Consider the following 54,568-nt stretch of genomic DNA (forward strand, 5'->3'; position numbering starts at 1 on the left):
TCGGTGAGCAGGGCCAGCAGCTCCGGCTCGTCGTTCAGCACCCGGCGCGACAACAGCCGTCTGCCCTCGGCGTCCAGCACCACGCAGTGGTGGTGGGTCTTGCCGATGTCCGTGCCCGCCCAGATCCGGGTCACCTGTTCCTCCGGTCGTTCAATGCGCACTGTTCGTCCGGACGACCTCGCCGGCGTGGTCCTACTCAGCGATGCACCCGCGAGGGGCTCGCAGCTCCTAATCAGCGGCCGAGTCGTCGTGAGACGCCGGGCGGCCAGGTGATGGGAACCATCGAGGGCAACCGACTGAAAGCCATACCCGGCGTCTCTGGGCCTCAGGACCATACGACTGGCCCGTCCAACCCATCAACAACGTAGGACCGACTGAGCGCCGAGGGGTTCAGCCCCGGACGGTCGCGCCGTGGGCCCCGTACGAGGCGGCGGACTCGATGAAACGCCTCTCCTGCATGGCCGACGGCCTGCGGACCATCAGGACGGCGAGGACCGCCGCCACCACCCCGGCCAGGTCGGAGGCGATCAGCCAGACCACGGCGTCCTGGTAGTCGTCCACGTACTCCGCCGAGCCGGCGAACCGGGAGCCGAGCCGGCCGGTCAGGTTGGACAGCAGGAAGGCGGCCCACCAGAGGTTGAGCAGCGGCTGCGGGTGCGGCAGCCGCACGCCGTTCTCGTCCGCCCGGGCGCTGGCCCTCCAGGTGTCGACCGCGATCTGCCGGGGAACCAGAGGAGGACCACGGGGGTGAACCGGCTGCCGATCGCCCAGCCGCGCCGGAACCAGCGGCATCGAACGGTTTTCCGCGCCGGGCGCAGGCTGCGCGCCGGGCGGGGGAGCGGCCTAACCTGGAAGGGCGCGTTCGGTGCGTCGCCCGCGAACGGAAGCGGTGGCCATGACGGTGATCTCGGCAGCTCTCTTCGGTACCGACTGGTGGCAGCCGCAGCTGCCCGGCGGTGCCGAGCTGCTGCGCGAGTGCGCCGCCCGCGGCTGGACGGTGGTGCTCACCGGGCCCGGGCCCGCCGGGGCGCCGGCGCTGAGCGTGGCCGATCCCGGGGGAGATCCGGTGCGGGCCGCGCTGGAGCTGGTGGACGGCAGGCCGGGGCACGCCGTGGCCGTCACCGGGAGCGTGCGCGAGGTACGGGCGGCGCGGCGGGCCGGGGTGCCGTGCGTCGCCCTGGCGGCCGGCGGGGACACCGGCCCGGAGCTGCGGGCGGCGGGTGCGGCCGAGGTCCACCGCGACGCCGCCGCACTGCTGAGCGTCCTGGACGACAGCCTGCTCGCCCGCCCCCGGGCCTTCGGGCCCGTCGGCGCCGCGTCGGGCGGCACCGGGAGCGGTTAGCGCCTGCCCGCCCCGGGCAACCGCCCGGGTGCGAGCACGGCACGTCACCGGAAGTGTCGGAGGTGACCGAGATGGACGGACCCGCGTTGAGCGGACGGGAGCGGCGGCTCCTTGAGGAGATCGAGTCCGATCTGCGCCAGGACACACGGCTCGACCGGAAACTGAGCACGATGGGCGCCGTGCCGCCCGGCCGGGTCCGGCGCGTGGTCCGCGCCGTCGGGCGCCGGCTCTCGGCGGGGGTGGTACTGACGGCCCTGGTGACGACGGCGATCTGCCTCGGCGTGGGCGTACGGACCCCGGCCGTCTCCGTCCTGGTCGCGCTGGGCGTGGTGTGGGCGGCCACGCTGGCGGCCGCGGTCGCCACCTCCGAGCTGCTGCGCCGCCGCGGTGCGGCCCGTAAGGGTCACCCCGAAGCCGCGGACCCGGTGGAGCCCCGGGATCGGGACCGCCGGGACCGCCGGGAGCGCCGCGAGCGGCGGCCCTGGGACCGACCGGAGGCATGAGGCGATGACCACCGACCTGTGGGAGCACCGACCGGGCTCCCATCCCGCTGCCGACGTCACCCTGGCCGGGTACGAGGTGCACGCCACCGACGGCCCGGTCGGCCGGGTCGTGCAGGACGCCGGGGACCACCTGCTGGTCGACGCCCAGCCGTGGGTGCCGGGCGCCCGGGTGCTCGTCCCGGTGGGGCTGGTCGCCCGGCTCGACCACCTGGACCGCGCCGTCCACCTCGACTGCCCGCGCGCCCGGCTCAGCTCCGCCCCGCCCGCGGCCGTCGACCTGACCGCCCCGCACCCGGGCTGAGCGGCCCGCGCCATGGGCTGGCCGTCCACCACGCTCATCGGCCGGACGGTCGCCTTCCTGGTCGCGCCGTACGGGGCCGAGCAGGTCGAACTGACCGACCCCTGGCAGGCGGTCGCGGAGTCCGGTGGCACCCCGCGGCTGCTGTCCACCGCCGAGGGCCGGGTCCGGGCCGTCCGGCACCACGCCGCGGCCGACACCTTCGCGGTGGACGCCCTGGTCGCCGACGCCGACCCGGCCGACTACGACGGGCTGGTCCTCCCCGGCGGCGTCGCCAACCCCGACCGGCTGCGCGTGGACCGCCCGGCGGTCGCCTTCGTGCACGCCTGCTGCGCGGTGGGCCGCCCGGTCGCGGCGATCTGCCACGCGGCCTGGACCCTGATCGACGCCGACGCCGTCCGCGGGCGCACCCTCACCTCCTGGCCGAGCCTGCGCACGGACCTGGTCAACGCCGGGGCCCACTGGGTGGACGAGCCGGTGCACGTCTGCCATGAGGGCCCGGGCCCGCTCGTCACCAGCCGTGAGCCGGCCGACCTGCCGCTGTTCGACGACTCCTTCGTGACGGAGTTCGCCCACGCGGCGGCGCGGCGGCGATGACCGACGGGGAAGGATCGCGACCTCGGCCTCAGCGCGCGGCCAGGCGGACGCCGATCGTGGCGGCGCCGTAGGGTTCGGGGGCCACGGGCAGGTGAAGTCCCGGTCCGTGAGGTCCGCCGGTTCGGTGCCCGGCCGGGCCGTCGACGCCGGGGGTGCGTGTTCCGGGGGGCGTTCGCCCGACGGTGCCGCGCCGATGTCGTCATCGGTGCCCGGCCGGGCTGCCGATTCCGGGACTCGGGGGTCCGATGGGTGCGCGCCGGAGGCCGTTCGCGCGCCGCTGCCGGACGGGCGCCCCGCGCTGACCACCTCCACGACGTCCCCGGCCCGCCCGCCGGCGGGCTCCGGGCGGTGGCCGGCCTGCCGGGCACCCGGCGGGCGGCCGCAGAGGTCGCCCGGCGCGTCCCCCGGCGAGACAGGTCACCGGTGGCCCCCGTTCGCACGGCCCCTTCGGGGCAGGCCGACCGGGAGCCTCCCGGCCGTGCCCACCTCAGTCGCCCCGGAGGCGCACGAAGGTGGCGGTGGGAGGCCGGCCGGTGAGGGTGAGTTCGGCGCGCAGCGGGGCGGTCAGCGGGTGGATCGGGCCGTGGTCGGGGTCGGTGGTGGGCGGGCCGAGCAGCGGGCGGGCGACCTCGGCGACCTCGCGGGACTGGACCGGGGTGAGCCGCGGGGTGGTCAGGAACACCCGGCCGTCGTCGAGCCGGAGGATCAGCGCGTGCGGGTGGGCGGCCGGGCCGGTGACGGCGCGGACGGTCGCGTCGAGGGTGTCGCTGCGGCGGTACTTGACCCAGATCCTCCCCGCACCGCGCGGCCGGTAGGGGGAGGCGGCGGCCTTGCAGACCAGGCCCTCCACCCCGGTGCCGGCGAGCCGTTCCATCCACTCCAGCGCCTCCGTCCGGTCCGTGGTGGCCATGACCGGCTGGATCGGCGGGGGGACGTCCGCGAGGGCGGCGAGCAGCAGCCGGCGCCGGTCGGTGAGCGGCAGCCGCCGGACGTCGCGGCCGGGCAGGGCCAGCAGGTCGAAGGCGATCAGCCCGAGTGCCACCTCCGGGGCGGCAGCGCGGGCCTGGCGGGTGTGCAGCAGTTCGCCGAAGGCGAACCGGCCGTCCCGCCAGGCGACCAGCTCGGCGTCCAGCACCAGCCCCTCGGGCAGCCGGGCGACGGCGGCGGCGATCGGCGGGAACTCGGGCGCCAGGTCGCGGCCGCTGCGGGACTGGAGGTACGCGGGCTGGGCGCCGCGGGCGAAGGCGACGCAGCGGAAGCCGTCCAGCTTCAGCTCGTACTGCACGCCCCCGCCGCCCAGGCCGTCGGCGGGCGGGACGGCGCTGACGGCGGCCGGGCGGATGACCTCGACGGGCGGCCGGAGGACCTGGCGGGGCTGCTGCCCCGACCGTTCCGGCGGGGCCGTCCGTCTCGGTCGGGTCGGCGTCGCCGGCGTGCCGGGCAGTGGCCGGGCCTGCTCCGGGTCCAGCAGCGGGGCGAGCAGGTCGCCGTGGGCGGCCAGCCGGTCGGGAACCTCGGCGAGCGTGAACACCAGGTCCTCCTCGGCGCCGGCCCGCTCCAGTTCCGTCCAGGCCAGCGGGGTGGAGACGGTCGGCAGCGGACGGGCCCGCAGGGTGTACGGCGCGGCGGTGGTCTTCTTGGCGTTGTTCTGCGACCAGTCGACGAACACCCGGCCCCGGCGCCGGGCCTTGGCCATGGTGTGCACCACGAGGTCGGGGTGTTCGGACTCCAGGGCGGCGGCCAGCTCCTTCGCGTACCCGGAGACGCGGGCGCTGGGCGTGGGCTCGATCGGGACGAGCAGGTGCAGGCCCTTGGAGCCGGAGGTCTTCGACCAGGCCGCCAGGCCGTCCGCCGCGAGGCGCTCGCGCAGCAGCAGCGCGACCGTGCGGCAGGTGAGCACGTCCGCGCCCTCGCCGGGGTCGAGGTCCAGCACCAGCCGGTCGGCGAGGGCGGGTTCGGCGGCGTGCCACTGCGGGACGTGCAGTTCCAGACAACCCAGGTTGGCGACCGCCAGCAGCGCCGCGCCGTCCTCCAGCACCACCTGGCGCAGGTCACCGGTGCTGCTCGGCACGTCGACCGTGCGCACCCAGTCCGGGGTGCCGGGCGGCGGGTTCTTGGCCACGAACACCTCCGCCTCCACGCCGTCGGGGCAGCGCAGGAAGGAGACCGGGCGGTCGCGCAGGTGGGGGAGCAGGGCGGTGTGCACGGCGGCGTAGTAGCGCAGCACCTCGCCCTTGGGGGTGCCGGTGCGCGGGTAGTACACCTTGTCGAGGTGGGAGAGGGCGAGGGTGCGCCCGTCCACCGTCATCTGCGGCACGGTCCGCCTCCGAAGCCTCCGGTGGGTGGCCCCCGCAGGCCAGTGTGCCCCGCTTCGGCCACGGCCGCGCCCGGCCCGGGGTGCGGGGCGGCCGGGCGCGGTCGCGGGCGGGGGCCGGCTTGCTTATGGTGAGGGCGCGGTCGCACCCCTTCCGCCCCGGTGGCGGGAGCCGGGAGCGCCGCCGGGGGGCCGCGGGGGGACAGTAGAACGCGGGGGGCAGCAGGGGGGAACCACCGACGAAGGAGTTCCCGTGACCACCGCCCGAGACATCATGCACACCGGCGCCCAGTGCATCGGCGCCCACCAGACGCTGTCCGAGGCCGCGCGGATGATGCGCGACCTGCACGTCGGTTCGCTGCCGATCTGCGGCGACGACCAGAAGCTCAAGGGCATCATCACCGACCGCGACATCGTGCTGCGATGTATCGCGGAGGGCAAGGACCCGGAGAGGATGACGGCCATGGAGCTGTCCGGCCACCTGCACTGCGTACGGGCCGAGGACAGCATGGAGACGGTGCTGGACAAGATGGAGCGGCACCAGATCCGGCGCATCCCGGTGATCGACGGGGACCGCCTGGTCGGCATGATCAGCGAGGCCGACCTGGCGACGGGCCACCGTCAGGGCCACCGGCTGACCGACGAGCAGATCATGAAGTTCATGGACAGCGTCTACATGAAGCAGTGACCGGCTGACCGGTCTCCCGTGCCCCGTCCCCGCCGCGAGCGTGCCGGACGGGGCACAGGTGTCCGCGGCCGGCGTCGGCCGGGTCCGTCCCAGGGCGTGGAACTCCCTTTCCCACAGGGCGGGACGGGGGCACAATCGCGCCCATGGGAAAGCAGTACGAAGTCATCGACGGCCGACTGCGCGAGTTCATCGAGCGCCAGCCGGTCTACTTCGTGGCCACCGCCCCGCTGGCCGCCGACGGGCACGTCAACCTCTCGCCCAAGGGACGCTCGGGGACCCTCGCGGTGATCGACGAACTCACCCTCGCCTACCTGGACTTCGGCGGCTCGCAGGCCGAGACCGTCGCCCATCTGCGGGAGAACGGCCGGATCACCCTGATGTGGTGCGCCTTCGAGGGCCCGCCGACCGTGGTGCGGGTGCACGGGCGCGGCGAGCCGGTCTTCCGCGACGACCCGCGGTTCGCGCAGTTGCTCGGCCGCTTCGACCCGGGCGCCGACGGCTCCGGCCTGCGGGCGATCGTGCTGGTCAGGGCCGACCGGGTCAGCGACTCCTGCGGCTACGCGGTGCCGTTCATGGACTACCGCGCCGACCGCGACCTCCACGCCCGGTACTTCGACCGGCAGGACGAGGAGGAGTTCGGCGCCTACTGCGAGCGCAAGCCGCTGGTCGCCACCAGCATCGACGGCCTGCCGGCCGTGCCGCTGCCGCTGCCGCCCCGGCCGTCCTGACCGCTCCTCCCGGAACGCGGCGAGGCCGCCGCACCCCACCGGGGGTGCGGCGGCCTCGTGGCGCGCGGCCTTACTTGCTCAGACCGGCCTTGACGGAGCAGACCGGCCAGGCGCCGGGGCCCTGGGCGGCGAGGACCTTCTCGCCGATGGCGATCTGCTGGTCCTTGGTGGCCTGGTGGGCCTGCGGGGCGTAGGCGGTGCCACCGAAGGCGGCCCAGGTGCTGGAGGTGAACTGCAGGCCGCCGTAGAAGCCGTTGCCGGAGTTCACGGCCCAGTTGCCGGTCGCCTCGCAGGCGGCGACCTTGTCCCAGACCGAAGCCGGCGCGGCGGACGCGCTGGTGGCCGTGACGAGGCCGGCCACCGGGAGGGCGGTGAGCGCCCCGGCCATCAGAGCCATCCGGACGCGGTTGCGGCGCTTCGGGGTGGCAGTGGTGGTGGCAGCGGCAGTCTCGTTACGGAAGGTCATGGAGTTCCTTTCGGAGGGGTTTGCGAGCGCGCGGAACCAGGCCCTCGGAAGGCCTTCGGTTTCGGGGACACGTCGCTCGCGTGGTCCGGCACCGTCGCGCTCGGGGGCTGGTGGCCCGGCCGTAGCGGTCGCTCGGTGCAACGGGTTCGAAGTTACGGGTGCGGTTGTGGCGGTTTCAAGGATTCGAAGGTTTAGCCACGTCAGAGGGCCGTTACCGGCGGTAAAAATCAAGGAAATGGGAGGATTTCGCCCGATTTAGACCTATTTCCAAGATCAAAACGGCCCCGGAAGTGGCCCGCGCCACTCCGGACCCGCCCCGGAACCGCTGTGAGGCCGCCCACACGGTCGACAGCGCGTGACGGCCCCTCGGCCGCCGGTGCCGAATCCGCCGCCCCCGACGCCCGCCGGGGTGGCCCCCACCACAGCGCTCACCCGGAGCGCCCGGTGCCCTCACTCCCGGTGGCGGGGCATAACCTCAGGCCCATGAGCAACGAGAGCGATGCAGCGGACACGGCGGGCCGGGGAGAGGCCGACGCCGGTGCGGGCGGGGCGGCCGCGGCGGGGGTGCCGCTCGGCGCCGGGGCGCACGAGGTCGCGCCCGCACCCGCGGGCTTCGAGCTGGGCACCGACGGCCCCAAGGTCGTCCTGGCCGGCCTGGACGGCTCCGACTCCTCCTGGCGCGCCACCGCCTACGCGGCCGGACTCGCCCGCCGGCAGGGCGCCGTCCTCGCGGTGGCCTACATCCAGCCGATCCTCGGCGCCGCGACCGCCCTGGCCGGGGCCGCGGTGGAGGAGACCACCCAGGAGATCGCCGACGAGCTGCTGGCCGCACTGCGCGAGGCCGAGCACCGGGTGCGCGAGGTGTGGCGGGTGGACTGGCGGTTCCTGACCATGCGCGGCGACCCGTACGCCGGGCTCGCCAAGCTCGCGGACGAGTTGCGAGCCGACGCCGTGGTGGTCGGCGTCTCCGAGAAGGCCGGCCACAAGGTGATCGGCTCGGTGGCGGTCCGGCTGGTGAAGGCGGGCCGCTGGCCGGTCACCGTCGTTCCGTAAGGCCCGCACCCCGGGGGCGAGCCGCCGTCCTCCACCGCCGGGAGGCGCGGACGGCCCCCGGACGGGCGGCGGGTAGGGTGCGTGACCATGACGGACACGCGGGGCACGCACCCCTCCGAGCCCGCCCACCCGACCGGCAACGACCTGCATCTCGACCTCCCCGCCGCCGGCGGTCGCCGAGCCGCGCTGATGGCGGCCCTGCGCGAGGCGATCCGCAGCGGCAGACTGGCCCCCGGTACCCGGCTGCCGCCCTACCGGGCCCTCGCCGCCGACCTCGGCCTGGCCCGCAACACCGCCGCCGAGGCCTACACCGAACTCGTCGCCGAGGGCTGGCTGACGGCCCGTCAGGGCTCCGGCACCACCGTCGCCGAACGGGCCGAAGCCGTCCCGCGCGCCAGGGCCCGCCGCCCCTCGCGCCGGCCGGGGCCCGCCCACGACCTGCGCCAGGGCCAGCCCGACGCCGCCTCCTTCCCGCGCACCGCCTGGCTCGCCGCCGCCCGCCGGGCCCTCACCGCCGCCCCCAACGAGGCCTTCGGGCCCGGCGATCCGCACGGCCGGCGCGAACTGCGCACCGTCCTCGCCGACTACCTCGCCCGCGCCCGGGGCGTGCGCACCGACCCCGACCGGATCGTCGTCTGCTCCGGCTTCGCCCACGCGCTGAGGCTGCTCTTCGACGGCGCCGCGCCCGTCCTGCCGCCCGCCGAGCACGGACCGCTGGCCGTCGAGGCGTACGGACTGGGCTTCCACCGCGGGCTGCTGGCCGCCGCGGGCGTCGCCACCGTCCCGCTGCCGATCGACGAACACGGCGCCCGCATGAGCCAGTTGGCGCGCCATCCGGACATCCGCACGGCCCTGCTCACCCCCGCCCACCAGTTCCCCACCGGCGGCCCGCTGCACCCGGGCCGGCGCGCCGCCGCGGTCGACTGGGCACGCGGGCGCGGCGGGCTGGTGCTGGAGGACGACTACGACGGCGAGTTCCGCTACGACCGCCAGCCTGTCGGCGCCGTCCAGGGGCTCGACCCGGAACGGGTCATCTACCTCGGCAGCACCAGCAAGAGCCTGACCCCCGCGCTGCGGCTCGGCTGGATGGTGCTGCCCGACCACCTGGTGGACCGGGTGCTCGCCGCCAAGGGCGAACGCGAGGGCTGGGCCAGCGCCCTGGACCAGCTGATCCTCGCCGAGTTCATCGACTCCGGCGGGTACGACCGGCACGTGCGCCGGATGCGCCGCCGCTACCGGGACCGCCGCGACCAGCTGGTCGCCGCGCTCGCCGCCCGCGCCCCGCACGTCGCCGTGTCCGGCATCGCGGCCGGCCTGCACGCCGTGCTGCGCCTGGAGCCGGGCAGCGAGCGCTCGGTGCTCAAGGCCGCCGCCTACCGGGGCCTGGCCGTCGACGGGCTCGCCGATTACCGGCACCCGGCGGTCGACGAGGCGGCGATGCCCGTGGTCGACGGCCTGGTGGTCGGCTACGCCACGCCGCCGGACCACGCCTACCCGGCGGCGCTCGGCGCGCTCTGCGACATCCTGCCGCCGTCCGCCTGAGGCCGGGCCGGGGCCCCGGAGGGGCGGCGAAGCATAGGCCCCCGGGGCCGCCGGCGGGGGCGGAACGCGATCGGCCGGTACGGGGTGTCCGCCCGTCGCTCCTGCGTCGGTACGGACCCGCGCCGAGGAGGGCAACCCCGGCGGTGGTGGCGCCTACGCTCCTTGGTCATGCGCAGAACACCTTTGAGTCGCGCCGCGCTCGCCGCGTGTCCGGCCCTCGCCGCCGGTCTGCTCCTGTCCGCCGCCCCCGCCGCCCGGGCCGCCGACACCCCGCTGCCCCTCACGGCCGTCTCGGACAAGCAGACGACCGTCCGGGGCGGCGAGTTCACGCTCACGCTGACGCTCACCAACCCGTACGACACCCCGATCCAGTTCGTCTACCAGAGCGTCCAGGAGACCTACGGCACCAGCCTGCAGAGCGGCCTCAAGTTCACCGCGACCGCCTGCGGCACCCAGACCAACGGGTGCAGCGACAACGTCCACGGCGGCATCGCCCGCTACAACGTGCCGCTCGCTCCGGGCGCCAGCAGCAGCTTCACGGTGACGTACGCCGTCGCGCCCGACTCGGCCTGCGGTCCCGCCACCCGGATCGACTTCTACTCCTACCTGTACTACGAGTACAACAGCGGCGAGTCCGCCAACTCGGGCATCGTCGGCGTCCCCGGCACCCAGGTCGCCTGCGCCTGACCCGCCGGCTCCTTCGGCGTCCTCCGGTGCTCCCGGCGCCCCGGGCGCCGGGAGCACCGGCCAGGGGCGCGCGAGCCTCCCCGGCGCGGCTCCCCGCCGCGCACCCCCCGTTCACCCGTCAGGTGCCGGCCTCCCCCCGTGTCGGCGCCTGACGGGCCGTTTCGCGTTGCGGCGCGTGTGGTCGCCGCGCCGCGCGGACGTCCGTGCCGCCGCCCGGGACGGTGTGCCGGGTTGACGCCGGACGGTCGCCCTCGGGCCCGCCGCGCGGTCCTCGGCCCGTCCGGAAAAGCCTTGGGCGGCACGGGGACCGCGGAGGCGAACGGATGTTCCTCCGGTTCACGGGGCCATGGGGCCGGACCGGGCCGGATTCACCCTATCGGGGGGTAGTGGGCCACCGTGCGGGCCCGGCCGGGCGTTGGTGATCTAGGGTTCCGGATGGATCGCCGGGAGACGGCGGCCCCATTTCGCGCACATCGCCAACGCCCCCACCATCAAGCGGATCTGACGGTCCGTCATGGCATGCGTCCGGGCGGGCCGGTATGCCCCAGGACGCGTGACCCGACCACAGGAATGGAGACCACTGCCGATGACCGTGGACACGAGCCCGGAGGCAGTGCAGGCCAAGCAGCAGAGCCTTGCGACGGCCGCCGCACGGAACCTCGCCACCACGACCAAGTCCGCACCGCAGATGCAGGAGATCACCTCCCGCTGGCTGCTCAAGGTGCTGCCCTGGGTCCAGGCGGCCGGTGGCGCCTACCGCGTCAACCGCCGGCTCACCTACGCCGTCGGCAACGGCGTGGTGGAGTTCGTCAAGACCGGCTCCCAGGTCCGGGTGATCCCGGCCGAGCTGGGCGAGCTGGCCCTGCTGCGCGGCTACGAGGACGAGGAGGTCCTCACCGCGCTGGCCGACCGCTGCCAGCAGAGGGACTTCGGCCCCGGCGAGGTGCTCGCCACCCAGGGCGAGCCCGCCGACCGGATCTTCCTGATCGCGCACGGCAAGATCAACAAGATCGGCACCGGCAAGTACGGTGACGACACCGTGGTCGGCGTGGCCGGTGACGGAGACCGGTTCGGCGACGACGCACTGCTGAACCCCGACGCCACCTGGGACTTCACCGCCAAGACCACCACCGCCGGCGTCGCCCTGACCCTCACCCGGGCGGACTTCGCCCGCATCCGGGACGACGCGCCCAGCCTCCAGGAGCACCTCCAGGCCTTCCTGGCCCTGCCGCTCCAGGCGCAGAACGAGCGCGGCGAGGCCGAGATCGCCATGTCGGCCGGCCACAAGGGCGAGTACGAGCTGCCCGGCGCCTTCGTGGACTACGAGCTCAAGCCGCGCGAGTACGAGCTGAGCGTGGCGCAGACCGTCCTCAAGGTGCACACCCGGGTCGCGGACCTGTACAACCAGCCGATGAACCAGACCGAGCACCAGCTGCGGCTGACCATCGAGGCCCTGCGCGAGCGCCAGGAGCACGAGATCGTCAACAACCCGGAGTTCGGCCTGCTCAACAACGCCGACTTCGACCAGCGCATCCAGACCCACTCCGGCCCGCCCACCCCGGACGACCTGGACGAGCTGCTCAACCGCCGCCGCGACCCCGACTACCTGCTCGCCCACCCGCGGACCATCGCCGCGATCGGCCGGGAGTTCAACGCCCGGGGGCTGTACCCCACCCACGTCGACCTCGGCGGGCAGCAGGTGCCGGCCTGGCGCGGGGTGCCGATCCTGCCGTGCAACAAGATCCCGGTCACCGAGCAGAACACGAGCTCGATCATCGTGATCCGTACCGGCGAGGACAACCAGGGCGTCATCGGCCTGCACCAGACCGGCATCCCGGACGAGTACCAGCCGTCGCTGTCGGTGCGCTTCATGGGCATCGACGAGAAGGCGATCATCTCGTACCTGGTCAGCGCCTACTACTCGGCCGCCATCCTGGTGCCGGACGCGGTGGGCGTGCTGGAGAACGTGGAGATCGCGCACCGCCGCGGCTGAGCGCGCGGCACAGCGGGCGCGGGCCGTAACCGGTCGGCGCGAAGATCGTTTGACCTGATGACGGACGGCCCGCCCCCGACGGCGGGCCGTCCGCCTGACCGTCTTTGATCACTTCTGGTCGTATGCGATGGATATTTCGTCCGGGATTCGACCGAACTCGACCGTCCACTCTGTTCCGTCCCGTCCTTCACAGGCGACCCGAGAGGTGTGTGGAGCCCATGCCCCAGCGTCGGCAGATCCGCCGGATGCCGGCCGGTGGCGGCGGGGGCACGTTCACCGGGCGGCAGGCCCGGCTGATCGGTGCGACGGTCGGCGTGGTCGCGGTCTGCGTGCTGGTCGGCAGCGCGTCCGCGTCCGGCACCGGGGGCTCCGGCGGGTACCGGCACGGCCCGGTGGCGGACGTCTGCGTGTGCGGCGATGCGGACGTGTCGGTGTCGCCGCGTCCGGGCGGACAGGTGGGTGTGGACGTGGACGTGGACGTCCAGGTCGGGGTCAGCATCGCGCCGAGCTTCAGCCCGGGGCACCACACGCTCGAACCCTGGCACTGGCACCACCCGTGCCACTCGCCCTCGGCCATCCCGTGGCCCTCGGGGCACTTCCCCTCGCCGACGGGGCCCACCGGGCACTTCCCTTCCCCCACGCGGCCGACGGGGCCCTCCGGGCACCTCCCCTCGCCCTCGGCCACGCCGTCGCCCAGCGGGCACTTCCCCTGGCCCGCGCTCCCGGTGGTGCCGGGGCTGCGGGGCGAGCCCGGGCGGCCGACCACGGGGCCTGGCGGCTCCGGGCCTGGCGGCTCCGGGCCGGGTGGTTCCGGGCAGGGTGAATCCGGGCACGACGGTGGTGGCCACGAGGGCGATGAGCACGACGGTCACGGCTGGCACCACCACCATCACCACCACCCGCATCCCTGTCCGAGCCCGACGCCGTCACCCACGCCCTCGCCGACGCCGACTCCCTCGCCGACCCGGTCCCACACGCCCAGCCCCTCTCCGACGCCGAGCCCGACGTCCACGCCGTCGCCGTCGCCGTCGCTGTCGCCGTCGCCGAGTCCCAGTCCCAGCCCCAGTCCCACTCCGAGCCCCAGTCCGAGCCCCACCCCCAGCCCGAGTCCGACGCCGACCCCCACACCGTCGCCGAGCCCGCCATCGCCCAGTCCGTCGGCCCCCACCCCATCGCCCGCGTCACCGGCGCCTCCGGCCTCACCCGCGCCCCCGGCCTCACCGGCGCCTCCGGCCTCACCGGCACCTCCGGTGCCACCGATGCCCCCCGTGCCACCCGCGCCCGTGCCGCCTCCCGCACCGGCACCGCCCCCTGCCCCCGCCCCGGCGCCGGGGGCCCCCGCACCGGCACCACCTGCCCCTGCCGCGCCGGCCCCCGTACCGGCAGCACCCGTCCCGGCTCCGGCCGTGTCCGTTCCGGCCGTGCCCGCACCGGCGGCACCCGGCCCGGCCGTGCCCAGCGCGGTGGCTCCCAGCCCCGGGGCCCCCAGTCCCGCGGCCTCGCCGAGCCCGGCGCGCCCGAGCCCGCTGTGGCCGACCCCGCCCGCGAAACCGACGTTCCACGCCCCCGGGACGAAGCCCCTGACCCTGACCCGGCACCACCAGGGCACCTCGATGACCACCATGCTGCTGGTGATCATGGTCCCCGGTGTGATCGCGGCGGCGGCCCTGCGGCCAGGCCGTGGCGGGCGGGGGCGCGGTGGCCGCTCGGGTCGGTCCTGACCGCCTGACGGTTCGCCGCCGGCCGCCCGCTGTGCGGCGGCCGGCGGCGAACCGGGGTCGATGGACTTCACGTTCCGTCACAAGCCAAGCCAGAGAAGGGAGTTCCCATGTCCGAGTGGGTGGCGATGGTCATCGCCATGGCGTCGGCCTGTGCCGTCGTGGTGGCGGTGGTGCTGCTGAGGAAGCGCCGGCCGATCGGGCCGGAGAGCAGCGAGGAGACCCCGGACGTCATCGAGTACATCACGATGATGATCGGAGTGGTCTACGCGATCGTCCTGGGCCTCGCCATCGCGGGTGTCTGGGAGGCGCGCGGCGCCGCGCAGGACGACCTGTTCCAGGAGGCGCAGTCGCTGCGGGAGGTGAGCGACCGCGCGGTGATCTACCCGGCGGAGTTCCGCGACCAGGTCCGGGCCGACGTGGACGCCTACGTCACGTACGTCGTGAACACCGAGTGGTCGGTGATGCAGAAGACCGGTCAGATCACCGAGAAGGGCGACGAGCTGTTCCGGAAGATCCAGAACGACGTCGCCACCCGGTCGCCGGCCTCCGACCTGGAGTCCCAGGGCTACCAGCCGATCATGGACCGGATCGGCCAGGCCTCCGCCGCCCGCGACCAGCGCGGGCAGAACGCCGGGCCGACGATGCCCGGGGTGGTCTGGGTCGGCCTGATCGGCGGCGCGGTGGTGACCGTCGGCATGCTGTTCGCGCTCCAGATCCGGCGCACGCCAAGGGAGTTGATCCTGGCGCTCTGCTTCAGCGTGCTGATCGCCTTCCTGCTGTTCATGATCTGGGACTTCGACAATCCGTTCTCCCGGAGCGTCTCGGTGACCACCCAGCCGTTCCAGGACCTCTTCCCCTCGCTCGACCTCTCCGGCTGAACCGGCCGAACCGGCCGAACCGGCCGAGCCCGTCGCACCGGCTGGACCCGTGAGCCGGCGGGGAGGGCGGCCGGACCATGGGCGCCGACGGCCCGCGCGGAGGTTCCGCGCGGGCCGTCACTCACTGGCAACCATCACCTGATGCCCCGTCAGCGAAGGGCGGAGTCCATCGCGTTGAGCATCGTGGCGGAGGCGTCGTCGTTCTCCAGCGAGAAGGCGAACAGCCCGCCCAGGCCCTTGCTCTTGGCGTAGGCCCCGCGCGCCTGGACGGCCTGCGGGGTGTCGCCGGTCCAGAAGTTGGTGCCGTCGTAGGCCCAGCTGCTCTCGGTGACCGGGTCCCAGTGGGTCTGCGCCGCGGTCAGGTTGAGCTCCTTCCAGGCGGCCAGGCCGGACTCCTGGCTCAGCGGCTTCTTGGCCGTCGGACCGGTCGCGCTCTGGTACAGGCCGAAGTTGGAACCGGCCGGGACACCGGTCCAGCCGCGCCAGTAGAACGGGATGCCCAGCACGATCTTGTTCGCCGGGAAGCCGCCGGGGATGCCGTACTCGGGCAGGCCGGTGGTGTACGCCGCGAGCGTGGTGTCCACGTTGTACTTGCGGGCACCCGGGGTGATCGGCGTGGTCGGGTCGGCCGGGCTGTCGTGCAGCGGGTCCTGGTGGTTGGTCGGGCCGGTGGCGTCCCACGCGCCGTGCATGTCGTAGGACATCACGTCGGCGTAGTCCAGGTAGGCGCCGATCTTGTCGGTCTCCAGCTGGGCGATCTTGTCCTGGCCGCTGGGCAGCGCGGCGCTCAGGATGTAGCGCTTGCCCTGGGCGGCGCCGAGGGCGTCCAGCTGGGTGCGGAACTCCTTGAGCAGCAGGGTGAAGTTCTGCTTGTCGGCCGCGGAGTAGTGGTTGCCGGTGTGGCCGCCGGCCGAGCCCGGGTACTCCCAGTCGAGGTCGATGCCGTCGAAGAGACCGGCCGCCGAGGCCTGGCCGCCGGAGGCGTCACCGGCGACACCGGTCGGCAGATTCCCCTTGAGGAACATGTCGACGCAGGAGGAGACGAACGCCTTCCGGGAGGCGTCGGTGGCGGCCGCGTCGGAGAAGTACTTGGAGTACGTCCAGCCGCCGATCGAGATGGTGTAGCGCAGGTTCGGGTACTTGGCCTTCAGCTGGCGCAGCTGGTTGAAGTTGCCCTTGAGCGGCTGCTCCCAGGTGTCGCTGGTGCCGTCCACGCTGGTGGCGGAGCTGTAGTCGGCCTGGTAGTCGGCGTAGGCGTCGCCCGCGCCGTCACCGGCGTTCGGGTTGGACTCGTTGGCCGAGTCGGAGGCCTTCACCGCCTGGAAGCAGGTGAACTTGGTGGGGTCGATGTTGGCGAACGCGTAGTGGATGACGTCCAGTTTGCCCGCGGCGCCGCTGGTGTCGACGTTCTTCGCGTTGTACGCGTTCTCGTAGACGCCCCACTGGTCGAAGTAGGCGGAGCGGACCGGCTGCTGCGCGGGGGCGGCGGAGGTCGTGGTGGACACCGGCGCGGACTGGGCGGAGGCGTGGCTGCCCGAGTAGCCCTGGACGCTGAAGGTGTAGCTCTTGCCCGGCAGCAGCGAGCTGACCGTGACCGAGGTGCCCATCGAGGTGGCGACCAGCTGGCCGTTGGACCACACCTTGTAGGCGACCGCGCCGTCACCGCTGGTCAGCGTGGACGGCTGCCAGGTGAGCACCACCGCGTTGGAGGTGGTCTTGGTGACCGCGAAGCCGGTCGGGGTGGTGACCTTGCCGTCTCCGGCCGGGCCGCTCGCGGTGGCCGTCGGGGTCGGGGTGGGGGACGTGGGTGTGGTGGTCGGCGTCGGGCTGTTGGTCGGGGTGGGGCTGCCGGTGGGGGTCGGGCTGGTGGTGGGAGTGGGGCTGCCGGTCGGGGTCGGGCTGCCCGTCGGGGTCGGGCCGGCCGGGCCGGTCAGCGTGAGGTCGTCCGCGTAGTACGGGCCGGTGCCGTACCAGCCGTGGGTGAAGACGGTGACGGAGTTCGTGGTGGCACCGGTGGTGAAGGTGGTGCTCAGCTGGTTCCAGCCCGTCCCGCCCGGGGACCAGGCCGAGGAGTTGACGCCGGTGCCGGTGGCACCCAGGTAGACGTAGCTGCCCTGGACCCATCCGGCCAGGGTGTACGTGGTGTTCGGCTGGACGGCGACGGTCTGCTGGCACTGCGCGGTGTCGGAGGCCGAGACGGCGCCGCTGAGGGCGTGGGTCCCGCCGTGCACCGGGGTGGTGACGACCGAGCCGTTGGAGCAGGTCCAGCCGGCCAGGGTGCCGGTCTCGAAGTCGCCGTTGGCCAGCAGGTTGACCGGGGCCGCCGACGCGGAGCCGAAGGTCAGGGCGATCGCGGCGCCGCTGGTGGTCAGGGTGGCGGCCAGCGCCAGCGCGGTGGCCCTTCTGCGGTGGGCGGCCCGGCGGCCGGTGCGCTCCCCGTCGGGGTGGCTCGACTGTGCGGGCAGGACGCGGTCGTGCATGCGGTGGATCCTCCGGATGTGTGGGGGTTTCCGGCGGTGCTGCGGCCCGGGCGGGCCTGGGGAGCCGGCCCGGGCGCGGTGGGGGCGCACGGGCTGGTGACGCATGGGGCGGGCGGTGCGCGGACACGACGGGTGGTCGACCCGTGCACGTCACGACTGAACAGATTGGACTGGACCAATATTCGCCGTCAAGGGTGTCCGCCCGCTGGGACGTGCCCGGCCGCGGGAGCGCCGGCCCGGTAGGTTGACCGTACGAGCAGGCCCGTCGAACGGAGGAGGCGCAATGGACAGCCAGGACTGGGACGACCGCTACGCCGCGAGCGAGCTGGTGTGGGGCGCGGCGCCCAACCAGTGGGTGGTCCGTGAACTGACCGGCCACACCCCCGGACACGCCCTCGACCTGGCCGCCGGAGAGGGCCGCAACGCCATCTGGCTGGCCACCCAGGGCTGGGAGGTCACCGGCCTGGACTTCTCCGCCGTGGCGCTGGAACGCGCCGAGCGGCTCACCGCCGACCTGCCCGACGAGGTCGCCGACCGGCTCACCTGGCGCCACGGCGACGCCCGCACCATCGAGGCCCCCGCCTCCGGGTACGACCTCGTCCTGGTCGCCTACCTCCAGCTGCCCGCAGCGGACCGCCGGACCGCGCTGCGCCGCGCCGCCGGCGCGCTGGCTCCCGGCGGCACCCTGCTGGTCGTCGGGCACGACCTGAGCAACCTCACCGAGGGCGTCGGCGGCCCGCAGGACCCGGCCGTGCTGTTCACCCCGGAGGACGTCCTGGCCGATCTCGCCGATCTCGGGCTGCGCACGGTGCGCGCCGAGCGGGTGCGGCGCACGGTCGGCGGCGAGCCGGGGCACCGGGCCGGCGGGGTCGCGGCGGACGCCCGGGTCGCGGTGGACGCGCTGGTGCGGCTGGAGCGGAGCGCCGACTGACGGGCCCGGCCGGTCGGCGGGGCCCGGGTGCCACGGGAGGTACGGCGGCCCCTGCCGGCCGGCGGAGCCCGATCCGCCTCGCGGCGTACGAGAACTGATGCGACGTCAACTAGCTTGTGGGCATGAGGAATAGCATGCTCGTGGCGGTCGCGGTCGGCGCCGTCCTGCTGCTGGCCGGCTGCGGCGGTTCGGGCTCGGGGTCCGGTGCCGGCGCCGAGGAGCGGCCCGGACCCGGGCCCACCGGTGCGGAGCGCCGCGCCGACGGCGCCCGACTGCTCTACCGGGCCGCGGGCGGCCACAGCGCCCAGAACCCGGCCTTCGCCCCGGACGGCCGTTCGGTGCTGCTGACCGAGTTCAGCGGGGGCTACAACAGGGGCGCCGCCGCCCTCGGTGTCCTGCCGTCGGACGGCGGCGCACCCCGCACGGTGCTGGCCGACCCTGACCGGGCGGCCGTGAACCTCCCCGGCGCCAGTTGGAACGCCGCCGCCGACGCCTTCGCCTTCGCCACCGACCGGGAGTCCGGCCACGACGAGGTCTGGGTGATGAAACCGGGCGGCGCCCCCGAGCGGGTGACCAGCCACGCCGACGGCAGCGGCTACAGCGAACCGAGCTTCTCCCCGGACGGCGAGTGGATCGTCTTCCAGCAGAGCCGGGAGCCGGAGCACGCCGCCCCGGGGCAGGACGATGACGGCGGACAGGACGACGCGGCCGAGCAGGACTCGATCTGGAAGGTCCGCCGCGGCGGCGGCGCCCCCGTCCCGCTGGTGGACGGCCGGGGCACCGGCACGGACAACCGGCAGCCCAACTGGTCCCCGAAGGGCGACCGGATCGTCTTCCAGCGCCGGAGCGCGGGCCGCGAGGACTGGTCGCTGTGGACGGTGGGCGCGGACGGCGGCGGGCTGCGGCAGGTCACCGACGCGCCGGGCGAGCACACCGACCCGAGCTGGTCCCCGGACGGCCGCTTCCTGGTGTTCTCCTCCAACCTCGGCGACCTGCCGAACGCCCAGCTCTTCGTGGTGGCGGCGGACGGCGGCACTCCCGTCCGGGTGACCCACGAGGACGCCGCCTACGACGGTGCCCCGAGCTGGTCCCCGGACGGGAAGTGGATCGCCTTCGAGTCCGCCCCGGGCGGAGGGGCGGCCCCCGCCGCCCTCTGGCGCATCCCCGCGCCGGCGCGTTAGAGGGACTGAGCCGCGGTGATCGTGACCACCGCGTACTGGGCGACGGTCAGCGGCACGCTGACCGTCGCTCCGGTGACGGTGTACGGGACGGCCTTGGGCGCCGGGTCGGTGCCGTCCGGACTGGCGACGGTGACGGCGGTGACGCTCGCCCCGGCCGGGAGCGCGTAGGACAGCGTGCAGTTGGCGGGGCTGCTGCGGAACGCCGCCGGAGTGTCCCCGAAGTTGCTGAAGTTCACCAGGTGGACGACGGTGTCGGCGCCGAGCCGCCGGGCGTCCAGGAAGATCCGCCGGTCCCCGGCCAGCGTGACGGCCGGCGGGGCGGACTGCCGGACGGCGGTGAGCAGTTGGTCCGCCGAGGCCTGGTCGGTCCTGGTCAGGTAGCTCAGCCCGGCCAGGGCCTTGACGTACCAGCAGCTGCCGTTGCCGAAGGAGTTCTGCCTGGTGGCGGGCAGGGGGTCGGCCCTGCGCAGGCCGAGCACGTCGGAGAGCGCGAATTCGGCTCGCTGGCCACCGAGTTCGTCCAGAGCGGTGGGCGCCGGGCCGGTGATCACGACCGTCCCGCCGGCCGCGACGAAGCCGCGCAGCAGCGCCGCCTCGGCGTCCGAGACCGCCTGGAGGTTGGGCAGCAGCAGGACCTTGAACCGGGCCAGGTCGTCGGCCGTCAGGCCCGGGCTGGGCACGGTGTCGAACGGGACGTGGGCGTAGACCAGTGCCTTCACGGTGCCCCGGAACTCGCCGAGCCAGGGGAGCGAGGCGCAGCTCATCTGCGGGTCGTCGCCGCCCCACCAGTCGGTGATCCCGGCCGGGGCCGTGGCGTTGACGTACATCCCGTTGCCCTCGCCGGGGGACACGTAGTCCCGGGACGGCGCCGAGTGGTAGACGCCGACCTGCGCGATCGAGACCGGGTCGTAGAGCTTGGCCTGGTTGACGCGCACGAAGCGGTACATCCGGGTGCGCATCGCGGCGTCCACGGTGTCGTTCTTGAACGGGGTCTTCACCTCGTACGGGTTGCAGCCGGCCGCGATCAGCTGGGACATCACCAGCGAGGCGTCGTCGGCCTGCCAGCCGTAGGAGAACGCCCAGGCGGGCTTGGTGCCGCTGGCGGCGCGGGCGTACTTGTACATCGAGATCAGGCAGACCCAGTCGGAGGCGGTGGCGTGCCGCATGCCGTCGTAGTTGCCGAGGATGTCCACCTCCCAGACCTGGCTGACGGCGCCGGGGGCCTGGCGCAGGTAGCCGCCGTCCAGGCCGATCGAGGTGGCGTAGCGGTAGTCCATCGAGACGGTCTCGACGAAGGTGACCAGGTCGGGGTTGACCGAGCGGCCCGCGGCGGCGATGTCCAGCTGGAACCCGAGCAGGTTGCGGTGGCGCCACTCGACGTAGCGGCGGAAGACCGGGTCGGCGTAGTTCGCGGCCTTCGGCAGGTCCAGGCCGGTGTCGGCCTTGAACGCGGCGGCGCCCCAGGTGGAGGCGTCGCACCAGGAGAGCACGCCGTCGAAGTAGATCGGGACGTCCGGCCAGATGCCGTCCACGCCGGTCGCGGCCACGCCCTTGATCCGGTTGAGGTAGTAGTCCCGCCAGGGCGAGTTGGGGCTGAGCCAGACGCTCTCGTCGCCCGGATCGACCCAGACGACGACGCTGCCGTAGAACACGTTGGGCTTTCCGGCGAGGTCGCGCTGGACCCAGTTCTTGCCCTGGTCGTTCTTGTAGAAGGAGCGGCCCTTCTCGCCGCCGGGGGAGATCAGCTCCAGCGACGGGTAGTACATGACGACCTTGAGGCCGGCGGCGTGGGCGAGGCCGGTGAACTGCTTCACCTCGGCCATGTGGGCGGCGAACTGGGCGTCGGTGAGCCAGTCCGAGAGCAGCGTGTCCAGCTCGATGACGCTGACCTCCTGCGCCTTGAGGGCGTCCACGTAGCCCTGCATGTCGGCGGGCTCGTTGAAGGTGCCGTCGGCGATGCGGGCGTAGCGGGCCCAGTCGGGCCAGGCCGGGGCGGCGGGGGAGGAGCCGGCGGTGTGCGACGTGGTGCGCCGGAGGGACGGCCAGATGCCGTCGTACTGCGCGGTGCCGAATTCGTGGCCCGGCGCCGTGGCGGCCCGGGCCGTGCCGCCGGGCAGCAGCCGGGCGGCGGCCAGGGCGCCGCCCGCGCCGAGGCCGGCCCGGAGCAGGCGGCGGCGGCCGAGGCGGGAGCCTCCGGGGCGTCGTGGTGTTGCGTGCTGTTCGGTTCCTTCGTGCTGCTCGGGCATGGTGGTCCCCCCAGCGTGAGCGGGCCGGCGCGGGTGGGCACGGCCCGGGAACGGTCGTGAGCACTGCGAGCGGTGCGGAGGCCGGGCGCCGTCGCCGTCGGTGTGCTCTCGGGGCGGCGGCCTCGGGCCGACCCTAGACGCTGCGCGGCCCCGGCCGTCCCGTCCCGGCCCGTGGCTACGACAGACGTCGGACCGCCGGTTCCCTCAGTGTGCGGACCGCTGCCGGGGTGAGGTGCGGGGGAGTACGGGGTAGGGGTGCTCCCAGGACACCGTTGATGATCATAAATTCTCTACAGTGCTGTAGATTCGCGGCACGGGCGGTGGCAGAACGAGGAGGACGCGATGAGCGTTTCGCTGGCCAAGGGGCAGAAGATCAGCCTGGAGAAGCCGGGCGGCGGGCAGTTGAGCCTGGTCCGGATGGGCCTCGGCTGGAAGGCGGCCGAGCGCAAGGGCTTCCTCGCCAAGCTGCTGTCCGCCGGGCGGGAGATCGACCTGGACGCCTCGGCGGTGCTGTTCGCCCAGGGGCGGCCGGTGGACGTGGTGTTCTTCCAGCACCTCAACAGCAACGACGGCTCGGTGCGGCACAGCGGGGACAACCTGGTCGGCGGCGCGGGCGACGCGACGGACGACGAGTCGATCACGGTCGACCTGACCACCGTCGCCGCCGAGGTCGACCAGATCGTCTTCACCGTCAACTCCTTCACCGGGCAGACCTTCCAGGAGGTCGAGGCGGCCTTCTGCCGGCTCGTGGACGAGACCACCGGCATCGAGCTGGCCCGCTACACGCTCACCGGCGGCGGACCGTACACCGCGCAGATCATGGCCAAGGTGCAGCGCACGGCGGGTGGTTGGCAGATGACGGCGATCGGTCAGCCGGCCAGCGGGCGTACCTTCCAGGACCTGATGCCGGAGCTGGTCAAGCACCTCTGATCACGCTCGATACCCGCCCGGCGCCCGGCGTCAGTCGATGTCGCGGCGCCGGAACCCGGCCAGGGCCAGGGTGATCAGGGCGGCGGCGGCCAGGGTGAGCAGGGCGAGCGGCGTCCAGTCCATCGCCGCCGCCGGGAGCCGGGGCACCCGGCCGTACGGGGAGAGGCCGTCCAGGCCCGCGGGCAGGTCCAGCAGCGGTCCCAGGTAGCCGATCACGAAGGCGTACGCGGGCACCAGCCAGGCCAGCGGCGTCGCCCGGGGCAGCCAGCCGTACACCGCCGCGGCGAAACCCACGGTCACCCACTGGGCGGGCGCGAAGGCCAACGCCGCGCCGGTCAGCCGCAGGAACGCGCCCCCGTCGCCGCTGGACAGCGCCCCGGCCAGGCCGAAGCCCGCGCCCGCCGCGAGCAGCACGGCGGTGGAGCCCAGCAGGGCCGCCGCCAGGTGCCCGCCCAGCCAGGCGGACCGCGACACGCCCGTGGCCAGCACCGGTACCGCGCGTCCGGCGCTCTCCTCGGCGCGCGGGCGCAGGGTGGCCAGCACCGCGTAGACGCCGCCGATCACCGCGATGACCAGCATGGTCAGCGCGGCGTACTCGTCGGCCAGGGTGTGCCCGCCGAGCCGGGACAGCGCCTCCCGGATCCGGTCGACGTCCTTGAGCATCGAGTCGGCGGCACCGAGCAACGAGCCGTACATCGCGCCGACCACCAGCATCGCGGCGGCGAAGCCGGCGAGCAGAGCGCGGTGCAGGCGCAGCGCCAGGCCGAGCGGGGTGCCCAGGGCCGGAGTGCCGGTGGCCGGGCCGGGGCGGGCGGGGCGCAGGCCGGCGCCGTGGTCGCGGCGGCTGCTCAGCGCGAACCCGGCGGCGCCGGTGGCGGCGGTCAGCGCGAGGGCGGGCAGCAGCGGCCACCAGCGGTCGTCCACGAAGGGGTAGGCGCGTTGCAGCCAGCCGATCGGGGAGGCCCAGGACAGCGCGCCCGACCCGGCGTCCCCGGCGGCGCGCAGCGCGTAGGCCGCGCCGAGCACGGCGAGGGCCAGCCCGGAGGCGGTTCGGGCGTGTCCGCTGAGCTGCGCGGTGACGGCGGCCACGGCGGCGAACAGCAGCCCGGCGAGGGCGGTCGCGGCGCCGAACAGCGCCGCGCCGGCCGCGTCGACGCCGGGGACTCCCAGGGCCGGCAGGCCGGCCGCGAGCAGCAGGCCGAGTGCGAGGTCGGCGACGGCGGCGGTGGCCAGCGCGGCGGCGAGCGGGGCGTGCCGGCCGACGGCGGCGGAGCGGACCAGTTCGGCGCGGCCGCTCTCCTCCTCGGCCCGGGAGTGGCGGGTGACGGTCAGGACGCTCAGCAGGCCGGCCAGGACGGCCAGCAGGCCGAGCATCCGGTGGCCGAGCATGGCACCCCAGGTGTAGTCGGCCAGGTAGTGGGCCGGTCCGCTCATCGCGAGCATCGCCGGGTTGCCCGAGCCGTGGGCGATGGCGGTGCGGTCGGCGGCCGTCGGGTAGACGGTGCGGACGCTGTGGGCGGTCGCCAGGGTGGCCAGCCAGAGGCCCAGCACCCAGGCGGACAGCCGCAGCCGGTCGCGGCGCAGGGCGAAGCGGAGCAGCGTGGCGGTGCCGGCCAGGGTGGTGCCGGTCCGCGGGCGCCGGGGTGCGTCGGCGCGGCCGGTGGCGGACCGGGCGGTGGTGGCGGTCATCGCCGGGCCTCGCCCTCGGCGCGGTGCCCGTCGGCGGTCGGCTCGGTGGCGTAGTGGCGCAGCATGAGCTCCTCCAGGGTGGGCGGGTGGCTGACCAGGCCGCGCAGCCCTGCGGCGCTCAAGGCCCGTACGGCGGCGTCCAGTTGGTCGCCGTCCACGGCGAACCTGACCTGGTTGCCGGTGGTGTGCAGGTCGTGCACGCCGGGCAGGGCGTCCAGCCCGGTGACCGGGTGGCGGGTCTGGGCCAGGACGGTGGTGCGGGTGAGGCGGCGCAGCTCGTCGAGGGTGCCGCTCTGCACCACCCGGCCGTGCCGGATGATGCTGACCCGGTCGCCGAGCTTCTCCACCTCGTCGAGGATGTGGCTGGAGAGCAGGACGGTGCGGCCCTCGTTCCTGGCCTGCCGCACGACGTCCTGGAAGACCACCTCCATCAGCGGGTCGAGGCCGGAGGTCGGCTCGTCGAGCAGCAGCAGTTCGGCGTCGGAGGCGAGCGCGGCGACGATGGCGACCTTCTGCCGGTTGCCCTTGGAGTAGCTGCGGCCCTTCTTCGTCGGGTCGAGGTCGAAGCGCTCGATCAGCTCGGCGCGGCGGCGGTGGTCGGGCCGGCCGCGCAGCCGGGAGAGCAGGTCGATGGCCTCGCCGCCGGTGAGGTTGGGCCAGAGTTCGACGTCGCCGGGCACGTAGGCGAGGCAGCGGTGCAGTTCGACGGCGTCGTGCCACGGGTCCTTGCCGAGCATCCGGGCGCTGCCGCCGTCGGCGCGCAGCAGGCCGAGCAGGACGCGGATCGTGGTGGACTTCCCGGAGCCGTTGGGCCCGAGGAAGCCGTGGACCTCGCCGGTCTCGACGGTGAGGTCGAGGCCGTCCAGCGCGGTGGTCCGGCCGAAGGCCTTGCGCAGGCCGGACAGGGTGATGGCCTTGGTCATATTTCTGAAGCTACCGTAGTTTCAGAAAAACGTGAATATTGGGAAGGCGTTAAAGTTCAGGCCGGGGGACGGGTGATCACCGGAGAGGGGTGCGAGGTGGGACGGGACGCGAAGGGGCCGGGGAACCGGATGGAGGGGCGTGCGGACAGGGCGCTGTCGGACTTCGTCGAGCGCTTCGCGGCGGAGCTGGTGGTCGCGGGCATGGGCCGGATGCCCGCACGGATCTTCTCCTGCCTGATGGCGGAGGAGAGCGGGGTGCTCACCTCCGCGGAGCTCTCCGAGCGCCTGCGGATCAGCCCGGCCGCGGTCTCCGGCGCGATGCGCTACCTGATCCAGGTCGGCCTGGTCGCCAAGGAGCGCGAGCCCGGCTCCCGGCGGGACCGCTACCGGGTGCTCAACGACGTCTGGTTCGAGTCGCTGACCCGGCGCGACGAGGTCATGCTGCGCTGGATCCGGGTGCTGCGGGAGGGCGAGGCGACGGTCGGCGCCGGGACGGTGGCGGGGGAGCGGCTGGCGGAGAGCGCCGAGTTCTTCGAGTTCATGGTCGACGAGCTGCACGGCATGCTGGGCCGCTGGCGCGAGCACCGCGCGGCCCGGGAGCCGGCGGGCCCGGCCGCTTCTGCTCAGGGAAGAAGCCGTTGAGCGGTGCGGGCCGCGGTCCCTACGCTCGCCGGATGGAACACGACGACCTCCCGGCCCTCGAACTCGCCTTCCCCGGCCCGGAACGCGACCGCGGCGTGGCCGCGATCCTCAGCGGTGAGAAGACCGCGCTCACCGGCCTGCTGGAGATCTACCGGCACGCCGGGGAGGCGGTGCCGGTGGCCGGTCAGCGCTTCGCGGTGCTCGACTCCGAGGGCCGTCCGGCCGTCACGATCGAACTCGTCGAGGTGCGGGTGACGCGGATGGCGGAGATCGACGACGGGTTCGCCCGCGCCGAGGGGCGCGGCTACGCCGACGCGGCCGAGTGGCGGGCGGCGCACGAGGAGTTCTTCCGCGGCGACGGCGTGGCCGGGTTCCTGGGGCGCACCCCGGTCATCGACGACGACACCCTGGTCGTCGCCGAACGCTTCCGGGTGGTGGAGCCGGACGGCGCCGGGCGGCCGTGACCGCCGACTCGGGGCGCGGTCCCGGGTGCGGGACCGCGCCCCCGCGTCACTTCGTCGGGGCGGCCGACGGCGAGAGCGCGGCGCCGGGGGTGGTGCTGGGCGCGCCGCTCGGGGTGCCCGTCGCGGTCGGGGCGGGGGTGGGGCAGCCCGGAGCGGGGGTCGCCGTCGGGGTGCCGCTGGGGGTGGCGGTCGGGGACGGGGAGCCCGTCGGGGAGGGCGTCCCGGTGGGCGTGGCCGTGGCCGTCGGGTCCGGGCAGCCCGTGGGCGTGCCGGTCGGGGTGCCCGTGGGCGTACCGGTGGGCGTGCCGGTGGGCGTGCCGCTCGGGGTCGCCGTCGGGGAGGAGCTGCCGCCCGGAGTGGCCGTCGGCGTCGCGGACGGCGAGGTGGAACCGCCGGGGGTGGGCGTGCCGCTCGGGGTGGTGCTCGGCTGGGCGCTCGGCGACTGGCTCGGGGTGGGCGCGGCCGGAACCGTCGGCTGCGGATCCGTGCCCGGCGTGCCACCGGTGCCCGGGGTGGACCCGCCGGCGGGAAGCTGCGGGCCGGGCGGGACGAGGGGGCCGGGGCGGTTCGGCACCGTGGTCACCGTGCCGCTGCCGTAGTGCGCCATCCAGTTGCGCACCGTCCGCAGGTACTCGCCGGAGTAGTTGTAGCTGAGGATGGCCCGGTCGAGCTGCGCCGGGTCGGAGAGGTCGCGGCCGCCGGCGCACAGGTAGCGGGCGGCGGTCTCGGCGGCGTCGAAGATGTTGTTCGGGTCGGCCTTGCCGTCGCCGTTGGCGTCCACGCCCCAGGCGGCCCAGGTGGACTGGATGAACTGCATGGGGCCGACGGCGCGGTCCCAACGGGCGTCGCCGGAGTAGCGGCCGCCGTCGGCGGCGGGTATCGCGGCGAAGCCGTTGCCGTCCAGCAGCGGGCCGAGGATCGGCGTCAGGGTGGTGCCGGCGGCGTCCACCTGGCCGCCGTTGGCCTGGCCGGACTCGACCTGGCCGATCGCGGCCAGCAGCTGCCAGGGCAGGTGGCAGCCCGGCGAGCGCTGCGCCAGCGAGGCCTCGGCCTGGCGGTAGGCGGCGAACACGGTGGCGGGCAGCGCGGGGCCGCCGGCCGTGAACGGGCCGGCCGAGGGCAGGCCGGGCAGCGCGCCGGGCGGCTGCGGGAGCTGGACGGTGCCGCCGCCGTCGGCGGGCAGGCCGGTGGCGGGGGCGCCGCTCGGATCGGCTCCGCCCGGCAGGAAGCGGCCGGCGCCCTGCTCGGCGGCGCCGTTCGCCGGGCCGACGTCGGCGGCCGCGACCGGGGCGAGGCCGATGCCCGTCACCTGAGAGCCGGTCAGGGCGGCCAGCGCGGCGAAGGCCGCCGCCGTCCCCGTGACCCGCTTGCCGATCCGGAGCTTCCGCCCGCCCCCGGCCTTGCCGATCCGCACCGTCATCCGCATACCCCTCCCCGTCGCCGTCCGGACTCTTCCCGGAACGGTTGAGTTCCCGTCATCGTGCCCGCCCCGTCAAGGGGACGGGAGCCCCGCCGGGACGATTAGTATCACGACGATCTGACAGGGACAGGGTGGCCGGGAGGCGGACCGGGGGCCTCCGAGGGGTTAACTCGGCACCTCGGCCGGGGTGGGCCCGGGCGCCGCGTCGCGCCCGGGCCCGCCGGCCGCCGCTCTTCCCACCCGCTGCCGCGCACAACTCGCCTTCGCTCTTTGTGAGTTGACCGAACGCCCGTTGCGGTGGGGTGGGCGCTCCCGGGCGCCGGACCGGCGGTTCGGAGCGCGGGGGTGGTGCGTGCGCGGCCTTGCGGGCTCCCGGCGCCGCCTGCCGCCGGACCCCGCTGACCTGCCGGAACGTCGGACACCTCGCCCGGAGTCCCCTAGCAGGACGGGCCCGCGCGCGCCAGGGGTCGGCCCCGACTCGGCCCTGGACGGATGACTTTCTGGTGAAAGTGGGCATGCCAGGAATCACCGCCCGGCATGCTGTGCCGCGTGACGATGCGGATGGAGGTCCAGACCGTGAGCGCGAACCTGCCGGAGACCCTCGCCGAGGGAGCGGTGGTGCTGCCGGCTCCCCCTCGGGTGGTGGACGACCTGGCCCGTGACCTGACCCAGGCCGCCGCGGCCGTCCGGGCGGTGTCGCGCAACTTCCGGCCCGACACGGACGTCGCCGTCGCCGCGTACACCGCGGTGGTGTGCACCGGGCGGTCGGCCGCCCGCGCCCTGGAGGAGGCCGCCGCCTGGTGCCGGCAGGCGCCCGAGGCCGAGGTGCACTCGCTGGCCTGGGCGCGGGTGCCGGGGCACCGGGAGGGCGTCCACGAGTACCGGGTCACCATCGCCGTCAGCTTCCCCGACGCCGAGACCGGCGAGTACGTCGGGGACACCCACCACGCCCACCGCTGAAGTCGTATCATCACCCTCATGGTTGAGGGGGGTACGAACGACGTGGTGCGGGACTCGACAGCGGGTCCGGGCGGTCCGGAGGCCGGGGCAGGCGCCGACGGCCCGCGGGAGCTTCCGCGGGCCGCCGCCGTGGTGGTCACCGTGCTCGCCGCGCTCTTCGGCGCCGCGGTGCTGCTGGCCGTGTTCCACTGGCTGGGGTGGACCGTCCCGTGGATCGGCTGGATCGTCGCCAAGGCCGGGATCAAGCTCGCCGTCGGCGGCTTCGCCGGTCTGGCCGTCGGCTTCGCCTGGCTCCGCGCAAGGCTGCGGTCGGGCACCGGGAGTTGACCGCGAACCGGAGCGAGCGGCTTACGAGGACGCGCACCTACGAGGACGCGCAGACGAGGTCGCGCGCGGGAGCGGTGTCCGCCAGCAGGTAGCGCTCGACCACGTCGGTGACGCAGGCGTTGGACGTGGGGTACTGGCCGTGGTCGCCGTTCCCGGTGACGGTGACCAGCTTGGAGGCGCGCACCGCGCGGTGGGCGCCGAGCGCCGCCTCGTAGTAGGTCGCCGGGTCGTGCACCGAGTTGAGCATCAGCGTGGTCGGCAAGTGGGCGCCGGTCACCTTGACCTCGGGCGCCGGGGCGACCGGCCAGGCGGCGCAGACCGCGCTGAAGGCGAGCGTCCGGGCGCCGGCCAGCGGCCAGCGGGCGGTGTTCTCGGCGCCACGCCGGATCCAGGTGTCCAGGTCCTTGGTCCACGGGGTGTCGTTGCAGGTCACCGAGAAGTACTCGGCGAGGAACTCCGGGCTGAGGTAGCTGTTGAAGGCCTGTGCGGCCGCCGTCCGGGTGGCGGGGTCGGCGCCCTGCCAGTCGTCGAGGGTGGCCAGCAGCCGGGCCAGGTCGGGGAAGGCGGTGGCCCGGTAGATCGCCGACATCGTGAGGCTGTCCAGCTGGTTGGGGCCGATCGTCAGCCGGCCCTCGACGATCGGGGCGTCGTGCAGCGCGGCCCGGCGCCCCTCCCAGTGCGCCCGCACCTGCTCCGGTGTCGAGCCCCAGTGGTAGGTGGCGTCCCGGGCCGCGAGCCAGGGCGCGAAGTCCTCGTCGAAGCGGCGCTGGAAGCTCATCGGCTGGCCCAGCTGGAACTTCTCCCAGGTGCCGTCGAAGCCGATGTTGCTGTCCAGCACCATCCGTTCGACCCGGTGCGGGAAGAGCGTCGCGTAGTAGGCGCCGATCATCGTGGCGTAGGACGGGCCGTAGTAGCTGATCTCGCGTTCGCCGAGCAGGCCGCGGAACAGGTCGATGTCGTGGGCGGTCTGCTCGGTGGTCAGGAAGGGGATGAGGTCGCCGCTGCGTGCCTGGCAGCCGGCGGCCAGCTTCCGGGAGTTGGCGATCACGCGGTCGATCGCGGCGGGGGACTGGTCCCGGTAGTCGCCGGCCAGGAACTCCTGGAACTCCTCCGGGCTCTGGCAGACCGCCTTGGTGCTCGCGCCGACCCCGCGCTGGTCGAAGCCCACGATGTCGTACGCCGCGCCGAGTGCCGGGGCGCCGGCGGCGAGCCCGGCCGGGCGGTTGAGGCCGGAGGCGCCGGGGCCGCCGGCCGCCATCAGCAGGGTGCCCTTGCGCCTGGCCGGGTCGGTGGCGCGGTGCCGGGAGACGGCGATGGTCAGGTCGGCCCCGACACCGGGGTGGTGCCAGTCGCGCGGGGCGGTCATGGCGGCGCAGTCCAGTGCGGGCTGCTGGGCACAGGGCTGCCAGTCGAGTCTCTGGTGGGTGTAGCGGGCGGGCGCCGGGTCCGCGTCGCCCGGGTCGCGCCCGGCGGCGGCGCCGGCGGTGGCGGGCGCGGCCAGGCCGGCCAGGAGGACGGCGGCGACGGTCAGGGCGACGCGTCGGGCGCGGGGCGGGGCGGATCCGGTGGACTGGGCTGCGGTCTTGGTCACGGGAGCGATCCTGCCGGGGCCCGTCCTGATGAACGATCACGCCCGCTGCCGTCTTCGGGGTGGTGCTGGGTACACCCCCGCCGGAGCGGGGGACCGGGGACCGAGCGGCGCACTCCGTGGGCGGCGGTTTCCCCGACTCCCATGGCGAGGGGCTCGTCAGGGGGCCGGAGCCGGTCCAGCGGTCGCCCCGGGCCCTCCGGGGCGGTCTCGAACCGCCCCGGAGGCCAGGTGCCGGCCGGGGCTGTCGATGCCGGAGGCCTCACTGCCGGGCGGTCTCGCGCACCGGCCGCGCGCCGGCGGCCGGTGCCGATCCGGCCGCCGACCGCAGTGCGGTGCGCGGGCGCTGGGTCTGGGCGGCGATCAGCGAACCGAGCACGACCAGGGCGCCGAGCGCCTGGAGCGGGCTGAGGTCCTGGCCGAGCGCCAGCCAGCCCAGCAGGGTGGCGACCACCGGGCTGAGCAGGCCGAGGAAGGAGACCGAGACCGGCGACAGCTCCCGCAGCCCGCGGAACCAGAGCGCGTACGTGACGGCCGCGCCGATCAGGCAGAGGTAGGCGTAGCCGAGCACGTTGGCGAGGCTGTAGTGGGCCGGCGGCGCGCCCTCGGTGAGCAGCGTGACCGGCACCAGCAGCAGTCCGCCGGCGGTGAGCTGCCAGCCGGTGGTGGCGAGCATCGGCGCGGGGGAGACCCAGCGCTTGGAGAGCACGATGCCGGCGGCCATCACCACGGCGCCGCCGAGCGCGGCCACCACCCCGATCGCGTCGAGCCGGGCGTCGGCCCGCAGCACCAGCAGGCTGACGCCGGTGACGCCCGCGATGCCGGACAGCACGGTGCGCAGGGTGAGCCGGTCGCCGAGGACGAGCGCGGAGAGCCCGGCGGTGAGCAGTGGCTGGACGGCGCCGACGGTGGCCGCGATGCCGCCCGGCAGACGGTAGGCGGCGATGAAGAGCAGCGCCTGGAACGCCCCGATGTTGAGCGCGCCGAGCACCAGCGAGCGCCACCACCAACTGCCCTGCGGCAGACGGCGGGTGAGGACGATCAGGAGCAGTCCGGCGGGCAGGCAGCGGAGGACGGCGGCGAGCAGCGGCCGGCCGGGCGGCAGCAGCTCGGTGGTGACCAGGTAGGTCGTGCCCCACACCGCGGGGGCGAGGGCCGTCAGCAGGACGAGGACGAGGCGATTCCTTAGCACTAAGCCAATGTATCTCAGCGCTAAGGCATTCTTCACCGCTTCGGGCGAGTGTGGTGGCTCACAGTTACCTCACTGCTAAGGAAGGTCGGGAGATCGCCTACCCTGGAGCCGTGGCAGATCATGTGGACCGCGTCGTCGCGCAGTGGGGCGCGGAACGCCCCGACCTGGACGTCTCCCCGATGGAGGTGTTCGGCCGGCTCAAGCGCCTCTACCGGCTGGTGGACACGGAGCTCAACCGCACCTTCGCGGCCCACGGCCTGGACGCCGCCTCCTTCGACGTCCTCGCCACCCTCAAGCGCAGCGGCCCGCCCTACCGGCTCACCCCCACCGGCCTGATGCGGTCCGCGATGGTCACCTCCGGCGCCATCACCCAGCGCCTGGACCGGCTGGAGGCCCGCGGCCTGGTCACCCGCAACCGCAGCGACCAGGACGGCCGCAGCCGCGAGGTCGCCCTCACCCCCGAGGGCCACGCCCTGATCGACCGCGCGCTGCCAGACCACCTCGCCACCGAGCACCGGCTGCTGGCCGGCCTCGACGAGCCCCGGCGGGCGGCGCTGGTCGAGGCGATGCGCGCCCTGCTGGCGGACCTCGGGGGCGGCCCGGAGCAGTCGGCGTAAGCCGGCCGGTGCCCGGGGCGCGGTTCTGACCCCCGTCCACGACCGCGCCCCGGCCCCGGCTACGGCCGGACCGCCACCGCCTTGAAGAAGGCGTAGTGGAACGTCCCGCCCGGCTCGGCCGCGCGGCGCAACTCCGCGACGCCCCGGTCGAACTCCTCCGGGGTGGCCAGCCCGGCGGCCAGTGCCCGCGCCCGGACGGTCTCCACCATCGCGACGAAGGTCCGCAGGGTGAAGTTCTCCATCAGGGCCGGGCGGGCGCCGTCGGCGTAGACCGTCCGCGGGCGGACCGTCACCTCGGCGAACCCGGCCGCCGTCAGCAGCGGGTGCAGCCGGCGGCCGAGCAGTCCGTCCCCGCCGGAGCGGGCCTGGAGCCGGACCAGGTGGTCGACGGTGCGGCGGGCCGCCGGGCTCTCCGGGTGGAAGAAGGCCGAGCCGTGGTCGCCCTCGATCACCGTGATCGTCCCGCCGGGCCGCAGCACCCGGCGCAGCGCGGCCAGCCCGGCCACCGGATCGGGCAGGTGCTCCAGCACGAAGCAGAGGAAGACGTGGTCGAAGGAGCCGTCCGGGAACGGCAGCTGGTGCAGGTCGCCGTGGTGCCAGCTGACGTCTGCGGCGGGTGCCTGCGCGGCCACCCGGGCGCGGGCCCGGGCCAGCGACTCCGCCGAGAGGTCCGCCGCCGTCAGCCGCGCCCCCGGGCTGGCGGCCAGCAGGTGCACGGTCTGCGCCCCCACCCCGCAGCCCGCCTCCAGGACCCGGCTGCCCGGCGGGTAGGCGGTGCCCGCGTGCAGCAGCTCGGCGAGCGTGTCGGCCTGGTCGCCGAGGCGCTGCGCCTCGGTGTCGGAGTAGCCGTGGACGTAGTCGTGGCCGGCCCGCGGGGCGACCGTCTCGGCGGGCGCGGCCGTGGCGGGCGTTCGCCTGGTCGGTGCTTCCGTGGTGGGCGTTTGCGCGGTGGGCGTTTGCGTGCTGCTGGGGGCTTCCGTGGTCATGACCCCACCCTCGCCGCCACTATGGTCCGGTGAACAGGTCCAAAACCGAGGCGTCCCACCGGTCCAAAGAGGCCGGCGCCGACTTCCTCCAGCTCGACGCCGCCGACGCCCCGCCCGGCGGCCTCACCGACTGGCTGGCCCGCCGACTGCGCGAGGCCCTCGCCGACGGGCGGCTGCCGGCCGGGACCAAGCTGCCCGCCAGCCGGGTGCTGGCCGCCGAACTCGGCGTCTCCCGCGGCGTGGTGACCGATGCCTACCGGCGCCTCGCCGAGGAGGGGCAGCTGGCCGGCCGTGGCCGGGGCGGTACGGTCGTGGTCGCGACCCCCGTGACGGCCCCCGCCGCCGGGGCCCCTGCCGCCGGGGCTCCCGCCGCCGGGGCTCCCGCCGCCGGGGCCGAGCCGCCCGTGGCGGCGGCGCGCCGAGGAGCCCCCGCGCTGTTCCGGGACGAGCCGGACGCCGAGGTCTTCGAGCTGCTGCGCGCCACCCCCGCCCGGATCGACCTCGCCCCCGGCGTACCCGACCTCGCGGCCTTCCCCCGCACCGCCTGGCTGCGCGCCGAACGCGCCGTCCTCGACGGCCTCGCCGCGCACGACCTCGGCTACGGCGACGTACGCGGCACCCCGGCCCTGCGCCGGGCCGTCGCCCACTGGCTGGCCCGCAACCGGGGCATCCGCGCGGACCCGGACGAGGTGCTGATCGTCGCCGGTACGGCCCAGGCCCTCGCGCTGCTCGGCCGCGCCCTCGGCCGGGCGGGCATCGACGAGGTCGCGGTCGAGGACCCGGGCTCGCTCGGCGCCCGCCACCAGCTCGCCCACTGGCTCGCCGCCACCCCGCCCGTGCCGGTCGACGCCGAGGGCGTCCGGGTCGACACGCTGCGCGCCACCGGGGCACCGGCCGTCCTGCTCACCCCCGCCCACCAGTACCCGACCGGTGTCGTCCTCGGTGGCGACCGCCGGCGCGAACTGCTGCGCTGGGCGGGCGAGGGCGGACTGGTCATCGAGGACGACTACGACGCCGAGCACCGCTACGACCGCCCGCCCGTCCCGGCCCTGCGGGCCGCCCTGCCGGACCGGGTCTGCTACGCGGGCAGCATCTCCAAGCTGCTCGCCCCCGCGCTGCGGATCGGCTGGCTGCTGGTCCCGCCCCGGCTGCGGGACGCCGTCCTGGACGCCAAGCGCTTCGCCGACCTCGGCAACCCGGTGCTGCCCCAGCTGGTGCTGGCCCGGCTGATGGAGTCCGGCGACCTCGACCGCCACCTGCGGCTGCTGCGCCGCCGTCACCGCCGCCGCCGGGACGCGATGATCGCCGCCATCCGCACCCACCTGCCGGACGCCACCGTGCACGGCGCGGCGGCGGGGCTCCACCTGATGCTGACGCTTCCGGAGGAACTCGGCTGCACGGACACCGAGTTGGCCGCCGCCGCACTGGCCGCGGGGGTCAAGACCCAGCCGCTGTCCTGGCACGCCCGGCTGCCGTACCCGCCGGGGCTGGTCCTCGGCTACGCGGCGGGGTCGACGGCCGAGATCGCCGAGGGGGTGGCCGTTCTGGGAGGGCTGGTGCGCCGGTCAGTCTAGGCCCCTGGCCGGGCCCGCGGCGCGCCCTCGGGCGATTCCACCGAGTGCGCCCGGTGCGCGGACGATCCGCCGCCCAGCCACGTGCCCCCGGCCGCGGGTTGATCGGCCAGGACCGCCCGGACGGCCCCGCCGCGAAGGGTGCCGCCGGGGCCGGGCGAGCCCGGCCTCGGCAGGCGCGGGTCCTCGAAGCCGAAGACCCGGTCGGCCCAGTCGGGCTGACCGCGCCTCCCGCCGTACCTTTACGGTCAGATTGTCGGAGGAATCTGGTGCGCGGGGAGTGTCGATCCGCACCCCTGGGTAAGTTGACATGCCGAAGTCAAGTGCTGACCCCGGGAGGCGTGATGGTCCCGTTCCGCAGTGTCGCCCAGTTCGGGGTGGTGCTGGCCGTCCTGGGGGCCGCGCTCGGGTCGGCCCCGCTCGGCTCGCCCGCCCGGCCGCCCGGTGCTCCGAGCGCCGCGAGCGTCCCGGGTGTTCCGAACGAGGGGAGTGCCGCGATGGCCGACCGGCACCAGGAGGACTCCCGGGTGCTCGCCGGGCGGCGGATCGTGCTGTCCTACCCCGGCCCGACGCCGCCGGCCGGGGTGCTCACGGCGATCCGGGAGGGGCGGGCCGCCGGGGTGATCCTCTTCGGCGAGAACATCACCAGCCCGGAACAACTCGCCGAGGCGGTAGCCGCGTTGAAGCAGGCCGCCGCCGAGGCCCCGCACCCGCGCACGCTGCTGCTGATGACCGACCAGGAGGGCGGGAAGGTCCGCCGGCTGCCCGGCGCGCCCGAACTCTCCGCCCGCCGCGTCGGAACGGCCGCGAACCCGCTCGCCGCGGCGGCGGACTCCGGCGCCGGCGCCGCCCGGACCCTCGCCGACGCCGGGCTGAACCTCAACCTCGCCCCGGTGCTCGACGTCTACGACACACCGGACAACTTCATCGACCACTCCGAGCGCTCCTACGGCCAGGACCCCGCCAGGGTGGCCGAGTTGGGCACCGCCTTCCTCACCGCCCAGCAGGGCCTCGGGGTGGCCGCGACCGCCAAGCACTTCCCCGGCCTCGGCGCCGCGCCCCGGGGCGCGAACACCGACGAGCGCCCGGTCACCCTGAACGTTCCGCTCTCACAACTGCGCTCCCGCGGGGAGGCCCCGTACCGCAGCGCCATCGCGGCGGGCGTCCGGCTGGTGATGGCCTCCTGGGCGGTCTACCCGGCGCTGGACCCGGACCACCCGGCCGGGTTCTCGCGCAGGATCATCCAGGGCGAGCTGCGCGGGAGGCTCGGCTTCGACGGCGTGACCGTCACCGACGCGATGGAGGCCGACGCGCTCGCCCCCTACGGCGGCACCGGTGACCGGGCGCTGGCCGCCGCCGAGGCCGGGATGGACCTGCTGCTCTGCTCCGGCCGCGACCCCCAGCAGGGCGAGGACGCCACCGAGGCGCTGGCCGCCGCCCTGGACGACGGCCGCCTGGACCGGCACGCCTTCACCGACGCCGTCGCCCGGGTCGACGCCCTGCGTGCCTCGCTGGACTGAACCGGCGGCCGGGTGTCGGTACCACCGGGCAGAGTGCCCCCCATGGACACCGACGAATTCTGGGCCGTCATCGCCGCCGCCCGCGCGGACATCCGCCCGGGCCGCCCCTTCCACCAGGCGCTCGTCAAGCGCCTGACCGGCCTCGGCGCGCCCGGCATCCTCGCCTTCCAGGAGCGCTACGAGCACCTGCACCGGAACCTGCGGCGGTGGGACGTCCGGGCGGCCGGCCACCTCATCGGCGGGGGCTGCTCGGACGACGGCTTCACCGACTTCCGGGCGGGCCTGATCGCCCTGGGCCGGGAGTGGTACGACCGGGCCGCCGCCGACCCCGACGGCCTGGCGGACCACCCGGCGGTGGCCGGCCCGGAGCTCCTGGGAATGGAGGAGCTCTTCTTCTACGAGGAGGCCGGCTACGCGGCGTCCTACGCCTACGCCCGGCTGCTGGGCGAGGACGCGGACCTCTACCAGGCCCTCGGTCCCGCCCGGGTCGAGCGGGGGCCCGACATGGGCGAGGACTTCGACTTCGACGACGACGCGCAGATGCACCGCCGCCTGCCCCGCCTGGCGGCGCTGCTGCTGGGGCCGGTCGCCGGCTGAGCGGAGGGCGCCCGCTTCCGGGTGCGGCGGTCCGGCCGTCCGGGGGGGCCTCACACCGTGACGACTTGAAGAAATCTTCATCTGTCGCGATGATGCCTAGCGGCCGTGGCGGCGAGGTCGCCCGGCCGTACGACCACCGGGCCCGGGCGACCACCGAGCCGGACGAGGGAGAGGGCGGACGATGCCGGTACCGCTGTACCAGGCCAAGGCGGAGTTCTTCCGCACCCTCGGCCACCCCGTGCGGATCCGGGTCCTGGAGCTGCTCCAGGACGGACCCCGGCCGGTACGCGAGCTGCTGGCGGAGATCGAGGTCGAGCCGTCCAACCTCTCCCAGCAGCTCGCGGTGCTGCGCCGCACCCGGCTGGTCACGGCGACCCGTGAGGGCAACACCGTGGTGTACGCGCTCAGCACCCCGGACGTGGCCGAGTTGCTGAGCGCGGCCCGCCGGATCCTGACCGAGCTGATCACCGACCAGGGCGCGCTGCTCACCGAGCTGCGCGCCGCCGGCGGTCGGCAGCCCCGCTGAGCCGCGCCCGGCCCGTCCGCCCCACCCGAGGAGAAGCAGCACCGTGAGCAAGAGCACGAACGACGGCACGAGCGAGGAGAAGCGGCGCCGCAAGGCGATGCTGATCCGCGCGGGCATCTACATCTTCGCCACGCACCTGTTCGCCGGTTTCGTGCTGCTGCTGTTCGCGCTCGGCGGCCGGAAGTAGCGCGCCGGGCGGGAGCGGCTCACCCGCGCGGGGCGGGGCCGTCTCACCCGCGCGGGGCGGGGCCGTCTCACCCGCGCGGGGCGGGGCCGTCTCACCCGAGCCGCTCGGTGTCCGGCACCACGTAGCGGTCGCTGGTGCTGCTCCAGGCCTGCACGCCGGCGACCAGCTCCCGGGTGCCGTCCAGGTACCAGCGCTCGGCCGGGTGGCGGCGCAGCAGTTCGCGGCGCAGCTCCTCGCTCTCCTGCCGCAGCCGCGCCACCTGGGCGCGCACCGCGTCGACGGCCCGGCCGCGGGTGCAGCCGTGGGAGCGCTGGAGGGTGAGCACGGTGTTGAACGCCGCTCCGCTCTGCCGTTCCTCGCGCTCCAGCGAGTACAGGTCGTTGATCAGCGTCGCGGCGTCGGCGGTGTTGGCGCGCAGCCGGTGCAGCGCGGGTTCCGCGTGCAGCGCGGCCGGAGCGTCGGCGCCGTGGACCCGTTCCATTATGTTCATGAACGGGTAGAGGCAACTGCCGTGCCGGCGCAGCCGCATGGTGTCCGTGAGGCCGAGGCCGCGGGCCGGGACGGTGCCCCGGGCGCGGTGGTCGGCCTCGGCGGGGAAGGTGGCCAGGCAGGCGCGCCACTCCCGGGCAGCGCGGGCGCGCCACTCGGGGGACATCGACGCGCTCTGCCGGTTCCACAACTCCCGCCAGGAGTCCAGCAGTCGGTCGTCGGACGGGCTGCCGACGCGGGTGCCGTCCAGGACCGCGACCAGCGGGTCCACCAGGGCGTGGGCCTCGGCGGGGTGGTGGCCGGGCGACTCGTCGAAGCGGTCGTCCAGGATGGTGAACCAGCCCAGCACGTCCACCAGGAGGTCGAGTTCGGCGCCGCCGACGCGGGGGAAGGCGCGGCCGATCAGCTCGTGCAGCGCGTAGGCCCGGTAGCGGGGCAGTTCGGCCGGGGTGAGCAGGCCGTGGCGGACCACCCAGTCGGCGTGCCGGTCGGCGGCGGCCCGAAGGTCGCGGGAGGGGCAGGGGCCGTCCGCCCGGGTGCGGTCGGCGCCGCTCACGGGGACGATCCCGTGGGCGGCGCCGGCGAACGGACAACAGCCGGGTGGCGGCTCCTCGCGGGCGCAGGACACGGCGCCTCCTGGTGGGGCTGTTTCTCCGGGTGAGGAGGCGGCGTCGCCCTCGCGGGAGGCCGCCGAGGAGCCCCCGCGGGGGGAGCGTGCGCCGCGCGGTGCGAGCCGGACCCGCAGGCCGTGCGCCTGCACCGTGGTCCACACCACCTCGCGGGCCCGTGAGCCCTGGACCGCCACCGGCCGCCAGCGGCGCAGGATCGCCGCGGCCGCGACGGTCAGCTCCGCCCAGGCGAAGGCCTCACCGATGCACTTGTGCTTGCCCGCCCCGAACGGCAGGAAGGACGGCCGTCCGGTGCCGCCGGTGTCCTGCCAGCGTTCGGGCCGGAAGCTCAGCGGCTCGGGGTAGCGCACCGGGTCGCGGTGCAGCGCGGTGAGGCTGTACAGCAGCTCGGTGCCGGCCGGGACGCGGTAGGGGCCGAGTTCGACCGGCACCCGGGCGGTGCGCATCAGGAAGGCGTTCGGGGCGTGCAGCCGCACCACCTCCTGGGTGACGCTGCGGGTGTAGGTGAGCCGGGCCAGCGCCTCGGGCGTGGGGACGGTGCCCGCGGGCAGGTGCTCGTCCAGTTCGGCGAGCATCCGCGCCTCCACCTCGGGGTGGCGCAGCAGCTCGTCCAGCAGCCAGGTGAGCGTGGTGGAGACGGTCTCGGTGCCGGCGCCGAACATGGTGACCGCCTCGGAGCGGACGTCCGCCTCGGTGAGCGGGCAGCCGGTGGCCGGGTCGGTCGCGGCGCGCAGCAGGGCGGGCAGGGTGCGCCGGCCCGGCCGGCCGGAGGCGGTCTCGGTGTGGCCGTTCACGGCCTGGTCGACCACCCGGTTGAGCACCCGGACCGCGTCGTCGAACCGCCGGTTGACGGGCAGCGGCAGCCGGGCGAGCGCCGGGTTCGGGTAGAGGGACTGGACGATCTGCCCCTTCACCAGGTCCGGCAGGGCCCGGTGGAAGGCGACGGTGGCGTCCTCGCTGAGCCGGGCGTCGAACAGGGCGCGGGTGACGATCTCCAGCGCCAGGTGGTTCATCTCCTTGGCCACGTCGAGGACTTGGCCGGGGCGCCAGCGTCCGGCCCGTTCCTCGGTGACCTGCTGCATCACGGCCAGGTACTCGCCCATCCGGTCCGCGCCGAAGGCGGGCTGGATGGCCCGGCGGCGGTCGCGGTGGGCCTGGCCCTCGGACATCAGCAGGCCGTCGCCGAAGGCTGTCTTGAGGGTGTCCTGGACGGCTCCGCGCGGGCAGTCGTGGGCCAGCGCGACGAGCAGGGTGTGGACCAGCCGGGCGTCGGTGACCACGCAGACGGTGCGCGGGCCGAGGCGGATGCGGACCACCCCGCCGTGGCGGGAGAGCGAGCCGAGGAAGCCGAGCGGGTCGCGCAGCAGGGCGGCGGCGTGCCCGAGGCCGGGCAGGGCACCGGGCGCCAGCGGGGGGACGGCGGCGCGGGCCAGCGGGGAGGGACCGGGTGCGGTTCTCGGGGGGACGATCAGCTTCCGCGTCTCGGTCAGCAGGGACATGACACTTCCTCTCACCAGAGTGGCCGGCGCGGGCGATGCCGGGTGGCAGTGGCGGGCCGGCCGCGGGACGGGGGACCGCCCAGCGCGGGCCCCGCGCGCGCCCCCGGCGGGAGGGCGCACGTTTGGCAAACGCGCCGGTTTCCCGAGCGTTGCGCCGAATGTGAGGGGATCACTCCAACGGCCGATCGGATCGACCCTTTCGTGCGTGCTCGAAGACCGGTGTTGACCTGCGCGGATGCCGTTGCCCGAGCGGTCCGCGGCGATCCCGCGGGGCAGGGTCTTTGGACCCTCGCCGTACGGGCGTGCGAGGGACAGCATGGATGCGAAGAAGGAGGCCCCTGATGACCCGTCTGCGCCACCGGCCCGCCCTCGACGTCCGGGTGGAGATCCGCGGTGAGCTGCCCCGCGAGGACGCCGAGTACGCCCGGGCGCGGGCGCTGGAGACCGCCTCGGCGCTCGGCCCCGACGCCCACGCGCTGCGGCTGCGGCTGACCCGCTCGCGCGACCGGTCGATGGCCCGGCCGTCGCTGGCCCAGGCGCACGTCGAGCTCGCGGAGGCCGGGCCGGTGCGGGTGCAGCTGGCCGCCGCCACCGCGCGGGAGTCCGTCGACCTGGTGCTCGGCACGCTCGCCGGGCGGGCCGTCCGGCTGCGCGAGCAGGGCGACATCGGCTTCGCCGTCGCCTACGAGAGCGCCTACCGCCCGCAGTTCGCGGACCGTCCGCTCGCCCAGCGGCGGATCGCCCGGCACAAGGCGGTGGTGCTCGCCCGCCGCACGCCCGAGCAGGCCGCGCTCGAACTGCTGGCCCTCGACCGGCGGTTCCACGTCTTCGCGGACGCCGTGACCGGGCGGGACAGCCTGGTCCGCCGCAGCTCGCCGGGCGGCGGGGTGGAGCTGTGCGCCGCGGTGCCCTCGATGGACCTCGCCGAGGCGGCCCGCCGGCTCTGGCTGGCCGACCGCCCGTTCGTCGGCTACACCGACCCCGGCGACGGCCGGCTCCGGGTGCTGTACCGCCGCTTCGACGGCCACTACGGCCTGATAGCGCCGGTAGCGGACGGCCGGATCGGGGCAGGAACCCCGTCGGCACTGGACTGACACCGCGGCGAGACGACCACACCACGAGATCTCCACGACAGGGGGCCGGGACCATGGACTGCGACGAGGTCATGCTGACCGTCCGGATCACCGCCGCCGAGCGCGCGCTGCTGCGCGAGCTCGCGCGCGGGCACGGCGGCGACGTCTCCGAGGTGGCGGTGGACGGGCTCCTGGAGGTGATCCCGGCGCTGCACGACGACGTGTCCGTCCTGCCGCTGCTGCGCGTGCTGGCCAGACCGGCGCCCTTCGCGCTCACCCTCTGGCTGCCCGCCCCGGTCGCGGACCTGCTGCCGCTGCTCGGCGAGCGGCTGGTCCGCACCGGTGGTCCGGCGGCCGGGCAGGCCAGTGCGGCGCTCTCGGCGGCCCTGCGGCTCTGGCTCGCCGGGGACCGGACGGCCCTGGCGGCCGGGCTGGCCCGGCTGCACGGTGGCTGCGGTGCCGGCACCGGCACCGGCACCGGCGCGGGCGCGGGCGCGGTGGCCGTACGGGCCGGGGTCGGTCCGGGGGCCTTCGCGGTGGCGTCGGTGAAGGCCGCTGCCTGAGCCTCCGAATGCGCTGACGGTGCGTCACATGCCGGTGCTGGCATGTCCGGGGCGGGAAATGCCCTGGTCGGAGCACTGTTCAGCTCCCGTCCACGGGTCTAGCATTCCGTCACGGCCGACGGAGTCACCTGCCCCGGGGCTCCGGCCGGGTGGCCGCCACCACTCCCCGCCGGGGAGCGCTGCCCCCTGTTGCGCTCCCCGGCTCCTCCCTGCCCAGCTTTGCGCCCCGAGCCCCGCGCCCGCGCGCTGACCGGCCGGTCCGCGCCAAGGGCTGCGGCAAGTCTCTGTTGTCTCCCGCCGCTTCTCCCGCTCTCCGGAGAGCCGCAAGTCCGTGCCCCCGCAAGGGTGCGGGCCCCGCGCGAGGAGAGGAGCGCACCCGTGGTGGTCGCAACGGGGAAAGCCGCGGCATCGCTCCCAGGGCCTCCGCCCGGCGGTGAACACCGTTCGGATCGCGTCGAATTCGGCCGATCCGATCCGCCCCGAAGCCTCGATCTCCGCCGGGCGGCCGTGGCAACCCGACGCCACCGGGAGCGGGTTCGCCCTCGCCGTCGGCGGCGCCCGCCCGGGCCCGTCCACCGCTGAGGCCGTCCTCGTGGCGGTCGGCCGTGGCAACTCCCGACCGGGCGGCGGCCCTTGCCGGAACTGGTCGTCGATGACGTCCTCAGGCGCCGTTGCGGGTAAGGCTGTTCCTGTGCACCCGTGAAACCGGTCGTCCCGTACGTCGGCCGACCTTCGATCGATGTCCGCCAACGCCCGTGCGCCCCAAGGCCCGCAGGCCCGAACCTCGTCGAGCGGCCGATGCCCGCCCAGCGGCGGCCGTTCCCCCTCCCTGCCCCCACACCGTCCGAGGACCCGCCCGTATGCGAACCCGTCTCCGCCCCGTCGCCCTCACCCTCGCCGCCGTGGCCGTGCTGGCCGCCGCGGCGCCCGCCACCGCCCAGGGCGACGGCGTCCACCTGGACGTCACCGGCCAGCGGAACGGCCGCGTCAGCACCCTCGCGACCTGGGAGGACGACCACGACCCGGTGGCCGGGGAGTTCGCCGGCACGCTCTCCGCGACCGCCGCCGACGGCCGGACCGTCGGGCCGTGGCGATTGGTCACCCTCCCCGGCCACCCGGGGACGTACACCACCCGGGAGGCGCTGCCCGTCGGGCACTGGCAGGTGACGGTGGACTGCGCCTTCCCCGCGCGCGGGCACGGTGAGCGCGAACTCGACGTGGACGCCGTCGTGGTGACCGACCCGGCGCGCCCGGGGGAAGAAGCCCCGCCGCTGCCCGAAGCCCCGCCGTGGCCCACCGAGGTGACCCCGGCCCCGCTCCGGGAGACCGGCGCCGCACCGGGGACCACCGCCGCCCCGGTGGCCGCGCGGCGGGCCGCGCCCGGCCCCGTCCACGCCACCACCTCCGGGGCCACCGTCTGGGCCGCCGTCGGCACCGCCTGCGCGGCCGTCGTCCTGGTCGCCACCGGCCTCTGGCTGCGCCGCCACCGCGGCTGAGCCGGCCGGAGCCCGTGCGGGCCGCCCGGGGCCTGCGGATCCGCCCCGGAGCGGCCTGCTTCGTCCGCCGGCTCGCCGGCCGGGCCCCGCCCGGAACCGGTCGGGCGCGAACCGACGTCCCTGCCGGTGACCGGACGCCACCGGGCGGCCGGCCGATCGCAAGGGAGCGTCCGCGTATGAAGAAGGTCCTGATCACCGGTGGCGCGGGGTTCATCGGGAGCACCGTCGCCTCCGCCCTGCTCGACCGGGGGATCACCCCGGTCGTGCTGGACGACCTCTCCCGGGGCCGGGCCGAGTTCGTCGAGGACCGGATCTTCTACCGGGGCGACATCGCCGACGCCGGGCTGCTGGACCGGATCTTCGCCGAGCATCCCGACATCGACGCCACCGTGCACTGCGCCGCGAAGATCGTCGTCCCCGAATCGGTGGCCAAGCCGCTGTACTACTACCGGGAGAACGTCGCCAAGACCGTCGAACTCCTGGACGCCCTCCAGCGCCACGGCTGCACCCGGGTCGTCTTCAGCAGCTCCGCCTCCATCTACGCCCCCACCCCCGACGCCCGGGTGGACGAGAGCAGCCCGGTCGACGCGAGCAGCCCGTACGCGCGCACCAAGCAGATGATGGAGCAGGTCCTCCAGGACTGGACCCGGGGCGAGGGCGCCGAGCGCCAGCGCGTCATCGCCCTGCGCTACTTCAACCCGATCGGTGCCGACCCCCGGCTGCGCACCGGCCTGCAGGACCGCCACCCCACCCACGCCCTGGGCAAGCTCATCGAGGCGCACACCACCGGCACCCCGTTCACCGTGACCGGCACCGACTGGGCGACCCGCGACGGCTCCGGCATCCGTGACTACATCCACGTCCAGGACCTCGCCGAGGCGCACGTCGCGGCGCTGCTCCGGTTCGACGAGGTGATCGCCCCGGGCGTGGCGGACCGCTACCGGGTGATCAACGTCGGCACCGGTGACGGGACCACCGTGCGGGAGCTGATCGCCGCCTTCGAACAGGCCGTCGGCACCAGCCTGGAGGTGCGGGAGGCCGGGCCGAGGCCCGGGGACGTGATCGGCTGCTACGCCGTCGTGGAGACCGCCCGGGACCTCCTTGGCTGGCAGCCCCGGCGGGGCCTCACCGAAGGGGTCTCCGACGCGCTGGCCTGGCGGCGGGTCTGGTCGGCCCGGATCGGCGCCAGCTGACCGGCGCGGGGCCTCACTTCACGGCCTCGCCGGACTTCGACCAGTTGTCGCGCAGCCGGTCCAGGTAGGACTGCGCCTGGGAGCCGATCTTGACGCCCCGGGCGAAGGCCAGCATGTTGCCCGCGCCCGCGTTGTAGCCGAGGGCGGCGAGTTCGTCCCGGGTGAGCGGCGCGCCCGGGCGGGCGGGCAGTTGGGCGGCGAGGTCGTGCAGGTGCCAGGCGGCCGCCTGGACGGCCAGGTCGCGGTCGTCCGGCAGCTCCTCCCACTGGCGCGAGGCGAAGGGGCGGCCCGGTTTGGTGTCGTCGAAGGCGGCCCGGTGCATGTTGGCGATGCCGAAGGAGGCGTCCGGTTTGCCGCGCTGCCAGGCCCGTTCGAGGTCCGGGTCGTGCGGCTTGTACGACTCGTTGTAGAGGATCGCCATCAACAGCTGCGGGTTGACCCCGGCCTCGGCGGCGTACCGGCGGACCGGCTCCGCGTAGTCGGCGGGGTCGTAGGCGCCGGAGGGCTTCGAGGGTTTCGAGGGCTGGGCGGAGGATCCGGCCGACGGCGCGGCCCCGGCGGAGGAGGCGGCCGGGGAGGGGTCGGCGGAGGTCGCGCCGTCGTGGCCGTTGCCGCGGACGAGACCCAGCCCGGCCACCACCACGACGCCGATCACCAGCCAGCGCCCCCAGCCGGACCCCTGCTTCTCCTCGCTCACCGCTGCCGCCCCTCCCCGTTCGCCCGCGCGCTCGTTCGACCGCCGTGCGGCTGCTCGTCTCCTGCGGCAGGCTACTCGGCGGGCTTCTGGTCGCCGTCGAGGTTGCGCAGGAAGTCCTTCGCCTTCTCGACGCCGGTGTCGATCTGGCCGCTGAACTTGCCGTCCGTGCGGTCGTCGATCGCGTCGCCGACCTTCTCCAGGCCCTGCCCGATCACGTCGCCGTGGTCACGGGCGAGGTCGGTGGCCTTGTCCGCGAGGTTCTTCAGACTCTCAAACATGGTGACGCTCTGCTCCTCTGATGCGTTCCTGATGGTGTGCCGACGTGGCGGGGATCATGACCATCCTAACGACGGCCACCAGAGGGTCTGCCGCTGACGGGTGACAGCGGATGACTTTGCTGAAATGGATTTGTATGCTCCAGCCCGTCTTCTACAGAAATGTAGAGATCGGGAAGTCGCCAGGACGTCGCCGGGACGTCACCAGGACCGAGGACGGCCCGGCACGCGCGGCGGTGCGCCAGCGCCCCGCCGCGGCCGCAACGATCGAGGGAAGTGCGCATGGCCGGCCAGCGGGCGAGAACGCCGTACCAGGACGCGGGACCGCGCACCGAGGACCGCGCCCTGCCCGCCCAGCGCTCCCGGGTGGCCGAAGCGGGGACCCCCGGCGCCGGCCCGGACGCCGGCGCGGCCCGACCGGCCCGACCGGCCCGGGCGCCGCGCCCGGGGGCGGCCCGGCGCCGGCAGCAGGCGCGCCGGCGCGCCGCGGTGGCGGCGGCGCTCTCGGCGGTCGGCCTGCCGCTGCTGGGGGCGGTCGCGGACGAACTCGACGGGCCGGGCGTCGGCCTCCTGTTCGCGGTGGGCTCGGTGCTCGGGACGGCGGCCGCGGCGGCCCTGTGCGGCCGGGCGGGCCGGTGGTGGGTGGTGACGGCGGCTCCGGTCGTGGTGCTGCTCACCGCCTCGGGCGTCGAGTACCTGGCGAACCCGGGGAAGTACCAGGGCAAGGACCTCGGAACCGGGGCGCTGCGCTGGGTGGTCGGGGCGTTCCCGGTGATGGCGGTGGCGGTCGCGGCGGCGCTCGCGGTGGTCGTGGCCCGCGTCGTCGCGGACCGGCGGCGGGCGGTGGCGGAGCGCCGACGAACCGGCCGGGCGGCGGCCCCGGCGGGAAGGGGCCGCCGTGGCTGAGCGCCGCAGCCGCCTCGGCCGCGGCCGGCGAGGCCACGCCCCGCACCGCGGCGCCGACCCGCTGACCGCCGTCGGGCGCACCCTCGCCTGCACCGTCTCGGCGGCCGTGCTCGGCGCCAGCGGCTTCACCTGGTACGAGTACCGCAGCCTGGACGACGGCCTGATCAAGTCCACCGCGCTGAGCGAGGCCAAGAAGAACGCCCCGCCGCACCTCGACAAGTCCGTCAACCTGCTGCTGATCGGCCTGGACAGCCGCAAGGACATGGACGGCAACGACCTGCCCAAGCAGTTCGTGGAGGACGAACTGCACGCCGGCTCCAGCGGGATCGGCGGGTACAACACCAACGCCCTGATCGTGCTGCACATCCCGGCCAACGGCGGCAAGGTGACGGCGTTGTCCGTCCCGCGCGACGACTACGTGCAGACCGTGGGCGCGGACGGCAAGCAGCACAAGATCAAGGAGGCGTACGGCATCGCCAAGGAGGCGGCCGAGCAGAAGCTGTCCGGCAAGGGGCTCTCCAGGGCGGAGCTGGAGCGGCAGAGCCGCGAGGCCGGGCGCTCGGCCACCATCCAGACGGTGCAGAGCCTGCTGGACGTGCCGATCGACCACTTCGCGGAGGTGAACCTGATCGGCTTCTACGACATCGCCAAGGCGGTCGAGCCGATCCAGGTCTGCCTCAACCACCCGGTGGACGATCCGATCATCGCCCGGACCGCCGGCCACGAGGGCGGCGGCACCGGCCTCAAGCTCCCGGCCGGGATCAGCTCCCTCGACGCCGCCCAGGCCCTCTCCTTCGTCCGCCAGCGCCACCACCTCACCAACGGCGACCTCGACCGCACCCACCGGCAGCAGGCGTTCCTCTCCTCCGTCGAGTACAAGCTCAAGCAGCAGGGCATCCTGAACGACTTCGGGCAGATGCAGAAGCTGTTCGCGGTGGTGAAGAAGGACGTCGTCATCGACAACGAGTGGAACATCCTCGACTTCGCCCAGCAGGCGCCCAACCTGACCGGCGGCAACGTGGAGTTCAACACCCTGCCGATCACCGGCTTCAAGACGGTCGGCGGGCAGGAGGTCAACACCGTCAACCCGGAGCTGATCAAGAAGATCGTCCGGCAGCTGTTCAACCGCGAGTCGGCGCCCGCAGCCCCCGCCGCTTCGGCCGCTCCCGGTGCTCCCGCCGCTCCGGCCGTCACGCCCGAGGACCCGCCGAGCGAGCCGGCGCCGCCGTTGTCCTCGGCCTCGGCCTCGGCCTCGCCCGGTCCGGGTCCGAGCCCGGCGGCCAGGGTGGTGGTCGACGTCAACGCCGCCGCGGGGGCGGGTGCGGCGGCCGGCGAGTCCAAGGCGCTGGGCGAACTCGGCTACCAGACGGGCCGGATCGGCGACGCCCCGGCCAGGACCCGGGCCACCACGGTCGCGTACGGGGCCGGGGCCAAGGCCGACGCGCAGCAGCTCGCCGCCCGCTACGGGGTGACGGCGGTCTCCTCGGCGGCGGTCCCGGCGGGCCACGTGCTGCTCACCCTCGCCGCCTCCCGCACCCCGAGCCCGACCCCGGCGGCGTCGTCCGCCGCGGCCGATCCGTCGGCCGACCCGGCGGCGGGGCTGCCGATGCAGGGCCCGGCGGTGAAGGCGGGCGGGATCCCGTGCGTGGACTGAGGTCCGAGTGGGGAGACGGACGCGAGGGGTCGTCGCGACACGTGGTGGGTTGAGCGGGCCGAGGGCCGTGCGATGCGGGCGCTCGGCCGGGGTTTCCAAGCGAGCGCTTCGCATGTTCGGCTGTCGAGCTGTCGAGCTGTCGGGTTGTCGGGTTGTCGGGTTGTCGGCGAGGGCGGCCGGGTGCTCGCCGGGCGCGGGCCGATGGGGCAGTGCCCTCGGGGACGTACCGCGTCAGCGTCAGCAGGCCGGCCGGGTGCCGCCGGTGTCCGCCGCCGTCACGGCCGGGGCGCCTTCACGCCGTGGACGGCGGCGTACTCGGCGGCGAGCCAGGGCCCGAGGTCCTCGACGAGTACGGTCAGGGCGGCCCGGTCGGTGGTCGGGGCGCGGGCGATGGCGGCGGCGAGGCGCACCTGGGTGGCGCGCTCGGGGTAGTGGGCGGCGAACGCCTCGGCGGAGGTGGCCAGATCGCTCGTCCAGCCGCCCCAGCGGGGCATCACCAGGGTGAAGGCGGTACGGACGAGGCGGCGGGACACGGCGCGGGAGAGCGCGCGCAACTCCGCCCGCGTTCCGGCGGCGGCCAGGCGTTCGCGCCAGCCGGGCAGGACCAGGGCGAGATCGCCGTTGGTATCCCGGGCGAGCAGCGAGGTGGGGCGGTAGCGGGGGAGCCGCTCGGCGAGGTCTTCGCCCAGGAGCGGGGTGCAGAGACAGGCGACGAACCAGCCCAGGTCGTGGCGTTCCAGCTCGCTGAGCAGTGTGCCGGTGCCGAAGAGCAGCACGCCGACGCCGTCGACTCGGTGAACTCGGCGTCGAGCGCGGCCTCCAGGGCGCCGGCGACCGCCCGGTCCGCGGCCGTGGGCTCGTGGTGGAGGGCGAGCAGGACGTCGAGGTCGGAGACACCGGGGACGGCGGTGCCGCGCGGGACGCTGCCGTAGAGGTAGGCGCCGTGCAGCCGGCCGGGCGGGAAGGCCGCGGCGATCCGCGCGCGGACGGCCGCGACGACCGGGGCGAACGCCGGCGGCACGCGGTCGAGCGAGCCCTCCCGCGCGATGTACCCGTCCCGGTCCAGCCCCTGAGTGGTGGTCATGCGGCGACCATGCCTCAGGTTCGCCGCGTTGACCAGCGAATATCCGTCGGGCGGGCCGATTGTCAGTGGCTCGTGCAAGCATCCGTCGTGTACGGAACGCGACGGCGTGAGGAGAACGGCATGGGCACCTGGGACATCGGGCACTTCGACAACGACTCGGCGGCGGACTTCTGCGGCGGTCTGGACGACGCGGCACCGGGCGAGCGCGAGGGGATGCTGCGGGCGGCGCTGCTGGGCGCCGCGCGGGCCGAGGAGTACCTGGACTCCGACGAGGCGGTGGAGGCGGTCGCCGCCGCCGCGCTGCTGGCCGCCCAGTGCCCGGGCGGGGCGCCGGTGACGACCGCGTACGGCCCCAAGGAGCCGATACCGCCGCTCTCCGCCGAGCTGCGCCCGCTCGCGGTGGAGGCGCTGGACCGGGTGGTGGCGGAGGAGTCGGAGCTCGCGGAGCTGTGGGACGAGACGGCGGAGGGCCCGGCCTGGCGTGCGGGCATCCGGGCGCTGCGGGAGGTCCTCGACCCCACACCGCCGTCGACGGAGGTCCCGCGGTCCGAGGCCTGAGCGGCCGTCGGGCTCCGATCGCCCGGTTGTTCCCCCGTTCGCCGTAACGGAGGCTGCCCGGTCGTCACCGAGCGCGCCCACCGGTCGTCAGCCACCCTGGAAGCCCCGCCGGGAGCCGGTTCGGCCGAGGCCCGTGGCGGGCACCCCGGACACCCCGCCGGCGCGAGGAGACGGCATGCGGCAGCCCACCACCCGGGCCTCGGGCCCGCCCGGCGCCGTACGCGGCTGGCTGGACGCGCTCGCCGTCGTCCTCGCCGGGCTGGCCGCGATGGCGGCGGTGGCCGCGCTCGGCCTCTGGCTGGCCGGGGCCGGGGACCTCCCGGACGGAGGCTTCCCTTCGGTGCTCGCCGCGACGCTCGCGCTCGCCGTGGGCGGCTCCGTCCTCCTGGACGGCGGGGCGGGAGGCTTCGCGGCCGTGGGGGCCGGGATCAGCGCCATGCCGCTGGGCGTCTCGGTGGTCGGCGCGGTGGTGATGGCCGAGGTGTTCCTGCGGCAGCTGCGCCGGCGCGCCGTCGCGGGCGGCGGCGAACTGCTCGGGCGGATCGGGCGGACGGTGCTGCTCTGGCTGCTCGCCCTGGTGCTGCTCACCCTCGGCGCCCGGCACAGCTTCGTCGTCCCCTTCGGCGACGACCTGGCGCAGTCGATCAGCGGCGCGCTCGGGCTCACCCCGGAGGTCGGCTTCCACGCCGACGGCCCCACCACCGTCGGCATCGGGGTGGCCTGGCTGCTGCTGGTGTTCGCGGCCACCTTCGCGGTGTCCCGGCGGGCCCCGCTGCCGAGTGCCCTGGTGCGCCACCAACTCGCCGTCCGCCCCGCCGCGTTCGCGCTCTGGCTGGTGCTGCTGGCCTACCTGGCGATCGGAGTGGTGACGGGGGTGCTCACCGCGATCGTGCACGGCAACGCCCGGCAGACCCTGGCCGTGGTGCTGCTCGCCCTGCCCGATCTGGCCTGGCCGGCCTTCGGCGTCGGGCTCGGCGCCGAGTGGCACGGCCGACTGGTCGGCGGGCTCGGCCTGCCCGTCCCCGAACCGCTCAGTGCCGTGCTGCGCACCTCCGACGGCGGGCAGGCGACCATCAGCCTCGGCACCCTCGCGGAGCACGACGCGCGCAGTTGGTGGCTGCTGCCGATCGCCGCCGTCCTGCTGCTCGCGGCGGCCTTCCTCGCGGCCCACCGCTCGCCGCGCACCGTCCGGATCCGGCAGCACGCCGTCCGCTTCGCGCTCGCCGCCGCCGTCACCGTGCTGCTGGTGGGCCTGTGGACGCGGGTGGACGCCGACTACGGGCTCTCCGTACTCGGCGTCGGCCTCGGCCGGGGCGGCCTGGGCGACCTGCTCGGCGCCGTTCTCGGCGGCAACAGCCCGCCGGCCGGGCTGGGCGGCGGCAGCCTCACCCTGCGCCCGGTGCTCTGGACGGCGGTGCCGTTGGCGGCGGGCTGGGGCCTGCTCACCGGCGCGCTCGGCGCCCTGCTCGCAGCCCGGGTGCGCCACCGGGGCCAGACGGTGACCGAAACCGCGCACGAGCCGACCGGCGGGGCGGCCGACTGACAGAATCACCCGGGTGTTCGCATGGTGGCGCAGGAGCCCACGCCTGGCGGTGGCGCTGATCGCGGTGTACGCCGTGGTGCCGGCCGGGGCCGGCGTGCCGGCGCACGTCGGCGATCTGCTCCGGGCCGGCCCGCACCCCTGTCCGTGGGCCCCCGACTGGCTCAACCTCCACTGGTCCGCCCTCGCCCCGCTGGAAGCGCCGGCGGCGCTGCTGCTCCTCGCCGGACGGCCCGGTGGCATCGACCTCACCTCGTGATCACGGTCACCGACCTCGCCGCCAACGCCTACGCGGTGCACCGCCTCCGGCGCAGCGCTCTCGCCGAACAACCGGGGCTCCAGGGGATCGCCGTCTTCACCGCCTTGGTCCTGCTCACGGCGCCCTGGCTGCGTAGCAGGCTCCGGGCGGCCGGGTTCAGAACGCCTCGGCCAGCAGGATGACCGCCGGCGGGACGGCCTGGCCGAGCGCGCCGCGCCACAGTTTCGGCGCCGAGAAGAACAGGGTGATCCCGCCCGCGACCATGAAGGCGGCGAGGTAACGCACGATCGCCCGGCCCGCGCCGCTGTGTCCGCTGTGCAGCAGGACCAGCCCGGTGACCAGGCCGAGCGCCAGGAACAGGTTGTAGAAGCCCACGTTGACGCGCCACAGCCGGACCTCCGGGGCGTCCGCGGTGCTGCCGGTGAGCAGGCGGCGCACCTGCGGGTGCCCGTACAGGAAGCTCTCCAGCGGCCACACGACGAGGTGGATCGCGGCGGCGACCACGGCGAAGGCCTGGCTCACGGCGTTCATGGCGGACGGCTCCCTGGGGGGCGGACGGCGGACGGCGGGCGGGAGGACGGCGGCGCGGCGGTCCGGCGCAACTCCGGGCGGGCGGGCCGACGGCGAGCGCGGACCGGTGGTCACCGGTGGCGCACGGGATCGCGGCGTGCCGGGAGGCCCGGGGCGTTCAGTACAGTCTCGCCGCTCGGACCGGTCGGCCGCGAGTCGGTGCGGCGCCGGTGGCCGACGTAAGGGACGGCGCGGGGACCGGCGCGAGGGCCGGCGCCGGGCGGGTGCGCCGGCGCGCTCCCCGAGGGCCGCGTCCCACCGCCGCGGCGTCCCGGGAGCCCCGCCGGAGTGACGGGATTGGACTGGACCACTGTCGCGACGCGGCACTATCGTTCGGCGTGCCCGCGGACCGCGCGGCGCCGGATTCGTCGAGTGCTTCGGAACGGACCCCATGAGCATCTGGCCGCAGCTGCGCCGATCCCGGAGCGTCCGAGCCGGCCACGCCACCGGCCGGGTGCTGCGCTGCGGACTGATGGACACCATGCTCGCCGACCTCGCCGTCTCGGTCGTGCTCTGCTTCGAGAGCCCGCTGGACGACGACCGCCTCGCCGCCGGGCTGTCCCGCGCACTGGAGCGGGTGCCGGTCTTCGCGGGCCGGCTGCGCACCGTCGAGGGCGTGCTGGAGGCGGTCTGCGACGACGCCGGCGTGCCGTTCGAGGTCTACACCGTGGAGGGCACGCTCGCCGAGGCGATGGGCCGGGTGACGGCCGCCGGATCCGAGCTGGTCGCCCCCGTGGACGCCCCCGCCGCGCGGGCCGGCGGCATTCCGCTGCTCACCGTGCGGGTGACCCACACGGCCGACGGCGGGACGGTCCTCGGCTGCTCCTGGCACCACGCGATCGGCGACCTCAACAGCTTCGCGCTGTTGCTGCGGACCTGGTCCGCCGCGGTCGGCGGCGAGCCGCTTCCGGAAGCCGAACTCGTCGACGACCAGGACGAGTTGCTGGCCGACGTGCTTCCCGAGGAGGACTGCGGCCGGCCCGGCTTCCGGCTGCCCTCGGCGACGGAGGCACAGGAGCTGGCCTGGGAAGTGGCGGCCGGGCCGCGCGCCAACCGGATCGTCCAGATCGCCTTCACCGATGCCGAACTGGCCAGGATGTGCGAGGAGTTCGGCGCGGCGGCCGGGCGGAGGCTGTCCTCCGGGGACGCGCTCTGTGCCCACCTCGTGAGCACCCTGCGGGAGCTGGACGGGGACGTCGCCGAACGGATGCTGACGGTGCCGGTCAACGTGCGCCGGTGGCTGGGGCTGTCGCCCGCGCTGGTGGGCAACCTGCTGAGCGAGGTCCACCTGCCGCACCGGCCCGAGGAGGGCCCGGCGGTGCTGGCGGGCGCGCTGCGTACCGCGGTCGAGGAGTTCCCGACCGCGCACCTCAACCTCCGCGCCAACCTCTGGTTCCTGGCCACCCTCGGCCGCTCACGGCTGCGCGACTGCGTGCCGCTGGGCTTCGACCCGAGGGCGCGCCGGTTCACCTTCTCCAACTGGAGCGGCTTCGGCGTCTACCGGGTGGGTTTCCAGGGGCAGCGCCCGGTGCTCTTCAGCCCGGCCGCCAACTACCCGATCCCATGGGTGTGCTGGACGGTCGAGGGTTATCGCGGAGAGGGCCGGCTGTGCACCGTGGTGCTGCCGGCCCGGCTCGCCGCCCGGGTGCGCGGGGCGGAGGGCCGGGCGGCGCTGCACCGGTTCCGGCGGGCGGAGGACCGGCCGCCCGCGTCGGCGGCCGTCCTGCCCAGGGTGGTCTGAGCCCTTCGCGCGGCTCCGCGGACCTTCCCCCGGCAGGTTTCAGAAGGACCGCTCGATCGCACTCCACAGCTGGAGCCTGGCCCGCAGCGCGGTGCGGACGGTCTCGGCGCAGGCGTCCCACATGCTCCGGTCGTCGCCGCACAGGTCGATCAGCATCTGCATCGCCATCGGGGTGTGCTGCTCGCCGTCGACCTCGATGTGACGGGCCAGGTAGTCCTTGAAGACGGCGAGCGAGCCCTCGGGATCGTCGATCCGGATGACCTGGGTGAACATGTCGGGGATCAGGTCCTCGCGGCCGAAGGCGAAGGCGGCGGCCCGGCAGTGCACCGGCGAGTTCTCCACGATCGACCAGGTGGTGGAGATGAAGTCGAGGGCCGGCCGCGGGACTTCGGCGCGCTTCAGGGCGTCCGGTACGGCGGTGCCGGAGCCCAGCAGGGCCAGGAAGTCCTCGATCGGGCGAGGGTCGGCGCCGGCCTGCCGCATGCCCTCGACGTACAGCTCGAAGTGGCTGGTGTAGCCCTCGCCGAGCTCGTCGCTCTCCTCGACCAACACGAT

The 54,568-nt window shown here is 75.0% G+C and carries 52 protein-coding genes and 2 pseudogenes (1 of these 54 cut by a window edge); 34 read left to right on the forward strand and 20 right to left on the reverse strand.

What is annotated here, in order from left to right; all coding sequences use genetic code 11:
• Positions 1-134: IS110 family transposase (locus tag ACZ55U_RS04210; protein WP_465522609.1), on the reverse strand; the 134-nt coding region annotated here is incomplete at its 3' end.
• Between the two features lie 256 nt (positions 135-390).
• Positions 391-792, reverse strand: coding sequence for a DUF4328 domain-containing protein (locus ACZ55U_RS04215; RefSeq protein ID WP_465522239.1), 402 nt, complete (start codon positions 790-792; stop codon positions 391-393).
• 103 nt (positions 793-895) lie between these two features.
• Between ACZ55U_RS04215 and ACZ55U_RS04220 the strand changes: the two genes are divergently transcribed.
• The 4 genes from ACZ55U_RS04220 (at position 896) to ACZ55U_RS04235 (ending at position 2,740) form a co-directional block, all read left to right on the forward strand.
• Complete coding sequence (locus ACZ55U_RS04220) at positions 896-1,342, forward strand: HAD family hydrolase (RefSeq protein WP_465522241.1); 447 nt, start codon at positions 896-898, stop codon at positions 1,340-1,342.
• Between the two features lie 71 nt (positions 1,343-1,413).
• On the forward strand, positions 1,414-1,845 hold the full coding sequence (locus tag ACZ55U_RS04225) for a DUF3040 domain-containing protein (protein ID WP_465522243.1): 432 nt from the start codon (positions 1,414-1,416) through the stop codon (positions 1,843-1,845).
• A 4-nt stretch (positions 1,846-1,849) separates the two neighbouring features.
• Positions 1,850-2,146 (forward strand): PRC-barrel domain containing protein, encoded by a 297-nt coding sequence (locus tag ACZ55U_RS04230; protein WP_465522245.1) that lies wholly within the window; start codon positions 1,850-1,852, stop codon positions 2,144-2,146.
• A gap of 12 nt (positions 2,147-2,158) precedes the next feature.
• Complete coding sequence (locus ACZ55U_RS04235) at positions 2,159-2,740, forward strand: type 1 glutamine amidotransferase domain-containing protein (protein WP_465522247.1); 582 nt, start codon at positions 2,159-2,161, stop codon at positions 2,738-2,740.
• Positions 2,741-3,227: 487 nt separating this feature from the next.
• On the opposite strand, the gene ACZ55U_RS04240 is transcribed toward ACZ55U_RS04235, so the two are convergent.
• Together ACZ55U_RS04240 and ligD are read right to left on the reverse strand one after the other, a co-directional pair.
• Positions 3,228-4,025 (reverse strand): ATP-dependent DNA ligase, encoded by a 798-nt coding sequence (locus tag ACZ55U_RS04240; RefSeq protein ID WP_465522611.1) that lies wholly within the window; start codon positions 4,023-4,025, stop codon positions 3,228-3,230.
• A 153-nt stretch (positions 4,026-4,178) separates the two neighbouring features.
• Positions 4,179-5,048 (reverse strand): annotated as a pseudogene (gene ligD, locus ACZ55U_RS04245) (non-homologous end-joining DNA ligase); the annotation flags it as partial.
• A 259-nt stretch (positions 5,049-5,307) separates the two neighbouring features.
• Between ligD and ACZ55U_RS04250 the strand changes: the two are divergent.
• Together ACZ55U_RS04250 and ACZ55U_RS04255 are read left to right on the forward strand one after the other, a co-directional pair.
• A complete protein-coding gene (locus ACZ55U_RS04250; protein WP_465522249.1) occupies positions 5,308-5,742 on the forward strand; it encodes a CBS domain-containing protein in 435 nt (144 codons plus the stop codon).
• Positions 5,743-5,885: 143 nt separating this feature from the next.
• On the forward strand, positions 5,886-6,470 hold the full coding sequence (locus tag ACZ55U_RS04255; protein WP_465522251.1) for a pyridoxamine 5'-phosphate oxidase family protein: 585 nt from the start codon (positions 5,886-5,888) through the stop codon (positions 6,468-6,470).
• A 70-nt stretch (positions 6,471-6,540) separates the two neighbouring features.
• Here ACZ55U_RS04255 and ACZ55U_RS04260 read toward each other — a convergent pair whose 3' ends face one another.
• Positions 6,541-6,936: a transglycosylase family protein gene (locus ACZ55U_RS04260; RefSeq protein ID WP_465522253.1), complete on the reverse strand. Its 396-nt coding sequence runs from the start codon at positions 6,934-6,936 to the stop codon at positions 6,541-6,543.
• A gap of 483 nt (positions 6,937-7,419) precedes the next feature.
• Here ACZ55U_RS04260 and ACZ55U_RS04265 point away from each other — a divergent pair, with 483 nt between their 5' ends.
• The 4 genes from ACZ55U_RS04265 (at position 7,420) to ACZ55U_RS04280 (ending at position 12,211) form a co-directional block, all read left to right on the forward strand.
• On the forward strand, positions 7,420-7,989 hold the full coding sequence (locus tag ACZ55U_RS04265; protein WP_465522255.1) for a universal stress protein: 570 nt from the start codon (positions 7,420-7,422) through the stop codon (positions 7,987-7,989).
• 87 nt (positions 7,990-8,076) lie between these two features.
• Positions 8,077-9,531 (forward strand): MocR-like pyridoxine biosynthesis transcription factor PdxR, encoded by a 1,455-nt coding sequence (gene pdxR, locus ACZ55U_RS04270; protein ID WP_465522257.1) that lies wholly within the window; start codon positions 8,077-8,079, stop codon positions 9,529-9,531.
• A gap of 168 nt (positions 9,532-9,699) precedes the next feature.
• Entirely contained in the window at positions 9,700-10,218 is a 519-nt protein-coding gene (locus ACZ55U_RS04275; RefSeq protein WP_465522259.1) for a hypothetical protein, read from the forward strand.
• A gap of 586 nt (positions 10,219-10,804) precedes the next feature.
• Positions 10,805-12,211: a family 2B encapsulin nanocompartment shell protein gene (locus tag ACZ55U_RS04280; protein WP_465522261.1), complete on the forward strand. Its 1,407-nt coding sequence runs from the start codon at positions 10,805-10,807 to the stop codon at positions 12,209-12,211.
• Positions 12,212-13,100: 889 nt separating this feature from the next.
• Here the strand turns inward: ACZ55U_RS04280 and ACZ55U_RS04285 are convergent.
• Positions 13,101-13,379, reverse strand: coding sequence for a hypothetical protein (locus ACZ55U_RS04285; RefSeq protein WP_465522263.1), 279 nt, complete (start codon positions 13,377-13,379; stop codon positions 13,101-13,103).
• 660 nt (positions 13,380-14,039) lie between these two features.
• Here ACZ55U_RS04285 and ACZ55U_RS04290 point away from each other — a divergent pair.
• Positions 14,040-14,810 carry a bestrophin-like domain gene (locus ACZ55U_RS04290; RefSeq protein WP_465522265.1) on the forward strand — a complete coding sequence of 257 codons (771 nt, stop codon included), beginning with the start codon at positions 14,040-14,042 and terminating at the stop codon, positions 14,808-14,810.
• Positions 14,811-14,959: 149 nt separating this feature from the next.
• Here the strand turns inward: ACZ55U_RS04290 and ACZ55U_RS04295 are convergent, their stop codons facing one another.
• Positions 14,960-17,290, reverse strand: a complete 2,331-nt coding sequence (locus tag ACZ55U_RS04295) for a glycosyl hydrolase family 18 protein (protein ID WP_465522267.1) — start codon at positions 17,288-17,290, stop codon at positions 14,960-14,962.
• Between the two features lie 283 nt (positions 17,291-17,573).
• On the opposite strand from ACZ55U_RS04295, the gene ACZ55U_RS04300 reads away from it, so the two are divergent.
• Both ACZ55U_RS04300 and ACZ55U_RS04305 read left to right on the forward strand, forming a co-directional pair.
• Positions 17,574-18,221 (forward strand): class I SAM-dependent methyltransferase, encoded by a 648-nt coding sequence (locus ACZ55U_RS04300; RefSeq protein ID WP_465522269.1) that lies wholly within the window; start codon positions 17,574-17,576, stop codon positions 18,219-18,221.
• Between the two features lie 122 nt (positions 18,222-18,343).
• Entirely contained in the window at positions 18,344-19,402 is a 1,059-nt protein-coding gene (locus tag ACZ55U_RS04305; RefSeq protein WP_465522271.1) for a TolB family protein, read from the forward strand.
• On the opposite strand, the gene ACZ55U_RS04310 is transcribed toward ACZ55U_RS04305, so the two are convergent.
• A complete protein-coding gene (locus ACZ55U_RS04310) occupies positions 19,399-21,648 on the reverse strand; it encodes a hypothetical protein (protein ID WP_465522273.1) in 2,250 nt (749 codons plus the stop codon). The genes ACZ55U_RS04305 and ACZ55U_RS04310 overlap by 4 nt on opposite strands.
• 342 nt (positions 21,649-21,990) lie before the next feature.
• Here ACZ55U_RS04310 and ACZ55U_RS04315 point away from each other — a divergent pair, with 342 nt between their 5' ends.
• Positions 21,991-22,578, forward strand: a complete 588-nt coding sequence (locus tag ACZ55U_RS04315) for a TerD family protein (protein ID WP_465522275.1) — start codon at positions 21,991-21,993, stop codon at positions 22,576-22,578.
• Positions 22,579-22,608: 30 nt separating this feature from the next.
• On the opposite strand, the gene ACZ55U_RS04320 is transcribed toward ACZ55U_RS04315, so the two are convergent.
• Both ACZ55U_RS04320 and ACZ55U_RS04325 read right to left on the reverse strand, forming a co-directional pair.
• Positions 22,609-24,267, reverse strand: coding sequence for an ABC transporter permease (locus ACZ55U_RS04320; protein WP_465522277.1), 1,659 nt, complete (start codon positions 24,265-24,267; stop codon positions 22,609-22,611).
• Positions 24,264-25,190 (reverse strand): ABC transporter ATP-binding protein, encoded by a 927-nt coding sequence (locus ACZ55U_RS04325; protein WP_465522279.1) that lies wholly within the window; start codon positions 25,188-25,190, stop codon positions 24,264-24,266. The genes ACZ55U_RS04320 and ACZ55U_RS04325 overlap by 4 nt, the downstream gene beginning before the upstream one ends.
• Before the next feature lie 129 nt (positions 25,191-25,319).
• Between ACZ55U_RS04325 and ACZ55U_RS04330 the strand changes: the two genes are divergently transcribed.
• Both ACZ55U_RS04330 and ACZ55U_RS04335 read left to right on the forward strand, forming a co-directional pair.
• Positions 25,320-25,832, forward strand: a complete 513-nt coding sequence (locus ACZ55U_RS04330; RefSeq protein WP_465522281.1) for a GbsR/MarR family transcriptional regulator — start codon at positions 25,320-25,322, stop codon at positions 25,830-25,832.
• Between the two features lie 32 nt (positions 25,833-25,864).
• Entirely contained in the window at positions 25,865-26,296 is a 432-nt protein-coding gene (locus ACZ55U_RS04335) for an ASCH domain-containing protein (RefSeq protein WP_465522283.1), read from the forward strand.
• A gap of 46 nt (positions 26,297-26,342) precedes the next feature.
• On the opposite strand, the gene ACZ55U_RS04340 is transcribed toward ACZ55U_RS04335, so the two are convergent.
• Positions 26,343-27,716 carry a lytic transglycosylase domain-containing protein gene (locus ACZ55U_RS04340; protein ID WP_465522285.1) on the reverse strand — a complete coding sequence of 458 codons (1,374 nt, stop codon included), beginning with the start codon at positions 27,714-27,716 and terminating at the stop codon, positions 26,343-26,345.
• A 549-nt stretch (positions 27,717-28,265) separates the two neighbouring features.
• Here ACZ55U_RS04340 and ACZ55U_RS04345 point away from each other — a divergent pair.
• A complete protein-coding gene (locus ACZ55U_RS04345; protein WP_465522287.1) occupies positions 28,266-28,676 on the forward strand; it encodes a hypothetical protein in 411 nt (136 codons plus the stop codon).
• Between the two features lie 18 nt (positions 28,677-28,694).
• Positions 28,695-29,003: a hypothetical protein gene (locus ACZ55U_RS04350; RefSeq protein WP_465522289.1), complete on the forward strand. Its 309-nt coding sequence runs from the start codon at positions 28,695-28,697 to the stop codon at positions 29,001-29,003.
• A 37-nt stretch (positions 29,004-29,040) separates the two neighbouring features.
• Here ACZ55U_RS04350 and ACZ55U_RS04355 read toward each other — a convergent pair whose 3' ends face one another.
• Together ACZ55U_RS04355 and ACZ55U_RS04360 are read right to left on the reverse strand one after the other, a co-directional pair.
• Positions 29,041-30,594, reverse strand: a complete 1,554-nt coding sequence (locus ACZ55U_RS04355) for an alpha/beta hydrolase (RefSeq protein ID WP_465522291.1) — start codon at positions 30,592-30,594, stop codon at positions 29,041-29,043.
• A gap of 259 nt (positions 30,595-30,853) precedes the next feature.
• On the reverse strand, positions 30,854-31,783 hold the full coding sequence (locus ACZ55U_RS04360) for an EamA family transporter (RefSeq protein WP_465522293.1): 930 nt from the start codon (positions 31,781-31,783) through the stop codon (positions 30,854-30,856).
• A 110-nt stretch (positions 31,784-31,893) separates the two neighbouring features.
• Here ACZ55U_RS04360 and ACZ55U_RS04365 point away from each other — a divergent pair, with 110 nt between their 5' ends.
• A complete protein-coding gene (locus tag ACZ55U_RS04365; RefSeq protein ID WP_465522295.1) occupies positions 31,894-32,400 on the forward strand; it encodes a MarR family winged helix-turn-helix transcriptional regulator in 507 nt (168 codons plus the stop codon).
• 59 nt (positions 32,401-32,459) lie between these two features.
• Here ACZ55U_RS04365 and ACZ55U_RS04370 read toward each other — a convergent pair whose 3' ends face one another.
• On the reverse strand, positions 32,460-33,386 hold the full coding sequence (locus tag ACZ55U_RS04370; protein ID WP_465522297.1) for a methyltransferase domain-containing protein: 927 nt from the start codon (positions 33,384-33,386) through the stop codon (positions 32,460-32,462).
• Positions 33,387-33,415: 29 nt separating this feature from the next.
• Between ACZ55U_RS04370 and pdxR (ACZ55U_RS04375) the strand changes: the two genes are divergently transcribed.
• The 5 genes from pdxR (ACZ55U_RS04375) (at position 33,416) to ACZ55U_RS04395 (ending at position 37,787) form a co-directional block, all read left to right on the forward strand.
• Positions 33,416-34,960 (forward strand): MocR-like pyridoxine biosynthesis transcription factor PdxR, encoded by a 1,545-nt coding sequence (pdxR, locus tag ACZ55U_RS04375; RefSeq protein WP_465522299.1) that lies wholly within the window; start codon positions 33,416-33,418, stop codon positions 34,958-34,960.
• A 341-nt stretch (positions 34,961-35,301) separates the two neighbouring features.
• On the forward strand, positions 35,302-36,477 hold the full coding sequence (locus tag ACZ55U_RS04380) for a glycoside hydrolase family 3 N-terminal domain-containing protein (RefSeq protein WP_465522301.1): 1,176 nt from the start codon (positions 35,302-35,304) through the stop codon (positions 36,475-36,477).
• Positions 36,478-36,519: 42 nt separating this feature from the next.
• Positions 36,520-37,074 carry a DUF4240 domain-containing protein gene (locus ACZ55U_RS04385; RefSeq protein ID WP_465522303.1) on the forward strand — a complete coding sequence of 185 codons (555 nt, stop codon included), beginning with the start codon at positions 36,520-36,522 and terminating at the stop codon, positions 37,072-37,074.
• A 181-nt stretch (positions 37,075-37,255) separates the two neighbouring features.
• On the forward strand, positions 37,256-37,600 hold the full coding sequence (locus tag ACZ55U_RS04390; protein WP_465522305.1) for an ArsR/SmtB family transcription factor: 345 nt from the start codon (positions 37,256-37,258) through the stop codon (positions 37,598-37,600).
• Between the two features lie 43 nt (positions 37,601-37,643).
• Positions 37,644-37,787 (forward strand): DUF6126 family protein, encoded by a 144-nt coding sequence (locus ACZ55U_RS04395; protein ID WP_316525845.1) that lies wholly within the window; start codon positions 37,644-37,646, stop codon positions 37,785-37,787.
• Positions 37,788-37,878: 91 nt separating this feature from the next.
• Here the strand turns inward: ACZ55U_RS04395 and ACZ55U_RS04400 are convergent, their stop codons facing one another.
• Complete coding sequence (locus tag ACZ55U_RS04400) at positions 37,879-40,404, reverse strand: cytochrome P450 (RefSeq protein ID WP_465522307.1); 2,526 nt, start codon at positions 40,402-40,404, stop codon at positions 37,879-37,881.
• 341 nt (positions 40,405-40,745) lie between these two features.
• Here ACZ55U_RS04400 and ACZ55U_RS04405 point away from each other — a divergent pair, with 341 nt between their 5' ends.
• From ACZ55U_RS04405 to galE, 4 genes are all read left to right on the forward strand, one after another.
• On the forward strand, positions 40,746-41,498 hold the full coding sequence (locus tag ACZ55U_RS04405) for a sigma 54 modulation/S30EA ribosomal C-terminal domain-containing protein (RefSeq protein WP_465522309.1): 753 nt from the start codon (positions 40,746-40,748) through the stop codon (positions 41,496-41,498).
• 53 nt (positions 41,499-41,551) lie between these two features.
• Positions 41,552-42,040: a hypothetical protein gene (locus ACZ55U_RS04410; protein WP_465522311.1), complete on the forward strand. Its 489-nt coding sequence runs from the start codon at positions 41,552-41,554 to the stop codon at positions 42,038-42,040.
• Positions 42,041-42,900: 860 nt separating this feature from the next.
• Complete coding sequence (locus tag ACZ55U_RS04415; RefSeq protein ID WP_465522313.1) at positions 42,901-43,536, forward strand: hypothetical protein; 636 nt, start codon at positions 42,901-42,903, stop codon at positions 43,534-43,536.
• Between the two features lie 176 nt (positions 43,537-43,712).
• On the forward strand, positions 43,713-44,729 hold the full coding sequence (galE, locus tag ACZ55U_RS04420; protein ID WP_465522315.1) for a UDP-glucose 4-epimerase GalE: 1,017 nt from the start codon (positions 43,713-43,715) through the stop codon (positions 44,727-44,729).
• Between the two features lie 13 nt (positions 44,730-44,742).
• Here galE and ACZ55U_RS04425 read toward each other — a convergent pair whose 3' ends face one another.
• Positions 44,743-45,426 (reverse strand): transglycosylase SLT domain-containing protein, encoded by a 684-nt coding sequence (locus tag ACZ55U_RS04425; protein ID WP_465522317.1) that lies wholly within the window; start codon positions 45,424-45,426, stop codon positions 44,743-44,745.
• A 71-nt stretch (positions 45,427-45,497) separates the two neighbouring features.
• Positions 45,498-45,704, reverse strand: a complete 207-nt coding sequence (locus ACZ55U_RS04430; RefSeq protein ID WP_316525851.1) for an antitoxin — start codon at positions 45,702-45,704, stop codon at positions 45,498-45,500.
• Between the two features lie 279 nt (positions 45,705-45,983).
• Here ACZ55U_RS04430 and ACZ55U_RS04435 point away from each other — a divergent pair, with 279 nt between their 5' ends.
• Positions 45,984-46,607: a DUF6542 domain-containing protein gene (locus ACZ55U_RS04435; RefSeq protein WP_465522319.1), complete on the forward strand. Its 624-nt coding sequence runs from the start codon at positions 45,984-45,986 to the stop codon at positions 46,605-46,607.
• Positions 46,600-48,261, forward strand: coding sequence for an LCP family protein (locus ACZ55U_RS04440; protein ID WP_465522321.1), 1,662 nt, complete (start codon positions 46,600-46,602; stop codon positions 48,259-48,261). Before ACZ55U_RS04435 ends, ACZ55U_RS04440 begins: the two co-directional genes overlap by 8 nt.
• A 275-nt stretch (positions 48,262-48,536) precedes the next feature.
• Here ACZ55U_RS04440 and ACZ55U_RS04445 read toward each other — a convergent pair.
• Positions 48,537-49,345 (reverse strand): annotated as a pseudogene (locus tag ACZ55U_RS04445) (nucleotidyltransferase).
• Positions 49,346-49,465: 120 nt separating this feature from the next.
• On the opposite strand from ACZ55U_RS04445, the gene ACZ55U_RS04450 reads away from it, so the two are divergent.
• The 3 genes from ACZ55U_RS04450 to ACZ55U_RS04460 all read left to right on the forward strand — a co-directional run bounded on the left by ACZ55U_RS04450 (position 49,466) and on the right by ACZ55U_RS04460 (position 51,702).
• Positions 49,466-49,903 carry a DUF4259 domain-containing protein gene (locus ACZ55U_RS04450; protein ID WP_465522323.1) on the forward strand — a complete coding sequence of 146 codons (438 nt, stop codon included), beginning with the start codon at positions 49,466-49,468 and terminating at the stop codon, positions 49,901-49,903.
• 175 nt (positions 49,904-50,078) lie between these two features.
• Complete coding sequence (locus ACZ55U_RS04455) at positions 50,079-51,446, forward strand: streptophobe family protein (RefSeq protein WP_465522325.1); 1,368 nt, start codon at positions 50,079-50,081, stop codon at positions 51,444-51,446.
• A gap of 13 nt (positions 51,447-51,459) precedes the next feature.
• Complete coding sequence (locus tag ACZ55U_RS04460) at positions 51,460-51,702, forward strand: hypothetical protein (protein ID WP_465522327.1); 243 nt, start codon at positions 51,460-51,462, stop codon at positions 51,700-51,702.
• Positions 51,703-51,858: 156 nt separating this feature from the next.
• On the opposite strand, the gene ACZ55U_RS04465 is transcribed toward ACZ55U_RS04460, so the two are convergent.
• Complete coding sequence (locus ACZ55U_RS04465) at positions 51,859-52,233, reverse strand: DUF1304 domain-containing protein (protein ID WP_465522329.1); 375 nt, start codon at positions 52,231-52,233, stop codon at positions 51,859-51,861.
• Between the two features lie 430 nt (positions 52,234-52,663).
• Between ACZ55U_RS04465 and ACZ55U_RS04470 the strand changes: the two genes are divergently transcribed.
• Positions 52,664-54,013 carry an acyltransferase gene (locus ACZ55U_RS04470; RefSeq protein WP_465522331.1) on the forward strand — a complete coding sequence of 450 codons (1,350 nt, stop codon included), beginning with the start codon at positions 52,664-52,666 and terminating at the stop codon, positions 54,011-54,013.
• A gap of 39 nt (positions 54,014-54,052) precedes the next feature.
• Here ACZ55U_RS04470 and ACZ55U_RS04475 read toward each other — a convergent pair whose 3' ends face one another.
• Positions 54,053-54,568, reverse strand: partial view of a DUF3050 domain-containing protein gene (locus ACZ55U_RS04475; RefSeq protein ID WP_465522333.1) — the 3' portion only. It continues 270 nt past the right edge of the window; only the last 516 of its 786 coding nucleotides appear in the window; its start codon lies off the right edge, out of view — the gene reads right to left on this strand; its stop codon occupies positions 54,053-54,055.

This window comes from Kitasatospora sp. NPDC034533 (assembly GCF_055575155.1).

Coding starts and splice junctions, on each gene's coding strand:
- ACZ55U_RS04315 (WP_465522275.1), top strand. CDS start 21,991: ATGAGCGTTTCGCTGGCCAAGGGGCAGAAGATCAGCCTGGAGAAGCCG.
- ACZ55U_RS04290 (WP_465522265.1), top strand. CDS start 14,040: ATGTCCGAGTGGGTGGCGATGGTCATCGCCATGGCGTCGGCCTGTGCC.
- ACZ55U_RS04215 (WP_465522239.1), bottom strand. CDS start 792: ATGCCGCTGGTTCCGGCGCGGCTGGGCGATCGGCAGCCGGTTCACCCC.
- ACZ55U_RS04405 (WP_465522309.1), top strand. CDS start 40,746: ATGACCCGTCTGCGCCACCGGCCCGCCCTCGACGTCCGGGTGGAGATC.
- ACZ55U_RS04325 (WP_465522279.1), bottom strand. CDS start 25,190: ATGACCAAGGCCATCACCCTGTCCGGCCTGCGCAAGGCCTTCGGCCGG.
- ACZ55U_RS04305 (WP_465522271.1), top strand. CDS start 18,344: ATGAGGAATAGCATGCTCGTGGCGGTCGCGGTCGGCGCCGTCCTGCTG.
- pdxR (WP_465522257.1), top strand. CDS start 8,077: ATGACGGACACGCGGGGCACGCACCCCTCCGAGCCCGCCCACCCGACC.
- ACZ55U_RS04330 (WP_465522281.1), top strand. CDS start 25,320: ATGGAGGGGCGTGCGGACAGGGCGCTGTCGGACTTCGTCGAGCGCTTC.
- ACZ55U_RS04280 (WP_465522261.1), top strand. CDS start 10,805: ATGACCGTGGACACGAGCCCGGAGGCAGTGCAGGCCAAGCAGCAGAGC.
- ACZ55U_RS04415 (WP_465522313.1), top strand. CDS start 42,901: ATGCGAACCCGTCTCCGCCCCGTCGCCCTCACCCTCGCCGCCGTGGCC.
- ACZ55U_RS04370 (WP_465522297.1), bottom strand. CDS start 33,386: ATGACCACGGAAGCCCCCAGCAGCACGCAAACGCCCACCGCGCAAACG.
- ACZ55U_RS04435 (WP_465522319.1), top strand. CDS start 45,984: ATGGCCGGCCAGCGGGCGAGAACGCCGTACCAGGACGCGGGACCGCGC.
- ACZ55U_RS04385 (WP_465522303.1), top strand. CDS start 36,520: ATGGACACCGACGAATTCTGGGCCGTCATCGCCGCCGCCCGCGCGGAC.
- ACZ55U_RS04455 (WP_465522325.1), top strand. CDS start 50,079: ATGCGGCAGCCCACCACCCGGGCCTCGGGCCCGCCCGGCGCCGTACGC.
- ACZ55U_RS04350 (WP_465522289.1), top strand. CDS start 28,695: ATGGTTGAGGGGGGTACGAACGACGTGGTGCGGGACTCGACAGCGGGT.
- ACZ55U_RS04410 (WP_465522311.1), top strand. CDS start 41,552: ATGGACTGCGACGAGGTCATGCTGACCGTCCGGATCACCGCCGCCGAG.
- ACZ55U_RS04300 (WP_465522269.1), top strand. CDS start 17,574: ATGGACAGCCAGGACTGGGACGACCGCTACGCCGCGAGCGAGCTGGTG.
- galE (WP_465522315.1), top strand. CDS start 43,713: ATGAAGAAGGTCCTGATCACCGGTGGCGCGGGGTTCATCGGGAGCACC.
- ACZ55U_RS04260 (WP_465522253.1), bottom strand. CDS start 6,936: ATGACCTTCCGTAACGAGACTGCCGCTGCCACCACCACTGCCACCCCG.
- ACZ55U_RS04230 (WP_465522245.1), top strand. CDS start 1,850: ATGACCACCGACCTGTGGGAGCACCGACCGGGCTCCCATCCCGCTGCC.
- ACZ55U_RS04450 (WP_465522323.1), top strand. CDS start 49,466: ATGGGCACCTGGGACATCGGGCACTTCGACAACGACTCGGCGGCGGAC.
- ACZ55U_RS04335 (WP_465522283.1), top strand. CDS start 25,865: ATGGAACACGACGACCTCCCGGCCCTCGAACTCGCCTTCCCCGGCCCG.
- ACZ55U_RS04235 (WP_465522247.1), top strand. CDS start 2,159: ATGGGCTGGCCGTCCACCACGCTCATCGGCCGGACGGTCGCCTTCCTG.
- ACZ55U_RS04295 (WP_465522267.1), bottom strand. CDS start 17,290: ATGCACGACCGCGTCCTGCCCGCACAGTCGAGCCACCCCGACGGGGAG.
- ACZ55U_RS04255 (WP_465522251.1), top strand. CDS start 5,886: ATGGGAAAGCAGTACGAAGTCATCGACGGCCGACTGCGCGAGTTCATC.
- ACZ55U_RS04225 (WP_465522243.1), top strand. CDS start 1,414: ATGGACGGACCCGCGTTGAGCGGACGGGAGCGGCGGCTCCTTGAGGAG.
- ACZ55U_RS04380 (WP_465522301.1), top strand. CDS start 35,302: ATGGTCCCGTTCCGCAGTGTCGCCCAGTTCGGGGTGGTGCTGGCCGTC.
- ACZ55U_RS04310 (WP_465522273.1), bottom strand. CDS start 21,648: ATGCCCGAGCAGCACGAAGGAACCGAACAGCACGCAACACCACGACGC.
- ACZ55U_RS04265 (WP_465522255.1), top strand. CDS start 7,420: ATGAGCAACGAGAGCGATGCAGCGGACACGGCGGGCCGGGGAGAGGCC.
- ACZ55U_RS04320 (WP_465522277.1), bottom strand. CDS start 24,267: ATGACCGCCACCACCGCCCGGTCCGCCACCGGCCGCGCCGACGCACCC.
- ACZ55U_RS04430 (WP_316525851.1), bottom strand. CDS start 45,704: ATGTTTGAGAGTCTGAAGAACCTCGCGGACAAGGCCACCGACCTCGCC.
- ACZ55U_RS04465 (WP_465522329.1), bottom strand. CDS start 52,233: ATGAACGCCGTGAGCCAGGCCTTCGCCGTGGTCGCCGCCGCGATCCAC.
- ACZ55U_RS04390 (WP_465522305.1), top strand. CDS start 37,256: ATGCCGGTACCGCTGTACCAGGCCAAGGCGGAGTTCTTCCGCACCCTC.
- ACZ55U_RS04275 (WP_465522259.1), top strand. CDS start 9,700: ATGCGCAGAACACCTTTGAGTCGCGCCGCGCTCGCCGCGTGTCCGGCC.
- ACZ55U_RS04470 (WP_465522331.1), top strand. CDS start 52,664: ATGAGCATCTGGCCGCAGCTGCGCCGATCCCGGAGCGTCCGAGCCGGC.
- ACZ55U_RS04400 (WP_465522307.1), bottom strand. CDS start 40,404: ATGTCCCTGCTGACCGAGACGCGGAAGCTGATCGTCCCCCCGAGAACC.
- ACZ55U_RS04220 (WP_465522241.1), top strand. CDS start 896: ATGACGGTGATCTCGGCAGCTCTCTTCGGTACCGACTGGTGGCAGCCG.
- ACZ55U_RS04340 (WP_465522285.1), bottom strand. CDS start 27,716: ATGACGGTGCGGATCGGCAAGGCCGGGGGCGGGCGGAAGCTCCGGATC.